General features: G+C 31.5%; 56 protein-coding genes and 1 pseudogene (2 of these 57 cut by a window edge). 52 read left to right on the top strand and 5 right to left on the bottom strand.

Annotated features, from left to right (window positions below; all coding sequences use genetic code 11):
* Positions 1–748, bottom strand: the 5' portion of a protein-coding gene (locus U8307_RS10380; RefSeq protein WP_326907630.1) for a DMT family transporter. The gene continues 170 nt to the left of window position 1, outside the view; only the first 748 of its 918 coding nucleotides appear in the window; the start codon lies at positions 746–748; its stop codon lies beyond the left edge, outside the window.
* Between the two features lie 175 nt (positions 749–923).
* On the opposite strand from U8307_RS10380, the gene rlmD reads away from it, so the two are divergent.
* The 19 genes from rlmD (at position 924) to U8307_RS10475 (ending at position 15504) form a co-directional block, all read left to right on the top strand.
* Positions 924–2297 carry a 23S rRNA (uracil(1939)-C(5))-methyltransferase RlmD gene (rlmD, locus tag U8307_RS10385; protein WP_326907632.1) on the top strand — a complete coding sequence of 458 codons (1374 nt, stop codon included), beginning with the start codon at positions 924–926 and terminating at the stop codon, positions 2295–2297.
* A 420-nt stretch (positions 2298–2717) separates the two neighbouring features.
* On the top strand, positions 2718–3080 hold the full coding sequence (locus U8307_RS10390; RefSeq protein WP_326907634.1) for a BlaI/MecI/CopY family transcriptional regulator: 363 nt from the start codon (positions 2718–2720) through the stop codon (positions 3078–3080).
* Between the two features lie 2 nt (positions 3081–3082).
* Positions 3083–4432 (top strand): M56 family metallopeptidase, encoded by a 1350-nt coding sequence (locus U8307_RS10395; RefSeq protein WP_326907636.1) that lies wholly within the window; start codon positions 3083–3085, stop codon positions 4430–4432.
* A 156-nt stretch (positions 4433–4588) separates the two neighbouring features.
* Positions 4589–5128, top strand: coding sequence for a hypothetical protein (locus tag U8307_RS10400; protein WP_326907638.1), 540 nt, complete (start codon positions 4589–4591; stop codon positions 5126–5128).
* Between the two features lie 625 nt (positions 5129–5753).
* Entirely contained in the window at positions 5754–6167 is a 414-nt protein-coding gene (locus U8307_RS10405) for a hypothetical protein (RefSeq protein ID WP_326907640.1), read from the top strand.
* Between the two features lie 53 nt (positions 6168–6220).
* Complete coding sequence (locus U8307_RS10410; RefSeq protein ID WP_326907642.1) at positions 6221–7108, top strand: zf-HC2 domain-containing protein; 888 nt, start codon at positions 6221–6223, stop codon at positions 7106–7108.
* A 238-nt stretch (positions 7109–7346) separates the two neighbouring features.
* Complete coding sequence (locus U8307_RS10415; RefSeq protein WP_326907644.1) at positions 7347–7523, top strand: hypothetical protein; 177 nt, start codon at positions 7347–7349, stop codon at positions 7521–7523.
* A 456-nt stretch (positions 7524–7979) separates the two neighbouring features.
* Positions 7980–8369: a metal-dependent transcriptional regulator gene (locus U8307_RS10420; RefSeq protein ID WP_326907646.1), complete on the top strand. Its 390-nt coding sequence runs from the start codon at positions 7980–7982 to the stop codon at positions 8367–8369.
* A 14-nt stretch (positions 8370–8383) separates the two neighbouring features.
* Complete coding sequence (locus U8307_RS10425) at positions 8384–8665, top strand: FeoA family protein (protein WP_326907648.1); 282 nt, start codon at positions 8384–8386, stop codon at positions 8663–8665.
* A gap of 142 nt (positions 8666–8807) precedes the next feature.
* On the top strand, positions 8808–10808 hold the full coding sequence (gene feoB, locus U8307_RS10430) for a ferrous iron transporter B (protein WP_326907650.1): 2001 nt from the start codon (positions 8808–8810) through the stop codon (positions 10806–10808).
* An 11-nt stretch (positions 10809–10819) separates the two neighbouring features.
* A complete protein-coding gene (locus tag U8307_RS10435) occupies positions 10820–10987 on the top strand; it encodes a FeoB-associated Cys-rich membrane protein (protein ID WP_326907652.1) in 168 nt (55 codons plus the stop codon).
* A 39-nt stretch (positions 10988–11026) separates the two neighbouring features.
* Positions 11027–11440, top strand: a complete 414-nt coding sequence (locus tag U8307_RS10440; RefSeq protein ID WP_326907654.1) for a Fur family transcriptional regulator — start codon at positions 11027–11029, stop codon at positions 11438–11440.
* Positions 11441–11478: 38 nt separating this feature from the next.
* Complete coding sequence (locus U8307_RS10445; RefSeq protein WP_326907656.1) at positions 11479–11721, top strand: DUF2325 domain-containing protein; 243 nt, start codon at positions 11479–11481, stop codon at positions 11719–11721.
* Between the two features lie 78 nt (positions 11722–11799).
* Complete coding sequence (locus U8307_RS10450; RefSeq protein ID WP_326907658.1) at positions 11800–12291, top strand: GNAT family N-acetyltransferase; 492 nt, start codon at positions 11800–11802, stop codon at positions 12289–12291.
* A gap of 167 nt (positions 12292–12458) precedes the next feature.
* Entirely contained in the window at positions 12459–12623 is a 165-nt protein-coding gene (locus U8307_RS10455) for an NAD(P)-binding domain-containing protein (protein WP_326907660.1), read from the top strand.
* Positions 12624–12761: 138 nt separating this feature from the next.
* Positions 12762–13343, top strand: a complete 582-nt coding sequence (locus tag U8307_RS10460) for a DUF4256 domain-containing protein (protein WP_326907663.1) — start codon at positions 12762–12764, stop codon at positions 13341–13343.
* A gap of 49 nt (positions 13344–13392) precedes the next feature.
* A complete protein-coding gene (locus U8307_RS10465; protein WP_326907665.1) occupies positions 13393–13815 on the top strand; it encodes an N-acetyltransferase in 423 nt (140 codons plus the stop codon).
* Positions 13816–14160: 345 nt separating this feature from the next.
* On the top strand, positions 14161–14535 hold the full coding sequence (locus U8307_RS10470) for a hypothetical protein (RefSeq protein WP_326907666.1): 375 nt from the start codon (positions 14161–14163) through the stop codon (positions 14533–14535).
* A 288-nt stretch (positions 14536–14823) separates the two neighbouring features.
* Positions 14824–15504, top strand: a complete 681-nt coding sequence (locus tag U8307_RS10475; protein WP_326907668.1) for a CPBP family intramembrane glutamic endopeptidase — start codon at positions 14824–14826, stop codon at positions 15502–15504.
* Between the two features lie 13 nt (positions 15505–15517).
* Here the strand turns inward: U8307_RS10475 and U8307_RS10480 are convergent.
* Positions 15518–15712, bottom strand: a pseudogene (locus tag U8307_RS10480) (DUF2461 family protein); the annotation flags it as partial.
* A gap of 127 nt (positions 15713–15839) precedes the next feature.
* Here U8307_RS10480 and uvsE point away from each other — a divergent pair.
* The 5 genes from uvsE to U8307_RS10505 all read left to right on the top strand — a co-directional run bounded on the left by uvsE (position 15840) and on the right by U8307_RS10505 (position 22122).
* Positions 15840–17096, top strand: a complete 1257-nt coding sequence (gene uvsE / locus U8307_RS10485; RefSeq protein WP_326907670.1) for a UV DNA damage repair endonuclease UvsE — start codon at positions 15840–15842, stop codon at positions 17094–17096.
* A 106-nt stretch (positions 17097–17202) separates the two neighbouring features.
* The gene (locus U8307_RS10490; protein ID WP_326907672.1) at positions 17203–18147 is read left to right on the top strand and encodes an EamA family transporter; all 945 of its coding nucleotides are present in this window, start codon (positions 17203–17205) and stop codon (positions 18145–18147) included.
* Positions 18148–18345: 198 nt separating this feature from the next.
* Positions 18346–19755: an MATE family efflux transporter gene (locus U8307_RS10495; protein ID WP_326907674.1), complete on the top strand. Its 1410-nt coding sequence runs from the start codon at positions 18346–18348 to the stop codon at positions 19753–19755.
* A gap of 204 nt (positions 19756–19959) precedes the next feature.
* Entirely contained in the window at positions 19960–20454 is a 495-nt protein-coding gene (locus U8307_RS10500) for a hypothetical protein (protein ID WP_326907676.1), read from the top strand.
* Positions 20455–20505: 51 nt separating this feature from the next.
* Positions 20506–22122: a carbon starvation CstA family protein gene (locus tag U8307_RS10505; protein WP_326907677.1), complete on the top strand. Its 1617-nt coding sequence runs from the start codon at positions 20506–20508 to the stop codon at positions 22120–22122.
* 132 nt (positions 22123–22254) lie between these two features.
* Here U8307_RS10505 and U8307_RS10510 read toward each other — a convergent pair whose 3' ends face one another.
* Positions 22255–22995, bottom strand: a complete 741-nt coding sequence (locus tag U8307_RS10510) for an SDR family NAD(P)-dependent oxidoreductase (protein ID WP_326907680.1) — start codon at positions 22993–22995, stop codon at positions 22255–22257.
* Between the two features lie 277 nt (positions 22996–23272).
* Here U8307_RS10510 and U8307_RS10515 point away from each other — a divergent pair, with 277 nt between their 5' ends.
* The 6 genes from U8307_RS10515 (at position 23273) to U8307_RS10540 (ending at position 28761) form a co-directional block, all read left to right on the top strand.
* Complete coding sequence (locus tag U8307_RS10515) at positions 23273–24298, top strand: LacI family DNA-binding transcriptional regulator (protein WP_326907682.1); 1026 nt, start codon at positions 23273–23275, stop codon at positions 24296–24298.
* 12 nt (positions 24299–24310) lie between these two features.
* Positions 24311–24733 carry a D-ribose pyranase gene (rbsD, locus tag U8307_RS10520; protein WP_326907684.1) on the top strand — a complete coding sequence of 141 codons (423 nt, stop codon included), beginning with the start codon at positions 24311–24313 and terminating at the stop codon, positions 24731–24733.
* A 46-nt stretch (positions 24734–24779) separates the two neighbouring features.
* A complete protein-coding gene (locus U8307_RS10525; RefSeq protein WP_442985547.1) occupies positions 24780–26255 on the top strand; it encodes a sugar ABC transporter ATP-binding protein in 1476 nt (491 codons plus the stop codon).
* A gap of 1 nt (position 26256) precedes the next feature.
* Positions 26257–27204, top strand: a complete 948-nt coding sequence (gene rbsC, locus U8307_RS10530) for a ribose ABC transporter permease (protein WP_326907688.1) — start codon at positions 26257–26259, stop codon at positions 27202–27204.
* Between the two features lie 35 nt (positions 27205–27239).
* Positions 27240–28148, top strand: coding sequence for a ribose ABC transporter substrate-binding protein RbsB (gene rbsB, locus U8307_RS10535; RefSeq protein ID WP_326907690.1), 909 nt, complete (start codon positions 27240–27242; stop codon positions 28146–28148).
* A 298-nt stretch (positions 28149–28446) separates the two neighbouring features.
* A complete protein-coding gene (locus U8307_RS10540) occupies positions 28447–28761 on the top strand; it encodes a DUF5320 domain-containing protein (protein WP_326907692.1) in 315 nt (104 codons plus the stop codon).
* A 193-nt stretch (positions 28762–28954) separates the two neighbouring features.
* Here the strand turns inward: U8307_RS10540 and U8307_RS10545 are convergent, their stop codons facing one another.
* Positions 28955–30385 carry a transposase gene (locus tag U8307_RS10545; RefSeq protein WP_326906634.1) on the bottom strand — a complete coding sequence of 477 codons (1431 nt, stop codon included), beginning with the start codon at positions 30383–30385 and terminating at the stop codon, positions 28955–28957.
* Between the two features lie 155 nt (positions 30386–30540).
* Here U8307_RS10545 and U8307_RS10550 point away from each other — a divergent pair, with 155 nt between their 5' ends.
* The 7 genes from U8307_RS10550 to U8307_RS10580 are packed head-to-tail and all read left to right on the top strand — an operon-like array spanning position 30541 to position 35790.
* The gene (locus U8307_RS10550) at positions 30541–30900 is read left to right on the top strand and encodes a DUF134 domain-containing protein (protein WP_326907694.1); all 360 of its coding nucleotides are present in this window, start codon (positions 30541–30543) and stop codon (positions 30898–30900) included.
* Between the two features lie 20 nt (positions 30901–30920).
* The gene (locus tag U8307_RS10555) at positions 30921–31289 is read left to right on the top strand and encodes a NifB/NifX family molybdenum-iron cluster-binding protein (protein ID WP_326907696.1); all 369 of its coding nucleotides are present in this window, start codon (positions 30921–30923) and stop codon (positions 31287–31289) included.
* 1 nt (position 31290) lies between these two features.
* The gene (locus tag U8307_RS10560) at positions 31291–32151 is read left to right on the top strand and encodes an ATP-binding protein (protein WP_326907698.1); all 861 of its coding nucleotides are present in this window, start codon (positions 31291–31293) and stop codon (positions 32149–32151) included.
* On the top strand, positions 32129–32995 hold the full coding sequence (locus U8307_RS10565) for an ATP-binding protein (RefSeq protein WP_326907699.1): 867 nt from the start codon (positions 32129–32131) through the stop codon (positions 32993–32995). Before U8307_RS10560 ends, U8307_RS10565 begins: the two co-directional genes overlap by 23 nt.
* A gap of 3 nt (positions 32996–32998) precedes the next feature.
* Positions 32999–33829 (top strand): Mrp/NBP35 family ATP-binding protein, encoded by an 831-nt coding sequence (locus U8307_RS10570; RefSeq protein WP_326907700.1) that lies wholly within the window; start codon positions 32999–33001, stop codon positions 33827–33829.
* A 21-nt stretch (positions 33830–33850) separates the two neighbouring features.
* Positions 33851–35401, top strand: a complete 1551-nt coding sequence (locus U8307_RS10575; RefSeq protein WP_326907701.1) for a glutamate synthase-related protein — start codon at positions 33851–33853, stop codon at positions 35399–35401.
* Between the two features lie 32 nt (positions 35402–35433).
* Positions 35434–35790 carry a NifB/NifX family molybdenum-iron cluster-binding protein gene (locus U8307_RS10580; protein WP_326907703.1) on the top strand — a complete coding sequence of 119 codons (357 nt, stop codon included), beginning with the start codon at positions 35434–35436 and terminating at the stop codon, positions 35788–35790.
* Positions 35791–36013: 223 nt separating this feature from the next.
* On the opposite strand, the gene U8307_RS10585 is transcribed toward U8307_RS10580, so the two are convergent.
* A complete protein-coding gene (locus tag U8307_RS10585) occupies positions 36014–37444 on the bottom strand; it encodes a transposase (RefSeq protein WP_326906634.1) in 1431 nt (476 codons plus the stop codon).
* A gap of 156 nt (positions 37445–37600) precedes the next feature.
* On the opposite strand from U8307_RS10585, the gene U8307_RS10590 reads away from it, so the two are divergent.
* The 15 genes from U8307_RS10590 to U8307_RS10660 form a co-directional block, all read left to right on the top strand.
* A complete protein-coding gene (locus U8307_RS10590; RefSeq protein ID WP_326907705.1) occupies positions 37601–38149 on the top strand; it encodes a rubrerythrin family protein in 549 nt (182 codons plus the stop codon).
* Between the two features lie 151 nt (positions 38150–38300).
* Positions 38301–39830, top strand: coding sequence for a cardiolipin synthase (cls, locus tag U8307_RS10595; protein WP_326907707.1), 1530 nt, complete (start codon positions 38301–38303; stop codon positions 39828–39830).
* A 74-nt stretch (positions 39831–39904) separates the two neighbouring features.
* On the top strand, positions 39905–40462 hold the full coding sequence (locus U8307_RS10600) for a chromate transporter (RefSeq protein ID WP_326907709.1): 558 nt from the start codon (positions 39905–39907) through the stop codon (positions 40460–40462).
* 3 nt (positions 40463–40465) lie between these two features.
* Positions 40466–41038, top strand: a complete 573-nt coding sequence (locus U8307_RS10605) for a chromate transporter (protein WP_326907711.1) — start codon at positions 40466–40468, stop codon at positions 41036–41038.
* Between the two features lie 24 nt (positions 41039–41062).
* Positions 41063–44548, top strand: a complete 3486-nt coding sequence (locus U8307_RS10610; protein ID WP_326907712.1) for a DNA polymerase III subunit alpha — start codon at positions 41063–41065, stop codon at positions 44546–44548.
* 4 nt (positions 44549–44552) lie between these two features.
* Entirely contained in the window at positions 44553–45512 is a 960-nt protein-coding gene (gene pfkA / locus U8307_RS10615) for a 6-phosphofructokinase (RefSeq protein WP_326911588.1), read from the top strand.
* Between the two features lie 105 nt (positions 45513–45617).
* Entirely contained in the window at positions 45618–47375 is a 1758-nt protein-coding gene (gene pyk, locus U8307_RS10620; protein ID WP_326907713.1) for a pyruvate kinase, read from the top strand.
* A gap of 150 nt (positions 47376–47525) precedes the next feature.
* The gene (locus U8307_RS10625) at positions 47526–48656 is read left to right on the top strand and encodes an AI-2E family transporter (protein WP_326907714.1); all 1131 of its coding nucleotides are present in this window, start codon (positions 47526–47528) and stop codon (positions 48654–48656) included.
* 444 nt (positions 48657–49100) lie between these two features.
* A complete protein-coding gene (locus tag U8307_RS10630) occupies positions 49101–50123 on the top strand; it encodes a thiamine pyrophosphate-dependent dehydrogenase E1 component subunit alpha (RefSeq protein WP_442985548.1) in 1023 nt (340 codons plus the stop codon).
* Positions 50120–51097: an alpha-ketoacid dehydrogenase subunit beta gene (locus tag U8307_RS10635; protein WP_326907715.1), complete on the top strand. Its 978-nt coding sequence runs from the start codon at positions 50120–50122 to the stop codon at positions 51095–51097. Before U8307_RS10630 ends, U8307_RS10635 begins: the two co-directional genes overlap by 4 nt.
* A gap of 12 nt (positions 51098–51109) precedes the next feature.
* A complete protein-coding gene (locus U8307_RS10640) occupies positions 51110–52336 on the top strand; it encodes a dihydrolipoamide acetyltransferase family protein (RefSeq protein ID WP_326907717.1) in 1227 nt (408 codons plus the stop codon).
* Positions 52337–52423: 87 nt separating this feature from the next.
* On the top strand, positions 52424–53821 hold the full coding sequence (gene lpdA / locus U8307_RS10645; RefSeq protein ID WP_326907719.1) for a dihydrolipoyl dehydrogenase: 1398 nt from the start codon (positions 52424–52426) through the stop codon (positions 53819–53821).
* Positions 53822–54003: 182 nt separating this feature from the next.
* Positions 54004–55932 (top strand): sigma 54-interacting transcriptional regulator, encoded by a 1929-nt coding sequence (locus U8307_RS10650; protein WP_326907721.1) that lies wholly within the window; start codon positions 54004–54006, stop codon positions 55930–55932.
* Positions 55933–56269: 337 nt separating this feature from the next.
* On the top strand, positions 56270–57310 hold the full coding sequence (locus U8307_RS10655) for a DctP family TRAP transporter solute-binding subunit (protein WP_326907723.1): 1041 nt from the start codon (positions 56270–56272) through the stop codon (positions 57308–57310).
* A gap of 65 nt (positions 57311–57375) precedes the next feature.
* On the top strand, positions 57376–57671 hold the 5' portion of the coding sequence (locus U8307_RS10660) for a TRAP transporter small permease (protein ID WP_326907725.1). Its footprint extends 178 nt past the window's final position; the window shows 296 of its 474 coding nt (coding positions 1–296); its start codon is at positions 57376–57378; the stop codon falls past the right edge of the window.

Here is a 57671-nt window from a genome sequence, read left to right on the forward strand (position 1 = left end):
CATGTGAAGGTTTTGCATGTTTTTGTCCAATAGCTTGCAATGTGTAAGCTACACCTGCTGACATAATACCACCATATAGTATTGGAATGGCTGCATTAGTAATTCCACTGAAATTAATATCTTCAAAAATAAATGCAGTTATTATACTTAGAATAGCACACGAAGCAAATTGAACAGACGATAATTTAACAGCATCAATATTTTTGACGTACTTATCAATTAATTGAATATGAGCCGCCCAGAAGAAAGCACCTATGATTTCTAACAAATCTCCAAATTCAATTGTGAAACTCTCATTTACACTTAAAAAGTAGAGACCAATTACTGCAGTAAGTGCCCCAATCCAAGTTGTAAAATGTGTTTTTTGTTTTAGAAATATACCTAAAATAGGAACAAGCACTATGTAAAGACTGGTAATAAATCCTGCTTTACCAGCAGTAGTGTAAATAAGTCCTACTTGTTGAAGAGATGCAGCTATAAATAAAACACTTCCAGCAACAATTCCTGATTTAATAGTAAGTTTAACATTCTCTTTTTCTTTGTTTTTCTCTGGATTGTTTTCTTTGGATTTTTTGTCAAAAAAATAAATAACAGGTAGTAAAGATAAACTTCCTAAGGCAAATCGTATGCCATTAAAAGTAAATGCTCCTACGTGCTGCATGCCAACCCTCTGCGCAACAAATGCAAAACCCCATATTGCTGCAGTTAATAACAACATTAATACAGATTTTAATTCTTGCTTTTTCATTTCGTCACCCCTTAAATAATTTACCTAACAATATACTATCATAATAAATCTTTATAAACAAGAATATGTTATCATATTTAGGACGTTTCTTTTCTTTTAAAATAACTAAATAACTTCGTTGACAAGACTTTTTATCATAGTATAATTGTAGTAATAAATAAAATTAGGAGTTAAAATGTTAGAGGTAGGTCAAATAAAAGAGGTTAATATATTAGATTTAAATTATCTCGGAAAAGGTGTTGCAAAAGTAGATGACTTTGTTGTGTTTGTAGAAGATGCAATAGAAGGTGATTATGTTGAGATAGAAATAACAGAAGTAAAGAAAAATTATGCGATTGGAAGAGTACTAAGTACCATTAATCCATCAAAAAATAGAATAGAACCACCATGTCAATATTATACACAATGTGGTGGATGTCAGCTGATGCATATTAATTATGATGAACAGTCTAAATTTAAAAAAACAAGAGTAATAAACGAGTTGAAAAGAGTTAAAGTTAACTTAGACAATGTTTCGATTCATGACACTATAGAAATGAAAGAACCATTTAGATACAGAAATAAAACAGCCTTTTCAGTTAAGAATATTAGTAATAAAGTAGTTATTGGTCCTTATGAACAAGGTACATATAATACAGTTGATATAAATACTTGTATGCTTCAAAGTAGTGTTGCAGATAAAGTTATTACACTTATAAAAAAAGCAATAAAAAAATATAATATTAAACCATATGATAAAAAAACGAAAACTGGAACAATTCGTAGTATTGTTATCAGAAATAATAAAAAAAATGAGTTGATGCTCATAATAGTAACAGTTTCAGAAAAATTCCAACAAAAAGATATTATCGTTAAAGAACTCGTTAATGAAATTAAAGAATTAAAAACTATTATACAAAATATAAATAGCAAAAATACAAATTTAGTAATGGGAGATAAAAATATTGTTTTGTATGGAGAGGGTACAATAAAAGATAATATAGGTGACTTAATATTTAATATATCTCCAAATACTTTTTTTCAGGTTAATCCTATACAAACAGAAAAGTTATATGATACTGCTTTAAAATATGCAAATTTAAATAAAGAAGATATATGTTTTGATATTTATTGTGGGATAGGTACAATATCACTAATGGCTTCAAAATATGCAAAGAAGGTTTATGGAATTGAAATTGTAGAACAATCAATTATTAATGCAAGAGAAAATGCTAAGCTAAATAATATAAAAAATGCGGAATTTTATGCAGGTAAGGCAGAAAAAATACTGCCAAAGTTGTATAGTAAAAATATAAAAGGAAATGTTGTTATATTAGATCCTCCAAGAAAAGGCTGTGAAAAAGAAGTAATAGATACAATAATAAATATGAATCCAGAAAAAGTGGTATATGTATCATGCAACCCTTCAACTTTAGCAAGAGATATTAAGCTTTTAGAAAGTGGTGGATATAAACTAAAAATAGTTCAGCCTGTAGACCAATTCCCTTGGACAGTGCACGTGGAGTGCGTGATTCTGATGCAGCGTAGTGGTATAGAGGATAAAAAATAGACTTTGACCACTACATGTAGTGGTTTTAAGGTAAAAAACAAGCAAAAAAGAGGGTTAAAAATGCACGATTTTAGCCCCCTTTTTTAGCGAAAAATACTGATGCAGAAGCTAATTTTTTAGATGCAGCCCCTAAAATGACGCAAAATCACTTTACGACAAAAGAAATTATAAAATAAAATAACTAGAAAAATAGACATTATTTGAAACAATATGGTGTAAGTTTTAAATAGGGAATTGAAGTTGAAGTATAAAATGTTACTTGGAGTCAGACCGTCAATCTGGAGATAAACTCTCCTTATTGACGGTTTTTATAATCATAAATCTTGTTACATTTTTTTAAAGAAATTATCATTGACAATTTGGTTTATACAGTATAGACTTAATATAAAGTCGATGTTGCATAGACCAAGGAGGTTTATCATGAAATATTATAAACTCGCAGAAACTGAAGAAAAGTTTGCCGAATTAATCTGGCAGAACGAACCGATTGGCTCCGGCGATCTTGTGAAGCTAAGTGAAAAAGAAATGAATTGGAAAAAATCCACAACATATACAGTACTTAAAAAGTTATGTGATAAGGGTATTTTTCAAAATGAAAATGCAGTGGTTTCATCTCAAATTTCAAAGGATGAATATTACGCCAAGCAAAGTATACGTTTCGTGGAGGATACCTTTGGAGGGTCACTGCCGAAATTTCTAACATCTTTTATCAGTGGCAAAAAAATAAGTAATTATCAAGCTGAAGAGTTGAAAAGATTGATTGATGAGCATAAGGAGGTGTAGCAATGAGTGAACTATTTCTTACTGTTTTAAATATGAGCCTTACGGCAAGTTATGTAATTGTTTTTGTAATACTCATCAGGTTTCTACTCAAAAAAGCTCCAAAAGTCATCTCCTATGCCTTATGGGGTGTGGTTGCTTTTCGCCTTTTAATTCCATTCTCCTTTGAAAGCATGTTTAGTCTTATGCCACGTAATACGAATGCTGTACCAATCCCCCAAGATATTATCTATCAACAAATTCCGCAGATTAACAGCGGGATAAAAGTGGTTGATTCATTTGTAAACAATTCATTTCCTGCACCGACTATAGGGGCAAGTGTGAATCCACTTCAGATATACGTGGAAATGGGGGCATACATCTGGGTATTAGGCATAATAGCTTTGCTTGTTTATAGCCTTATATCTATTTTGACATTAAAAAGACGGCTTAAAAGTGCACAATTAATAGAGAAAAATATCTTCGAAGCAAAGAATTTGAAAACACCATTTGTGCTTGGATTGATAAGCCCCAAGATATATTTACCTTATAGACTTAATGCTATTGAACGAAGCTATATTTTGCTACATGAACAAACCCATATTCACCGGAAAGACCATATTATAAAAATTTTAGGCTTCCTAATATTGTCCGTCCACTGGTTTAACCCCCTCGTGTGGATTGCATTCATGTTAATGAGTGCGGATATGGAACTTTCCTGTGATGAAAGAGTATTGAAAGAGATGAATGAAGATATTAAAAAACCATATGCTAATTCGTTATTGTCACTTGCAACAGGGGAGTATATTTTTAATTGTAATCCACTTGCTTTTGGCGAGGGAAATGTGAAAGGGAGGATTAAAAACGTGTTAAATTATAAAAAACCAAGATTTTGGGTGGTTGTATTAGCAGCCATTGTTGCACTAGCCATTGGGATTGGGCTTTTGGTAAATCCCGGTGTAAATTCATCCATACCAAGATTAATAACAGGATACATGGTAATAGAAGATGACTTATTATATATTGATGAAGTTGAAATAATTTACAGGGAAGATACAGAACGAATAGAAGAACTTGAAGAATTGGGGGAAAGCATCACTACACCCAGTGGTTATCACATTTATAATCCGGACACAGACAAGCAAACTTTTAAAATCACAAAGGAAACAACATATACATTTGTTGATTATAGTTTTCTATTTCTTGAAGATGGGGTTGCGGATAGATTATATACAACAACAAATAAAGAAGAGTTTATGCTACACTTAGATGAATCATATTCTGATTCACCACCGGCGCAAAAGGTTCCATTTTTTATAGAAGTAAAAGATGGTAAGGTAATAAGTATTACAGAGAAAATTGAATTTACCATTTAGGTGAACTTATCTAATAGGTCACAGGATTTATGCGATACAGCACATTAGTAGAAATAAACATACCCATTAATACTATACTATTAATGGGTATTTAACAAAAAGTTGTAGTATAAAAACTATACATTTTGTAGTAGGCCAGGGGGTGAATTCTATTCTATGACAAGAAAATTAGCATATATAATTATATGTTGCGTATTTGCATTATCATTGTCAGGATGCATAGAACAATCTGAACCAACTAGTAAGTCGAAAGAAACAGAATTAAAACCTTATGAAAAGAAAGTTTCAGACAAACGCAATTATGAAGTATCTGACAGTGAAATTGCCGAATATCTTGAATATAAATATCAAGACAGGTCATTGTATATTGCCGGATTAAAAATCTTTGAAGAGTTTGGCACATCTAATGAGGGGAGTGTTTCAATACACCAGGATGAAAATACTCTCACTTTCTCTATTATAAAGGCCACGGGTTCTGTTACGGGTTCTATTGACGGCGCACTTGTATATTTTAAAATGAATCTTGATACAAATGAAATTATCGAGAAGAAATTTAAACCCGCTCCAAACTATGTTGAATTAGGTATGATCCAGTTTATTGAACATAGTGAAGAAGTAATTGAATTAACTGATAAGCGGCTGGTTGAAATCGGAAAGTATTTTAAAGAAATGATACTGAAGATAGAAGCAAATTAGCCATGCAAAGAAGTAATTTATACAGAATTTTAATGGCATTCATCAATAGTTGGATTAGTTATCCACGGTTGGAGGCTTGAAAGACTGAAACGCCTTGAAAAATAAGAAGTCGCTGCCGGATGGCTGCTTTTACCAAACTGTAAAAATTGATTTACTGCATATAACGAACCAATAGGCTGAAAATGTGTTTTTAAATACTACATGTAATGGTCTTAGAGCAAAGAATAAGAAAAAAATAATAATGCAGAAGCTAATTTTTTAGATGCAGCCCCTGAAATGATGCAAAACCACTTTTAGGTAAGTAAGATTATAAAATAAAATAACAATAGAAAAACAGACATTGCCGAAGAGTTAATGTGCGTTATTGCACACTGATTCTTCGGCTTTTTTGTTTTCAGAAAGGATACGATATGCTTGTAAAATACAAACGGAATAGAAAACCTGCCTGTTATGATTCTGAAAGTCTCACAAGCACCGGCAGACCTGATCCACCCACTGCTCTTACCGGTCCCTTTAAAAACTGTGGTGATTGCCCTTATGCATCCCACGGCTTTATCTGTTATAGCCGTGAAGGAGATTGTCTAAAAACCGATGTGCAAAAAATTAATCAAAGGAGGAAAAGATTATGCGAACAATGATTCAATGCATGCATGAAAGCAATTACTACAATCTTGCTTTTCCCAGCAAGGAAAAAGAACTGCAGGTTTTATGCGACAGTCTTGGTATTGCCAATACTGCAAAAACAGAGATTAAAATCAGTGCTGTCCATAACGATGAGCGATTGTCAGCTCTGCTCTTTGAACAAACAGTAAACCTTGATCAGCTGAATTTTCTGATGAAGCGGTTGGATAGCTTTGACCAAAAAGAACTTGCCACTTTTTACGCAGCTGCCTATGCTGAAAAAACTAAAACAACACGTTTTTTGGGGACGGCACGTTTTTTGGGGACGGTTCTTTTTGATTGGCAGTTTATATTTTACATCAATCAAAAAGAACCGTCCCGTAAATTCTTGTCTCAATCAAAAAGAACCGTCCCGTAAATTCTTGTCTCAATCAAAAAGAACCGTCCCGTAAATTCTTGAGGAATCAAACAATGAAAAATCGTGAGTGTAGTATTGTTCGTGATATATTACCTTTGTATGTTGAAAATGTTATCAGAGACGATACAAAGCAATTTGTAGATGAGCATTTAAGTCATTGTGCTGAGTGCAAAAATGAATTGGAACTAACGCAAACAGATATACCTGTTAAAAAAATTTGTTCGGAAAAGGATAGCGGTATTGAAGTTATAAAAAAAATAGGATTGGATATAAAGAAAAAGCGAGTATTTACAGGTATTCTTTCAGCAGTTATTTCAGCCATTGTTGTAATATTATCATTTGCATATTTAACAGCACCTGAATATCTACCTTATGCTGAATCATTTGATATTATTTCTGTAAAGGATAATAATGGCTATGTAACGCTTTCTTTTACAGGTGAATATGAGATTTATCAAAGTGAACAAGGCGTATATGATATTAGTATCTATAATACAATTTGGAACAAACTCTTTGATATCGAGAAAAAGCAAGATATAACGGTAAATCCAAACGGAGAAACAGTTAATACTATTTATTATGTGTCTAATGGTGGGCAAGAAGATAAAGTAATCTATGGAAGAAGTCCCATTAATAATGGAGGAGTTTTGACCTTACCTCGATTGTTTTTGAATTATTATTTTGTCATTACCATTTTATTTGCAATTGTTTTGGCAATGCTTGTTGTAATATTCAGAAAGAAAGAAAAAGTTAAAGCCATAGTAGTAAAAATACTATTTATTCCCATTTCTTATATTGTAAGTCATATTATGATTAAAGGATGGAATGCCACTTCATATTCAGCAACTCGTGATTTTTATTTGATTTTGCTTTTAGTAATACCTATTTATTCTCTATTTTATATTTTGTATAAAAAGAAACATTCGAAATTTAGGCACTAACTATTATGAGCATAACACGTAATTCATAAATTCCAATTTGTAGCCGCAAATAATTACTTAAAAAATTAAAAACGTAACCATAAATGCACTAAGATGTAAAAATCTGGTGCTTTTATTTTATATAAATCACAACTAAATAAAGAAACCCAAAGAGGCGAAGTCTTCGGTCAACTTATGATCGATAGTCTTCGCCTCTTTTTTTATTTAAAAAACTAATAGAAAGAAAGGATTGAGAAAAATGTCAAGATATTTTATGTATGGTACATCACTGGGAGGGATAGAGCAGCTGATGATGCTGGCACCTAATTTTCATCAAAGAGGAAGTGGCGTAGTAACAGAATGTAATATGGGGGAGATAATATTAATGATGAAGCTGAACAAATTAGATGTTTGCTTAAAAAGACAAAGGAAATAGTTATTTTTACAGCTAATTTGTTTGATTTAATTGCGAATGGGTTAATGATAATGAAAACGATGGAATAGCGGAACATCCGATACAGATACCTTTTGTAGGTTATTCCGAAATGGTACATAACTTCATCGACGATGCTTACACCTTTGAAGAAAGTAATAAAGATATGGAACTTACCCGCTATAGAGATATTCTCAAAGATAACGGGCTTGAATGGGTACGGAATATATGAAAATATACTGACATTTCAAATTTAAATGCACAAAAGCCAGTAAGTAAATATGCAGGATTTGAGCCGTAGGCAATGGTTTGAATAGCATCGTTGTCTTCGATTCATTTTATTTAAACATCGTGATAAATTTTTTCCTTGACAAGGTAAGATGTTTTCGTTATACTATAGATGTTAACCAAGGTTAACATCTTGATGAGAATTATTATACATAATTAAGGAGTGGTAACGTGAGTAATAATGAATCTATGGAAATGTATTTGGAAACAGTTTATATATTAGAAAATAATCACGGCCATGCTCATGTGGTAGATATTGCAAATCGGCTAGCTGTATCAAAACCGGGTGTAACAAAAGCTATAAAACATCTTAAAGAGCAGGGATTTGTTAATACACAAAAATATGGAGTAATTCTATTGACAGAAAAGGGGAGAGAAGTGTCTGAGGAAATTTATAAAAAACATCAATTGATAGAGTTATTTTTAGAACATTCTCTTAAATTGTCTGCAGAGCAAGCTAGTATTGATGCATGTAAAATAGAACATGTTCTCAGCGATGAAATGACAGAAGCTATTAAAATCTATTTAAAGAGGAACAATATTGATATAGAGAAGTTGTAAGCTTAGGGGAAGATATGAACATGATTAGTAGTAAAATAATATTACCAGTCAATAAAAGTAAGGAAAGGTGTGCTAGTGAAATGGCAAATTTGGCAAAGGTACAGAATAACAGAGAGTACACGATTAAAGCAATTAAGACCAATGATGAAGAGCTTAAAAATTTTCTATTTACATTAGGATGTTATGAGGGTGAAACAGTGACAGTACTGTCAGTACTTAGTGAAAATTTTGTTATTTCTATAAAGGATGCAAGATATAGTCTTGATAAGAATTTAGCTGAAGCAATCATTGTGTAATTATTTTTTTTAACAATAAAGTTAACTATAGTTAACTTTATTTAAATAACTGCATAAGCTTTAAGAAGTTATTACGTGCAAAGAGTTAATCGAAGTTAACAATTATAAATTTTAAAAAATAAAATAAATATGGAGGAGCGTTATGAAAGTAGCATTAACGGGCAATCCAAACAGTGGAAAAACAACATTGTTCAATGCAATAACAGGAAAGGTTGAACATGTGGGAAACTGGGCGGGCGTAACAGTTGAGAAAAAGGAAGGGAAAATCAAAAAAAGTCTTAATAGAGGAAATTCTGAGATTATTGCAGTAGACCTTCCTGGAGCATATTCCATGTCACCTTTCACATCCGAGGAAAATATCACGAGTGACTTTGTTAAAAATGAAAAACCTGATGTTATTATTAACATCGTTGATGCCACAAACTTAAGCAGAAGCTTGTTTTTTACAACTCAACTTCTGGAGCTAGGGATACCGGTTGTTGTTGCCCTTAACAAGAGTGATTTAAGCAAGAAAAAAGGGATAGTTATCAATGTAGCGGCTTTGTCAGAAAAACTTAAATGTCCCGTTGTTGAAACAATATCTACTGCCGGAAGTAAAAACGGTTTGAAGGACCTTATATCTGCTGCTGAAAATGCTAAGGGCAAGAAGCAGCAAGCGCCCTTTGATGGCTTAGGGGTTAATATGGCAGATAAAAATTCAGTTGAAGCATCTGATAAAAAACGGTTTGAACTTGTGAAAGTTATTATTGCAGAGGTTGAAAACAGAAAAATAAGTAGCAATCGTCAAACGATTCAAGATGCAGTTGATAGGGTTTTAGCACATAAATGGTTTGGAATTCCGATTTTTGCAGTAGTAATGTGGACAGTATTTTCTATTTCTCAAACTCATTTAGGACCGCTTTTAGCTGACACATTTGTTGGTTGGATAGATGGATTCAATGGCTGGGTTGCAGAATTACTTGGAGAAGGAGTATCTCCTGTTCTTAGCGCCATTCTTTTAGATGGTATATTAGGAGGGGTTGGAGCTGTTGTAGGCTTCCTTCCGCTGATCATGGTGTTGTTCTTCCTGCTGGCATTGCTTGAAGATTGCGGATATATGGCACGTGTTGCTGTTGTTATGGATAGATTTTTTAAGAAAGTTGGATTATCAGGTAAATCAATTATTCCAATGATTATTGGTACAGGATGTGCTATTCCGGGAATTATGGCAACGAGAACAATTAAAAATGAAAGACAAAGAAGGACAACTGCAATGCTTACACCTTTTATGCCATGCGGAGCAAAATTACCTGTCATTGCTCTTTTTGCAGGTGTGTTCTTTAATGATGCGGCTTGGGTGGGAACAACAATGTATTTTTTAGGTATTGCGCTCATTATAATAGGAGCTTTAATTGTAGTAAGAATTACTGGAGAGAAAAATGCAAGATCATTCTTCATTATGGAGCTGCCGGAATATAAATTTCCAAGTATTAAGAGAGCTACATTAGAAATGCTTTCTAGAGCAAAAGCATTTATTGTTAAAGCGGGGACTATTATTCTTCTTTGTAATGCTGCAGTGCAAATCATGCAAACATTCGATTGGAAATTTCAAGTAGTTGCTGAAGGCGCAGAGGGTACTAGTATTCTGGCCAGTATTGCATCACCATTTGCTGTTCTATTAATACCTTTAGGATTTGGTGTATGGCAGTTGGCTGCAGCAGCGGTTACTGGTTTTATTGCTAAAGAGAATGTAGTTGGTACATTGGCTGTTGTATACTCAATCACAAACTTCATTGATACGGAAGAACTTGCTTTAGTTAATGGAGCGACTGATGTTGCAGGAGTAATGGGATTAACCTCGGCAGCTGCATTGGCATATTTGATGTTTAACTTATTTACACCACCGTGTTTTGCAGCTATTGGTGCCATGAATGCCGAGATGGAGAGTAAAAAGTGGCTTTGGGGCGGAATTGCATTTCAATTAGGTATAGGGTATACAGTTGCATTTATTACTTATCAGATAGGAACTTTACTAACAACAGGTGCTTTGGGGAGTGGCTTCTTGCCAGGTTTAATTGCTATAATCGCAATGATTGGCTATGTTGTTTATCTTACAAGAAAAGGTGAACAAAAAGCATCTGCAAAAGAAGCATTAAGTGCTTAGGAGAAAAATCTATGGGCAATTTAATTATCACCATCATTATTTTAGCAATCGTAGCGTCTGCAATTGCTAAAATTGTTATTGAAAAGCGAAAAGGAGCCAAGTGTATTGGTTGTCCTTACAGTCAAACAGGCGAAAGTCATTGTGGTTGCAACAATTCCAGTGAAAAATCAAAAGGATGATGCAAATGGTAAAAAAGCTTATTGATTTAAAAGGAGCATTTGAAAAACAATAGCTATAAGCTTACAGGTCAAAGGATAGCCGTATTGGAGGTGCTTGCTGAGAACAGCGGCGAGCACCTTAATGCGGATGTAATTTTACAGATTGTTTTATCAAAAGGACACCGCATAGGCATGGCTACGGTATACAGGACGCTGACACTGCTTAAAAGGTTGAAGTTTATTACAATAATCTACTTGAATGACGGCTGCATAAGGTATAAGCTGTCAGACCCCAATTCAAAGTATGAGCACTATTATCTGATATGTGAATGCTGTGGCAACGTTTTGGATATAGAGGGGGATTTGTTGGACTCCCTGGAAAAGCAGCTGTTTTTAAAAAACAGGTTTCGTGTTAGCAATCATAGAGTGAAGCATTTTGGAATCTGTGAAAAATGCATGGATGAGCAATACTAAAAGAATTTTTTTAAAACTTTAAATATGGAGGGCTTGAATTGAGTATTGTACTGGTAGACGGACATGAGCGAATGAGGGATGATTATAAGGCCATTGGAGACAAGCATGGGCATAAAATAAAAGTCTTTACACAGATGCCGACCAGATTTAATAAGAGTATTGGGCAATCTGATGCTATTGGACTTTTTTTTTGGGGTTTTTTGGGGACGGTTCTTTTTTCCGTTTTTGGGGAAGTTACGTCCCGTAAATTACCATTGTTATTTATGCTAAGGATGTTATAATAAATAGAAAATTAATATTTAAATTTGATGAAGAAGCGATATGCATACGTTAAAGCATACAAATAGGGAGATAAAAGTATGGATTATAAAGTAGACGAGATGAGAGCATCAGATTGGACGAAGGTTGCAGAAATTTACATGGAAGGAATAAAGACGAAAATAGCTACCTTTCAAAGTACGATACCAAGTTGGGAAGATTGGAATAAAGGACATTGCGAAACCTGTCGCCTAGTAGCTAGAGACGGTGATACTATTTTAGGGTGGGCAGCTTTATCTCCTTATTCTAGTCGCTGTGTTTATGCCGGGGTTGCAGAAGTAAGCATCTATATCGGTGAGCAATATCAAGGTCAAAAAGTTGGTACAGCATTACTGGAAAAATTAATTGAAATCTCTGAAGAAAACGGGTTTTGGACATTACAATCAGGGATTATTAAAGAGAACATTTCAAGCTTAAATCTACATAAAAAATGTGGTTTTAGGGAAGTCGGTTATAGAGAAAGACTAGGTAAAATGGATAACGGAAAATGGCATGATGTAGTATTAGTTGAACGAAGAAGTAAAATCGTATGAACAAATAGAGTAAAGTCTAAAACAATATTTAACCCTGAAATTAATTCATAATTACTTTCAGGGTTTTTCATAAATTAATATCTAAAAAACAAGAAGCTATAGCTTAACGCTGTTAAATTGTGGTATAATGATAACGTAAACATATTATTCTTGAACAGAGGTGTAGAATGATTAATAATACCATTAAAATAGCTATATTAGGATTTGGAAATGTTGGTCAGGCATTTGCAAAGTTGTTGATTGAAAAAGAAAGAGAAATATTTGAAAAATTTAATTTGAGTATTAGTGTAGTAGCAATTTCAACTAGAACAGACAGCTTACGGAGTATTTAGCGATTTAATAAGAGTATTAAGCAATATGAATTGTTAGTGGAAATTTAAAAACCTTCTTTTGCATTTTGTATTGTTTAGCAACTACCTGAATGCGGTATATTAATAATATTATTAATATACCGTAAAGGAGAAACTAACATGACAAATGAAGATAAAACTAGAAATAAAAAAGTGTTGTCACCAGAAGAACATGAGAAATTAATTAGTACATTAAAAGCACGTTTTGAGAAAAATATGTACCTCCACAAAAGTCTCGAGTGGGATAAAGTACAAGCTAAACTGGAAGCTAATACTGAAAAACTATGGTCACTCAATGAAATGGAAAGAACTGGTGGCGAACCAGATGTAATTGGTTATGATGAAAATGCTGATGAATACATTTTTTATGATTGTTCAGCGGAAAGTCCTAAATGGCGCAGAAGTGTTTGTTACGACCGTGAAGCACTTGAGTCAAGAAAAGAACATAAGCCGGAAAATAATGCTATTGATATGGCTTCTGACATGGGTATTGAACTTTTAACTGAAGAACAATATCGGAAGCTGCAGAGACTAGGAAAATTTGATACGAAAACTTCTAGCTGGGTGAAGACGCCTGAAAATATTAGAAAACTTGGTGGAGCAATCTTTTGTGATCGTCGTTATGACACGGTCTTTGTATACCATAATGGAGCAGAATCTTATTATGGTGCTAGAGGTTTCAGAGGATTATTAAGAGTATAAATTTTTCAATTATGTATGATTGTATAAGTTTTATTTTTGAGAGGTTAAAATGATTAGAAATTTTATAAATTCCGATTTAGATAGCGTTATGAAATTGTGGCTTAAAACCAACATAGAGGCACATGGCTTTATAGATAAAAATTATTGGCATAGTAACTATGAAACAGTAAAAAAAATGCTGCCAGATGCTACAATATTAGTTTATGAAGATAAAGGTATAATTCTAGGATTTGTGGGATTGATGAATAGTTATATCGCTGGAATATTTATAGATTCAGATAATCAATCCAAAGGAATAGGTAGATTATTGCTTGAATGTGCGAAAGAAAGAAATTCTGAGTTATCATTAAGTGTATATAAAAAGAATGATCGTGCAGTTAATTTTTATTTGAAAGAAGGATTTGTTCCTATTAATGAACAAATAGATGAAAATACAAATGAAACTGAAATAAATATGCAGTGGAAAAAATAATGACACGCATTTAAATTAATTACGAAAAGAGATTAAGCTATGAATTATTCATTTAGGTCAGTTTATTTACACTTATGGCCAAATGGTTGAATTTCCAAAATGTTGTATTATCAATGTAAGAGGTTACGAAAAAAGTCATCTTATAGTTTATTTTGATGGTATATTCTATGACCCTACTTCTGATGTTACTAATGATTATAAGTATGAAAATATTATAAGCTATATCGCTATAAATGCGTGAAATAATATACAATGGTAGGAAGTGTATATGAAAAAGAATAAATAAAATATACCTACTAACAATAAGTATCATGAAGTTTGAGAATAATTTATTAAGAGGAAAAAATGTACATAGTTTTTGATTTAGAATTTAATCAGAATTTCTGTGATGAATCAGTAAAGAAAATAAATAGATATATGTTCCCATTTGAAATAATACAAATAGGAGCTATAAAATTAGATTCGAATTTAAATGTTGTTGATTCATTTAGTCGTTATATAAGACCTGGTATTTATAATCCAAATTACATAAAACCAAGAATTAAGCAGCCAAAGAAAATAATAGATATTGAAGCTTTATTTAAGCAATTTGAAAAGATGTATAATAGAATAATTTCTGAAGAAGAAAAGTCAATGATTATTCTTGCCTATAAAATGGGAAAAACCAGTCAATTTTTAAAGGATAAAAATGACAATCAAACCTTGATTAATATGAATTAAAATTAATCACTTCTAAAAGCAGTTATAAATCCATCAAATATTTGCAACATGACTTTACAGAAATAACAGTAATTCCCTTCTGCACACATGGAGGAGGTGGGTGTTTGCCAAATTAAAAATGTAATAGCTGAAGAGTGCTCAAAATCCGTTATCTACCTGGTATTGCTGTAAATGGAATAGTTGAATCAGAAGATGTTACAAAGTGGCTTGAGACAATTGGATATGAATTATAAATTATTGATTATATTTTTCAAAGATGCTAAAATAAAGTAAAAAAGGTTAGCACTTATGAACAAGGAAAAGAAGAACATAATAATAACAATTATCATTATATTTGCATGTATATCTATGTATGTAATAGAAACATATTTTAAGTTAGAATACATTCTAAAATCAATGTATAAAATAATCTTATTTGCAGTACTTCCTTTAATTTACTGTGCATTTGATAAAGATATTAAATTAAAAGAATATTTTATTGTTAAAGATAAAAGACAAATATTTATTTCAATTGCATTAGGGTTGGGAGTGTATTTGTTTATATTAGTGGGGTATTACGTTCTTAAGGGATTTATTGATTTAGATAATATTGCATTACAGTTGCAGAACAATTTAAATGTAAACAAGGATAATTTTGTTTTTGTTGCTCTTTATATTTCTTTTATAAATTCAATGCTTGAAGAGTTGTTTTTTAGAGGATTTGGATTTTTAACATTAAATAGAAGTTCGTCAAGGATATATTCATATGTAATAAGTGCATTATCATTTTCGATTTATCATGTATCTATATTGGCAAATTGGTTTAATGTAATAATATATGTAGCATTTATAGCTGGATTGTTTGTAACAGGTTTATTTTTTAATTGGCTTAATGAAAAATATAGTAATATATATAATTCATGGATAGTCCATATGTGTGCCAATCTATCTATTAACACCATAGGCTTCATCATGTTTGGTATAATATAATTATATTAAAAATTTATCGTTTTGGCATCTTAAAATCAACTAGCGCATCATTTAAAAAATCATTAAATGGTTTCATCAAAAAGAATTTTGAGCATGCGAAATCTATAAATTCTTGTGGGTTTTCAAGCATAGAATCATTAAAATTAAATTCAATATACCAGCTTTTATATTTTAGATATTTCGCCATCGGATGGTTAGCATCAAATTCTTTAGGTACATTATATACCTTTTAATTCCTTTTTAGTTACATTTTAGTTACATTTGATAGGATTATGAAGCTTTTAATTATAATAGAATTATAGATAGAATTTTTCAACTTAAATGAAAGGAATAATATGAGAATTGGATATGCATGCAAGACATTAGGTGTATTAAATACTGATATGAAAAGTTGCATTTTAAAAAACGCAAGCAAAGAGAGAATTATAGAATTAACAAAACACAATTTAGCTGCTCTTAACAATATGATTGATTATAACATTGAAAACAATATAAAACTATTCAGAATTAGCTCAGATTTGATACCATTTGGCTCTAGTGCAGTTAACAATATAAAATGGTGGGAAATTTTTTCTGAAGAAATGAAATTTATTGGAAATAAGATTAAAAAAAGCAACATGCGCGTATCTGTGCATCCAGGTCAGTACACTGTTTTGAATTCTAACAAAATAAATGTTGTACAGAAAGCTGTTGAAGAATTAGTGTATCATACTAGAATTCTTGATAGTCTTAATATAAATTATGCGCACAAAGTAGTACTTCATATTGGCGGTGCTTATGATAATAAAAGGTTATCGATTGAAAGATTTATTGAAAATTACAAACTACTTCCTGATAATGTTAAAAGGCGTTTAGTAATAGAAAATGATGATAAAATATATAACATCAAAGAAGTTCTTGATATAGGATTAAAACTTAATATTCCGGTTATATTTGATAATCTGCATAACAAGATTAATTCTCCTGAACAAAAAATGAGAGAATTATATTGGATAGAACAGTGCAAAGTAACATGGAAAAAGGAAGATGGAAATCAAAAAATACATTACTCACAGCAGGCTGAACATAAGAAGATAGGTTCTCATTCAGATTTTATAAGTATTAATCAATTCATCAACTTTTATGAAATGCTCAGTAGAAATGATATTGATATAATGCTTGAGGTTAAGGACAAAAATCTTTCCTGCGTCAAATGTATAAATTGCACAACTAAAGAGTTGAAAATAAATGAATTAGAAGAGGAATATAGAAAATACAAGTATACAATACTTGAAAGATCACACTTCACATACGAAAAACTTATTGAATTATTGAAGGATAAAGAGGAACTTTCTGCAATATCTTTTTATAATCTTATAGAAAATGGACTTAAAAATGAAGGTGACTCTAATAGCTTTATAAATGCCGCAACGCATGTATGGGATAATTTAAAAAGTGATGCAACAGAAAAGGAAAAAGTCAATTTTTTTAAATATTTAGAAAGATATAAGAATCAAAATACAGGAATTAGAACAGTTAAAAATTATCTTAAAAAATTGGCTGTAAAATACGACCATAATTATCTATTGAATTCACTTTATTTTTATATATAGTAGGGGACGCATTGTATGCGTCCCAGATATGCATAAAATGCATACATACAATGTAATAAATTTTCAAATAATAACAGGTTGAAATAAACAAAGTTGGAGGGATATTATGAAGAAAAAGGATATATTTCTTGCACTATTCGTTGTAATGGTTTGGGGAGCAAATTTCACTGTAATAAAGTTAGGACTTAATGGTGTTCCTTCAATGTTATTGGCTTCATTAAGATATTTGATAACATTATTTCCAGCTATATTTATTGTTAAAAAGCCAAATATAGAATGGAAGTACATAATATTATATGGATTAACTGTAGGAGTAGGCCAATTTTCGTGTTTGTTTTATGCTATGGAAATTGGCATGCCAGCAAGTATTGCTTCAATAGTTTTGCAAATTCAAGCTTTTATATCACCAATTTTAGCATTTGTTATTATTAAAGAAAAATTAAAGTATAAACAAATATTAGGTTTTATAATCGCAGGTATGGGGTTATTTATTATTGGGTCGTATTCATCTTCTAATGATATAACAACAATACCACTTAATGCATTTTTATTAACATTATGTGCACCTTTTTTTTGGGCACTTTCAAATATTATAGCTAGAATTGCTTCGGATAAAGCTGAAGCAAAAGGAGACAAACTTAATATGTTGAGTTTAGTTGTATGGGCGAGTATTATTCCACCACTTCCATTATTAGGAATTGCATTATCGTTAAATACACCAGAAACTTTGATTAATACAATTGCTAATTTAAAAGCTATTTCAATATTTTCAGCCTTATATTTAGGCTATGTAGCTACATTATTTGGATATGGTATATGGAATGGATTGATTGTAAAATATCCTATTGGAAAAATAGCACCGTTATCACTTTTAGTTCCAATAACAGGATTATTAACTGCTAGAATTGTTCTTTCAGAGCAACTATCAAAAATGCAGTGGATAGGAGTTTCTATTATATTGATTGGATTAATTATAACAAATGTAAATTTTGGAGTATTCAAAAAAATTATTAAAAAGTATAGAATAATAAATAAAGCAGAAAGCGATTGATTGTATTCTATAATTAAAATTATTAATAATATAAATCTTTTACCGGAAAAATATACATATGAATGAGGTATTGACAACCTGAAATTAAAGACATATAATATCTTCTTGAAGCACGTTAATAATTATAAATTTATTATTATATACTCAAAGTTGCTTTTGTTTGCAACTTTATTTTTATGAAATACTATGCTTAGGGGGATGAACATGGAGCAAATTAGAGAAAATAAAATGGGCGTAATGCCCGTTAAAAAGCTTTTAATCAATATGTCTTTGCCAATGATGATTTCAATGATTATTCAAGCTTTATATAATGTAGTAGATAGTATATTTGTAGCAAAAATTAGTGAAAATGCATTAGCAGCAGTTTCACTTTCTTTTCCTGTACAGAATATGATGGTAGCAATTGCAGTTGGAACTGGCGTTGGAATCAATGCATTACTTTCAAAGAGTTTAGGAGAAAGAAATTTCAAGGAATCTAATAGAGCAGCTAATAATGGTATTTTTCTTGGATTACTTAGTTATCTTGTTTTTTTAATATTTGGGTTAACACTTGTAAAAACATACTTTTTATCACAAACAAATGATATTGAAATAGTGGAATATGGAACTTCATATTTGACTATAATTTGCTCAATGTCTATAGGTTTATTTGGACAAATAACTTTTGAACGATTATTGCAATCTACTGGAAAAACAATTTATAATATGATAACTCAAGGCATTGGTGCTGTTATTAATATTATTCTTGATCCAATTTTAATATTTGGATTACTTGGCATGCCGAAAATGGGAGTAGCTGGAGCTGCAGTTGCTACTGTAACTGGACAACTTGTAGCAACAATATTAGGGCTAATTTATAATTTAAAGGCAAATCCAGAAATAACAATAAAAATACGTGGGTATCGCCCAAATATGAATACGATTAAAAAAATATATTCAGTTGGATTTCCATCTATTATTATGCTATCTATTTCATCAATTACTACTTATAGCATTAATAATATTCTATTGAAATTTTCATCAACTGCAACGGCAGTATTTGGAGTTTATTTTAAATTGCAAAGTTTTGTATTTATGCCTGTGTTTGGTCTTAATAACGGTATGGTTCCAATAATATCTTTTAATTATGGAGCTCGGAAAAAAGAACGATTAATTAAAACAATAAAATTAAGCATTGAATTTGCAGTAGGAATAATGCTTATTGGATTTGTTGTTTTTCAAGTTTTTCCTGAAAAATTATTATTATTATTTAATGCTTCAGAAGAAATGTTGAGTATTGGAATCCCGGCACTTCGGATTATAAGTCTCAGTTATATCTTTGCAGGATTTTCTGTAGTGACAGGTTCTGTATTTCAAGCTTTTGGAAATGGTATGTATAGTCTTCTAGTTTCTATTTCAAGACAACTAGTTGTTTTAGTACCTGTAGCATATTTTCTTTCATTATCTGGAAACATAAATTTGGTGTGGTGGTCATATCCAATAGCAGAAATAGCATCTTTGATAGTAAGTATTATATTTTTAAAGAGTATTTATAGCTATAAAATTAAACCAATAGAAGAAATACAAACTATAAATGAAAAGGTAAAAGAGATGTCATATGTTAATTAGTTATCGTGCTTTTACTTGCAAAAGTTAATAAAAATAATTATTTACTTGTTAATATGTAATGAAAAAACTTCCATTATACAACTGTATAATGGAAGTTTTTTTATTTTCCCCTTGAAAAATCTAAAGATTAGCAGTATAATTCCATTAAATAACAAAATAGTATAAAATTTTTAAAGTTGTATAATATTTAATAAAGGGGCTCAAATGATTTTATCAGAATATTTAAAAAACTTAAAACAGAAACTTCAAAGCAATTTTGATTTAACTGAAAACTATGTTATTAACGAAATGAAGTATGACTTATTTGCTGAGTATCATGTACGAAGCGAAAGGTATGTTATGATAAAAAAGGCAGTTGCTTATGCAATTGAAGTCAATGAATTTTGCTTTATAAAATATTATGAAAAACTGGATAAGAATAAAATAGAAAATTTCATTGATTCCTTAATCAAATCTATTAATTTAGTTGTAAAGCCTAATAACGAACATATGTCAAGCATGATTACAGGAGTTATAGTAGTTGATGAAATGCCAAAAAGTGAGATTACGGATATTATTAAGAAATTTAAATATCATAAAGGATTCGCATTTGGATTTAAGGGTTGGGTTGATGTTCGAGTAATATTAGTCTCCCTTAATGAAGGATTTGTAATAACAAATAAAAAAGGAAAGGAGGTATCTGAAGTTTACAGTATATAAGTTAAGTACAATGAAACCGCTTGCGAATTAAAAAATCAAGGAGGTTTTTTCATGAATGCATTATGGTTAGTAATCATTAGTATTATTATTTTTATTGTGGCTTATATTACTTACGGAGCATGGCTAGCTAAACAGTGGGGAGTTGATCCAACGAGAAAGACACCTGCAAATGTGATAAATGACGGTATAGATTATGTTCCAGCAAAACCCGCAGTACTAATGGGACATCACTTTGCTTCTATAGCTGGTGCAGGACCTATTAATGGACCTATTCAAGCTGCAATATTTGGATGGGTACCAGTATTTCTTTGGATTATTGTTGGTGGTATATTTTTCGGAGGAGTTCATGACTTTGGTTCATTATTTGCTTCTGTTCGTCATGACGGTAAATCAATCGGAGAAGTTATTAACGTAAATATGGGAAGAAGAGGTAAACAATTATTTTCAATATTTGCATGGTTAACACTTCTTTTGGTTGTTGCAGCATTTACTAATATTGTTGCTAATACTTTTGCAACTGTTCCAGCAGCAGCATCATCATCATTGCTTTTTATATTATTAGCAGTAACTTTTGGATTTTTCGTTTACAGAAAAGGAATGTCATTAGGTATAGGAACAGTAATTGGCGTAGTATTATTATTTTTATGTGTTTATTTAGGATATTTGTTCCCACTTCAATTAAGTGTTAATACATGGATAATCATATTGATGGTTTATATATTTGTAGCATCTACTGCACCAGTATGGATATTGTTACAACCTAGAGACTATCTTAACTCGTTTTTGCTTTATGCAATGATAGCAGGTGCAGTAATAGGTATACTTATATTTAGACCTTCAATTCAACTTGCTTCAGTAACTTCATTCAATGTAAATGGACAATGGTTGTTTCCTATGCTTTTTGTTACAGTAGCGTGTGGAGCTATATCAGGATTCCACTCATTAGTAGGTTCAGGAACAACATCTAAACAAATAGATAATGAAGCTGACGCATTAAAAATTGGATATGGTGGTATGCTTATCGAATGTGTATTAGCAGTTATAGCATTAGTAACAGCTGCATATATATCTCAAGGAGAATTGACTGAGCTTCTTAAAGGTGGACCTGTAAATGTTTTTTCTGATGGAGTTGGAGTATTCATGTCGAAATTTGGTATTCCTTTTGAAGTAGGTAAAGCTTTTGTTGCATTAGCAGTATCTGCATTTGCATTAACTAGCCTTGATACTGCAACAAGACTTAATAGGTTTATATTCCAAGAATTCTTCGAAGATCCATCAAAAGAAGAAAAATCACCTCTTACTAATATGTATATTTCAACTGCAATAACTGTTTTAATTGGTGGTTTCTTAGCAGCAGGTGGATACGCAAAAATATGGCCTATATTTGGTTCTGCAAATCAATTATTGGCAGCACTAGCATTGTTAGCAATAGCAGTATGGCTTAAGAAAACAGGTAAAAACTATCATATGTTAGTTATACCTATGATTTTCATGTTAGTAGTAACACTATTTGCATTAGGATTCTTGATTAAAGCAAATATAGCTGCTGGCAATATTATACTTGTCATATTCCCAGTGTTATTGTTTGTCTTAGCAATAGTACTTGCAAAAGAAGGATATGGTATAGTATTTAAGAAAGATGATATTGAAAATGTATCAAAATCGTAAATAGCGTAAGAAAAAGGGTAGGACATATGTCCTACCCTTCGACTTTTGACAAATCATCGTCTTTTATATGTATGTATGCATTGCATGCATACCGCGGGACGCATAAAATGCGTCCCCTACAGCGTTATCTGTTTATGCTTCAACTCCACCATCAACTCTAATAATTTGACCGTCGATAAAAGATGAATCATCAGAAGCTAGAAATAAAGCTACAGAAGCAATATCTTCAGGTTGTCCAACCCTTTTTAAAGGACATCCTTCAATCATATGAGTTAATACATCAGGACCACCAATACTATCTACCATAGCTGTGTGTATTGCACCTGGAGCAATTGCATTAACACGAATTTCTGGTCCAAGTTCCCATGCCATTGATTTTGTCAAACCATTCATTGCATGTTTAGAAGAAATATAAGCAGCAAAGCCATGGTGTGCTGCGTATGCAGCAACTGAAGAAGTATTAATAATAACGCCTTTTCCTTTTTCTTTCATAACAGGTGCTACTAATTGAGTAAGATAAAGTGCGGATGTTACATTTACATTAAAAACCTTATCCCATTCTTCTAATGTTACTTCTTGAAGTGGAGACATACTCAATGAACCTGCATTATTAAATAAGATGTCAACAGTTCCGTAAGCCTCTAATGTTTTATCGAGAAGAACCTTAGCATCTTCTACCTTTGAGGTATCAATAAGTACATAAATTGCTTCATTGCCCTCACCTTTTATTTGTTCTACTACAGCTTTTGCTCTTTCTTCATTTCTACCAGTAACAACAACCTTTGCTCCTTCACGTGCAAATAATATTGCAGTTGCTCTACCCATTCCTGAAGTTGATCCAGTAACAATTGCTACTTTGTTTTTTAATTTCATAAAAGACCTCCTTAAAATTTTATTATAAATAATACAAATATATTGTAAAAATAATAACGTTTTCTCGATACTAGCATTTTGTTCATTTTTTGTCAAGAAAAATAAAGTAACTAATTAACCATAATTATACTTAATAATAGTTAATATTTTTTGACTATTATTTATCCAAAGCAATTCTTAAAATGTTAAAAAAATTCAATAAAATATATATATTGACTTTTAAGGAAATTAATGTATACTTTAGTTAAACGTTTAAATAAAAGATGCAGGTATGAAAATGAAAATTACAATAAAAGAAGTGGCAAAAGAAGCAGGGGTTTCTATTGCCACAGTATCAATGATTATAAACAAAAAAGATAAAAATATAACTGATGCTACGAGGATGAAGGTTTTGGAGGTTGTTAAGAAACATAATTACATTCCAAATGCAATGGCAGGAAGCCTTGTAACACAGCGAACTAATATTATTGGTTTAATTCTACCAGACATAACAAATCCGTTTTTCCCTGGTATTGCAAGAGGAGCGGAAGATAAGGCGAATAAATCAGGTTATAGTATTATTTTTTGCAATACAGATGACCAACTGGAAGTAGAAGAAAAATATATAGAAAATCTTACAAAAAAAATGGTAGATGGAATAATTATAGCACATTCATCTAATAGTAAAAAAATGCCTAAAATATTAGAAAGATGTAAGGCGCCGGTTATACTTATTGATAGAGATTTTTATTCAGAAAATATAAGAGGAAAAGTTCTTGTTGATAATTTAAATGGTGCATATAAAGGTGTGAATTATTTAATTAAAAATGGTTACAAAAAAATTGCATTTTTATCTGGGTCTCTAAAAACAAGAACAGCTACAGATAGATTAGAAGGATATAAGATGGCATTAAAAGATAATTCCATTAAATTTAATGAGCTGCTAGTAAAAAGCGGAGAATATAGAATTGAATGGGGAAAAAATGGAGTTAAAAAATTATTATCTACAAATGAGGATTTTGATTCTATTTTTTGTGGAAACGATCTTATTGCTATAGGAGCAATGAAAGAGCTAAAAGAAAATGGATATCATATTCCCGAGGATATAGGAGTAATGGGGTTTGATGATATTTATATGGCTGGTCTTGTAGATCCTCCATTAACAACGATAAGACAGCCAATATATGAAATGGGTTATAAAGCAATGGAATTATTAATAGATAATATTAATAATAAAAATAACAAGATAAGTAATCCACAGAAAATGAAATCCATAATTCTTGAAACAAAGATTATTGAGAGAAATTCTACTAATCCATTATAAGAGGGTGAAAAAATGAAAAAAGGGAAACTTTTAAATTCAGAAATTTCCTATGTTATTAGTAAAATGGGACATACTGATAGTCTAACTATTGGAGACTGCGGACTTCCTATACCTGATGGTGTTCAAAGAATTGATTTAGCTGTAATAAAAGGTATACCAAAGTTTATTCCTGTTTTACAGGCTATTTTAGAAGAACAGTTAGTCGAGAAAGTTATTCTTGCTGAAGAAATTAAAGAAAATAATTCAGAATTGAATAAAGAAATTATTGAAATTCTTAAACAAGAGGAAAGAAAAAGTGATAGATTAATTAATGTCGAATACATTCCTCACGAATATCTAAAGCAAGAAACTGCAAAATCAAAAGCTGTAATAAGAACAGGTGAATATAAACCTTATGCGAATATCATTTTAGTTTCTGGTGTTACATTTAACTAGAAATTCAAAGTTAGGTGGTGGTTAAGTGGAAGATATTGTTGTATCTATGAAACATATAAACAAAGAATTTTCTGGCGTAAAAGTACTAAAAAATGTGGATTTTAATATTTATAAAGGCAAAGTTATGGCATTGGTTGGCGAAAATGGAGCAGGTAAATCTACATTAATGAAAATTCTAACTGGTATTTATTTGAAAACAGAGGGAGAAATTTATCTTAATGGAGAGAACGTTAACTTCAATGACACTTTAGAATCCCAGAATTCTGGAATTGCAATTATTCATCAAGAACTAAACTTAATTCAAGACATTTCTATTGGAGAAAATATATTTTTAGGTAGAGAGCCTATTACGTCTAACAGAAGAATTCTATGGAATGAGCTATATAAAAACACTCAAATATGGCTAAACAAGTTAGGGTTAGAAGAAAATCCTAAAGAGTTAGTAAAAAATATAAGTATAGGGAAACAACAACTAGTAGAAATCGCCAAAGCTCTTTCTGTAGATGCAAAGGTAATTATAATGGATGAACCAACAGGAGCTTTATCCCCTACGGAAACAGAGAAACTCTTTGATGTAATAAGAGATTTAAAGAACGAAGGAAAGAGCATAGTATATATTTCCCACAGGCTTAAGGAAATTTTTGAGATATGTGATGATGTAACAGTTTTAAGAGACGGCGAGTTCATTGGTGAAAAAAGTATTGATAGCATTGATGAAGATACAATTATTGAGATGATGGTTGGGAGAAAACTCAATGAACAGTATCCAAGAATAGAAACTGAAATTGGAGATGAAATATTAAAGGTTGAAAATTTAAGTAATCAATTTGTCAAAGATGTCTCCTTTTCATTATATGAAGGAGAGACTTTAGGTGTTACTGGTCTTGTAGGTGCTGAAAGAACAGAACTTATGAGAACTATATACGGTATTTATTCTTATAGTAAAGGTGATATTTACTTACATGGCACAAAGATAAACATTCAGTCTCCTATGGATGCATTAAATCTTGGCATTGCATATGTTACTGAAGATAGGAAATCAAATGGAATTATAAATGGTATGAATGTAAGAGAAAATATTACATTATCCTCTTTGAAAATGTTTCAAAGTATATTAGGTTATGTTGATAAAAGAAAAGAAGAAATTGAATCGAAAAAATACATAGAAAATATATCAATAAAAACTACAGGTACAAATCAGTTATTAAAATTTCTAAGTGGAGGAAACCAACAAAAGGTTTCCATAGCAAAGAATCTCATGACTGAGCCAAAAGTGCTTATTTTGGATGAACCGACAAGAGGTGTTGATGTAGGTGCAAGAAAAGAAATTTATGATTTAATAAATAAATTCAAAAGTGAGGGAATGAGTATAATCATGGTATCTTCAGATATTCCTGAAGTGCTTGGAATAAGCGACAGAATTATGGTAATGCATGAGGGACGGGTTTCTGGGTTTTTACAAAGACAAGAAGCTACTCAGGAAAGCATTATGACCCTTGCTGTAGGAAAGGATGTGAAATAGAATGCCGGTAAAAGTTAAAAATATTCTTAAAAATAAACCACTAATTGTGCTTCTTGTGGCATCCGTTGTTGTTGCAATACTAAATCCAAGATTTTTGACTTGGGGAAATATATTGACTGTACTTAGACAAACATCAATTAACGCAGTTATTGCTACTGGAATGACATTTGCTATTCTTGTTGGAGGAATAGACTTATCAGTAGGTTCTGTTCTTGGGCTTTGCGGAGCTATAGCAGCAACAATGATTTCATCAGGAATTAATATTGTTCTAGTTGTTTTAATTACTTTGCTTTTAGGATTGGTTATTGGACTTATTAATGGAACTTTTATTACTACAGGAGGACTACAGCCATTCATAGCAACATTAGGAACTGTAACTCTATTAAGAGGTGTAATCTTGGTATTTACACAAGGTAGGCCAATTAGTATAGGAAATACTACAGGATCTGCAATGTTTTCAAAAATAGGAACAGGATTTATTGGACCTATTCCAATACCAGTGTATATTATGGTTTTAATGTTTATAATAGCATATTATATACTTAATCATACACGGATTGGAAGGTACATTTATGCTTCAGGGTCAAATGAAGAAGCTACTATGTATTCAGGAATAAAAACAAATCGTGTAAAACTTTTTGTTTATTCTGTATCTGGGATGATGGCTGGACTTGCAGGAATATTAATTACAGCAAGATTAGGATCAGCTCAGCCAACTGCAGGTGCAGGCTATGAACTAGATGCTATTGCAGCCGTTGTACTTGGAGGAACAAGTATGGCTGGAGGAATAGGAACAATAGGAGGAACAGCTATTGGTGCCTTAATTATAGGAGTATTAAATAATGCTTTAAATCTTATGCAAGTTTCATCATATTATCAAGACGTAGCAAAAGGAATAGTTATTTTAATTGCTGTGTTGTTAGATAGAAAGCAAAAATCATCAAGGTAATAAATTAAAATTATATAATATATGGAGGAAGTATTATGAAAAAAATTAAAAGAGTATTAAGTTTAGTTGTTGTAGCAGTAATGTTGACAATGTTAGTTGCATGCAATACTACTGAAACTGCAGACAATGAAGAAGTAAAAACAATCGGGCTTGCGATATCGACTTTAAATAATCCATTCTTTGTGGATCTTGAAGCCGGAGCAAAAGCAAAAGCCGAAGAACTTGGCGTAACAATTGTTACTCTTGACTCACAAGATGACTCTGCTACAGAGATGTCTAATGTAGAAGATTTGATTAATCAAGGGGTTGATTTAATAATGATTAATCCAACTGATTCAGATGCAGTTAAAAGCGCTGTAGAAGCTGCAAATAATGCTAATATTCCTGTTATAACATTGGACAGAGGTGCTAACGGTGGCGAAGTTGTTTCCCATATAGCTTCTGACAATGTTGCTGGTGGAAAACTCGCTGGAGAATATATAGTAGAATTATTAGGTGGAAATGGTAAAGTTGTTGAACTTGAAGGAATCCCAGGGGCATCTGCAGCTAGAGACAGAGGAGAAGGATTTAACGCTGCAATAGCAGAAAGCAATATTGAAGTAGTAGCAAAACAAACTGCGAATTTTGATAGAGCTGAAGGATTATCTGTAATGGAAAACATTCTTCAGGCACAATCTGAAATAGATGCTGTATTTGCTCATAATGACGAAATGGCACTAGGTGCAATTGAAGCAATTAAAGCATCTGGCAGAGATATACTTGTTGTTGGCTTTGATGCTACTGATGATGCAAAAGCTGCTGTAGAAAATGGTGAAATGGCTGCTACTGTAGAACAATTACCTAAAGAAATAGGTTCGTTAGGAGTTCAAACAGCCTTAAAAATATTAAATAATGAGGAAGTTGAAAGTACAATTCCTGTTGATTTACAGTTAGTTACTAAATAAGAAATAGTTTAAACTGGTAGAATTTAAATCCTACCAGTTTTTTTATTATATAGGAAAGTTCTCCTTTCCTATATAATAAAAAACGAGGGTTGCAAAGGATGGAACGTCCTTGCCGTTAAAGGGGACATAGGTCACCCTAGTGGCGTTGCGAAGCAAATCTTTTTTATAATGACTATAGTTTCGTAAGAAGATAAAAATATTTTCAAAAATTTCGAAAAAAGTTATTGACATATGTCAATAATGGAGTATAATAAAATTATAAATGACATATGTCAACAATAAAAGGAGGTGTATATAAATGCCAGGTAGAAATGGAACTGGTCCAGTTGGATATGGTCCAATGACTGGAAGAGGTATGGGATATTGTACAGGAGCGTATCCAAGTGGCAATGGTGCTTGGACAGGTAATAGATATGGAAGAGGTTTTGGTTATCAATTAGGTTGCGGTTATGGAAGAGGATATGGTTATGGAAGAAGAAATAACATGTATTATCCTGAAAGGTTCTCAAAGGTAGATGAAAGAGAATTAATTAATGACGAAAAAGAATATCTTCAAGATAGACTTAATTATTTAAACGAAGAATTGGAAAGACTATCAGAAGATAATAAGTAACAGGTTTTTAACCTGTTACTTATATTCAATATAGGAAATTGTAAAATGATTTTTTGATAACTGTTGATAGAATCTAATAAAAAATAGCAAAAAAAAAGAAAAACAAGTTAAAGCAAGTGAAATAATTGGATTTAAGGGCAACCTTAATACACCTACGAACATTGAAATATCAATAACTTTAAGCATTAAGAAATTATGCAATTAGTGGTTTAAGACTTCTAAGATACTGTGGACAACTTAATCTGTGTGCGATAATTGCTGTGAATTGACTAGCAATTCCTGCAATAAGCACATCAGCTTTAGTAGTAAGATGGTCACGAGATTTTCTTCCGGCTATGCACATGTTCATTTTAAAATGGTTAATGGCTCTTTCTACAACAGTACGTATTTTATACAACTCATTCCATTCATCAGAATCACGTTGTAAGCCTGGAAACATACGAAAACTCATATTTTCATAAGTGTAAGTAGTTCTACCTTTTTTGGCAGTGCTGCACGGATTGTCACAATTACAAACAAATTGACCTCTTTCCATATGAACTTTAGGGCATATCCATTTTATACGGTCGGCACGACCCTTTTCACGGCAAGGCCCACAATATTTCATAACCAAAGAGGAGTCATTTGGACATAATGGATAACCATATTCATTGTAACCAACTTTTTTAAGAGTACTTTCATTCCTTGTATTGTAAGGGATAATTGCTTTTTTAAAATTAAATTCATCTTTTAAAAAAGTATAGGTTTCAATAGTATCAAAGGCGGAATCTCCAAGAAAAGTCGATGGGTGAAAATCAGGATGAAGTTCAAAGAAGTCTTGTAAAACCGGTTTTAATGCAGAAGAATCACCGATTGATTTATCCTCGTCAGGGGAATCGGATTTCTTGTCAATTTCAATATCTTGATGCTTTTGTTTGAAGTCATCATCCAAGAAAGCAATATTACGCACAAGTCCTAAACCATTGGTGATAATAGCAAATTTGTCGGCATAACAGAAATGACCATTAATGTACATCTGTTTAGCATCAGGAGAAGATGTAGCTTGAGAAGGCATTAGACCATAAGCCATTTTGTATGGATCAACGTTAAGATTATTCTTATAGTAAGTTTTAAGCTGTCTAATGAGAGTATTCAAATACTTAGGATTGTTTTCTTTAACATATAATTCAATTCCGGAAGTATCAAGTGTAATAATTGAAGCAAGGGTAGAATCGATAGCTTGACAGATAGGTTCAGTATAGTCAACCATTTTAGAGAACATAAGCTCTAATTGAGGTATAAAGGTCTGTTTAAAACGTGTAAACATAGGGGCGTCAGGCACTTTTGTAAAACCACAGAAATCACGCAATTCGCGACATAAAGAAAGTAAATTGATAAGTAAAGCATCAGTAGGAATGGTTAATATCTTCTGCAATATTAAAGCAGATAAAAATCCTTTTAAAGGATAATCCCTTTTTCTGCCTATTGATAAGTGGAAAGCACAGTAAAATTCCACTGGTATGAAATCACATAAATTAATATGTTCTTCTAATAGTGAGAAGAATGTAGATGTGTCAGATGTTAGTAAATCTTGACATTCACTGAAATTTTCAGCAAGTGTTAGCTGAGAGTATTTAATAGACATAAGTTTCCTCCTGTTGTAGTTTTTGTTTGTTGGTACTTACATTATACCATAACAGGAGAGAAATTTATATATAAGATTAACACTAAACCCATCTAAATCAATGGGTTTGGGCATTTAACAAATGCCTAATATTCAATAATATAGGAGAATAAGATATGCCGAGACCAATGAAGTGGAGAAGGGTATGTTCCCTGCCAGAAAGTAATCGATTTGGACCCCTTAATACCCCAGCTGATGTAGAACATTTTGTAATGATGACAGTAGATGAATATGAAACTATAAGATTAATAGATTTAGAAGGTTTAAATCAAGAAGAGTGTGCAAATCAAATGAATATAGCACGTACAACTGTTCAAGGTATATACAATGAAGCAAGAAAAAAAATAGCAGAGTCCCTTGTAAATGGAAAAGTGTTAAGGATTGAAGGGGGAAATTACGAGTTATGTGAAGGAAATGGCCAAAATTTTGGTTGCGGAAGATGTCGCAGACATAGATTTGGCAATAAAAGCGAATAGTAAATTTAGAGGAGGATTTTATGAAAATAGCAATACCTATAGATGAAAAATCTATGGAATCAAGCGTATGCCAATCTTTTGGCCGTGCACCATATTTTCTTTTTTATAATACGGTGACAAAGGAAGAAGAATTTTTAGACAATAGTGCAGTAGCGAGTCAGGGTGGAGCTGGAATTAGGGCTGCTCAAGTTGTAGTTGATAATGCTAATAAAGCTCTTATTACACCAAGATGTGGTGAAAATGCTGAAAAGGTTCTAACTAAAGCGGAAGTATTTGTTTATAAATCAATATCAGGTACAGTTAAAGAAAATATAGAAGCCTTTACTTCCAATGAATTAAGTTTATTACATGATTTTCATCCGGGATTTCATGGACATGGAGAAAAATAACATGAGAATAGCAGTTCTCAGTGGTAAAGGCGGAACTGGTAAAACTCTTGTATCTGTAAACTTAGCAGCTGTAGCAAAAAAATCTACGTATATAGATTGTGATGTAGAGGAACCGAATGGATATCTTTTTTTAAAACCAAAAAAAATACAAACAGAAAAAATTTCTGTTAAGATACCATATGTAAATGAAAGTTTATGTTCTGGTTGTAGAAAATGTGTAGAATTTTGTAAATTTAATGCATTAGCTTATATCAGTAATAAAGTAATAGTTTTTGATGAAGTATGCCACTCATGCGGTGGTTGTTCTCTGCTTTGCCCACAAAAGGCTATAACAGAAAATGAAAAAGTTATTGGAAAAGTAGAAAAGGGTATAAATGATAATGTTTCTGTCTTTACTGGTATTTTAAATACAGGAGAGGCTTCTGGTATACCAATAATTAAAAATTTATTAAATGGAGATTCCAATAAAAAGGAACTAACTTTTATAGACTGTCCACCTGGAAGCGCATGTATAGTTATGGAAAGCATAAAAGATGCTGATTATTGTATCTTGGTAGCAGAGCCAACTTTATTTGGTGTTCACAATCTAAGTATGGTATATGAACTTGTAAAATTATTCAACAAACCATTTGGGGTAGTCCTTAATAAGTGCTTAGATAAAGAAAATCCAGCAGAGAAATTTTGCGTAGAAAGGGATATAAAAATTTTAGCTAAAATACCATTTGATAAAGAACTTGGAGATTTAAATTCTAGTGCAAAAATTGCAGTTAAAGAAAACAATAAGTATAACTCTATATTTATGTCCTTGTTACAAGATGTGATTAAGGAGGTTAAAAGTTATGAAACAACTGTTAATCCTTAGCGGTAAAGGTGGTACAGGTAAAACGACTGTAGCTAGCGCATTTATTAAGTTATCAAATGCTAAGGCGTATTCAGATTGTGATGTAGATGCTCCTAATTTACATCTAGTTATGAATCAATCATCACAAGCGTACAATTCAGACTATTATGGGCTTCCTAAAGCACAAATAAATAATGAGTTATGTACTAAGTGTGATTTATGCAGACAAAAATGTAGATTTGATGCAATAGCAGTAAAAGAAGATTATACTATTGATTATTTTGCATGTGAAGGATGTGGAGTTTGTGAAGCTTTATGTCCAGTTGATGCGATAAAGATGAAACCTGCAGTAGCTGGTGAGTTAATGCTCTACAAAAATGGTACAGTATTTTCAACTGCTCAGCTGAAAATGGGAAGTGGTACATCAGGAATGCTTGTAACTAAAGTGAAGAACCAGATGAAGGAAGCTATTGTTTATGCAGATTTAGCAATTATTGATGGATCCCCGGGAATAGGATGTCCAGTAATTGCATCTATAACTGGCGTAGATATGGTATTAATTGTTGCAGAGCCATCTATATCAGGTATTAGTGATATGGAAAGAATAATTAATACTGCAAAAAAATTTAATACAAAAATTGCTTTGTGCATAAATAAATTTGATACTAATTTAGAAAATACCAAAAAAATTGAAATCTATTGTAATAAGTTTAAATTACCTTTTGTAGGCAAGATACCATTTGATAAAGAAGCAGTTAATGCTATTAATAAAGGTCAAAGTATTGTTGAAATTAAATGTGAGGCAGGTAAAGCAACGAAAGAGGTATTTGAAAAAACTATAAAAATTTTAGATGAGGAGATTTAAGGGATGAGCGAAAATTGTAGCCAAAGTTGTAATTCTTGTGGAGAAGATTGTGCAGATAGAAGTGCACAACAAACTGATTTTAGAGAAAAACCTCATAAATTGAGCAAAATTAAAAAAGTAATAGGAGTAGTAAGTGGAAAGGGAGGAGTAGGTAAATCTTTAGTTACGTCTATTCTTGCCGTTGAAATGAACAGAAGAGAGTATAAAACAGCTATTTTTGATGCTGATATAACAGGTCCTTCAATACCAAAAGCATTTGGCATTAAAGAAAAAGCTACTGGTACTGAAGAAGGGGTTCTTCCTGTAAAAAGCAAAACAGGAATAGATATAATGTCGATTAATTTGTTGTTAGACAATGACACAGATCCAGTAGTTTGGAGAGGACCAATTATAGCTAACACAGTTAAACAGTTTTGGACAGATGTAATATGGAACGATGTTGATTACATGTTTATAGATATGCCACCAGGTACAGGAGATGTTCCACTTACCGTTTTTCAATCCATTCCAGTTGACGGGATTATTATTGTAACATCGCCTCAGGAACTAGTGTCAATGATAGTTACTAAAGCAGTTAATATGGCAGAAAGCATGAATATACCTATTATTGGTTTAGTAGAAAATATGTCTTATTTCAAATGTCCTGATTGTGATAAGGAATATAAAATATTCGGAGACAGTCATATTGATGATATAGCAAAAAAACATAATATTGAAGTATTAGCTAAACTACCAATTGATCCAAAAATTGCAAAGTCCTGTGATAGAGGAATGATAGAACTTTATGAAAGTAACTTTTTTAGTAATGTAGTAAGAGTATTAGAAAATAAATAATAATTAAATGGAGGTAATTTTATGTCTTACAGTCCATCTTTAGGAAGTACCTTGACTCATACTAAAATGAGAACACCAGAAAACGTATCAGGATTTTCTGGTATGTGTGCAGTATGCACTGCTAATTGTACAGGAACATGTGAAATAGGCTTGTCTGCAATTCGGGGTTCAGAAGCAATTTATCCCTATAAAACAGACATAAATCAATTTGCATCTGAAAAAAATTATCCATTGGATTTTTCGCATTTCAATATTAATGGAAGAGTTTTTGGTGCACAAGGATGTGCAGAAGATGCCAATGAAGCTACATTTCCAAAGGCTGACATAAACATTGAATTTGGTATTAATAACAAGGTTAAATTAAAAGCACCAATTATATTACCAGCCATGGCTAAGCTTAACTGGAAAGATTATTATGCAGGAGCAGCATTAGCTGGAGTATTAGTTGTAATTGGAGAAGATGTTGTTGCTAAAGATAAAGACTTAATGATAGAAAATGGAAAAGTTACTTCCTCTCCATTAATTGAAGAAATGATAAATTCCTTCAGGAAATATTACAGGGGTTATGGAGATATAATACTACAGGCAAATTATGATGATGATAATTTAGGTGTATTAGAATATGCTATAACTAAACTTAAAGTAAAATCAGTAGAACTAAAATTTGGTCAGGCGGCTAAAGGCATTCAAGGAATGGGTAGAGTTAAAAAAATTGAAGATGCACTTAAGTTTCAAAAAATGGGATACTTATTGTATCCTGACCCATCAGACCCTAAAGTGGCAGATAATTATAAAGAAGGAAAAGGCCAAGTTTTTGAGAAAATTGGCAAACTTCCTATGTGGAATGAAGATATTTTGATTAAAAAAGTTTCTGAATTACGCAAATTAGGAGCTGAACATATTTGTTTTAAAACCGGACCATTTGATCCGAAGGATTTAATAAGAATAATTAAAATTGCTTCTAAAGCAGAAGTTGATTTAATCACTTTTGACGGTGCTGGCGGAGGTACTGGCAACAGTCCAGTTAAAATGATGAACGAATGGGGTATGCCTACTGTTTATTTGGAAAGTATGCTACATGATATTATTAAGAAATTTAAAAAGAAAAAATATAATTTGCCTCAAATTGCGATAACTGGTGGATTTGCTACAGAAGACCATGTTTATAAAGGATTAGCACTAGGGGCTCCATTTATTAATTTAGTTGGTATCGGTAGAGCTGCTATGGCAGCTGCAATTGCAGGTAAAAACATAGGAGAACTTATAGAAAATGGCACAGTTCCTAAAGAATTTCAACGTTTTGGGACGACTAAAGAAGAAATATTCGGGGACATTAGAGAACTTAAATTGTACTATGAAGATGCTGTTAGCATATCTACAGGTGCAGTTGGTGTATTTTCATATTTAAATAGAATATCAGCAGGTATCAAGCAGTTTATGGCACTGAATAGAAAATTCAAATTAGAATATATTGACAGAAGCGATATAATTCCGCTAACAGATTTAGCCGCTCAAGTTACTGGATTAGAAACATATGACGAAATTATAATAAGAGAATTAGATAGTTTATAATATTAACATAAAAATAACAGGAGGATAGTAATATGAAGATAGCAGTAGCAAGTGATAGAGGAATGGTAACTGAACATTTTGGACATTGTGAAAGCTTTGATATTTTTGAATCAAAGAATAATGAAGTAACAAATAGCAAAACAATTCCAAACCCTGGACACAGGCCAGGATTTTTACCCAATTATTTAAATGATTTAGGAGTAAATGTTATTATTTCTGGAGGAATGGGTGGCGGAGCCATCGATATATTTAATGAAAAAGGAATAGAAGTTATAACTGGAGCAAAAGGAGATGCAAGAACTGCTGCAGAACAATATTTGCTTGGAAATCTTAAAACTACCGGTTCAGTTTGTCATGAGCATCAACATCATGACGAATGTGGCGAATAGTCTTGTAGAATGATTTTTCACAATTTACATTTACTCTCATAATATATATAACTATAAATTATAGGAAATTGTAAAATGATTTTTTGATAACTGTTGATAGAATCTAATAAAAAATAGCAAAAAAAAAGAAAAACAAGTTAAAGCAAGTGAAATAATTGGATTTAAGGGCAACCTTAATACACCTACGAACATTGAAATATCAATAACTTTAAGCATTAAGAAATTATGCAATTAGTGGTTTAAGACTTCTAAGATACTGTGGACAACTTAATCTGTGTGCGATAATTGCTGTGAATTGACTAGCAATTCCTGCAATAAGCACATCAGCTTTAGTAGTAAGATGGTCACGAGATTTTCTTCCGGCTATGCACATGTTCATTTTAAAATGGTTAATGGCTCTTTCTACAACAGTACGTATTTTATACAACTCATTCCATTCATCAGAATCACGTTGTAAGCCTGGAAACATACGAAAACTCATATTTTCATAAGTGTAAGTAGTTCTACCTTTTTTGGCAGTGCTGCACGGATTGTCACAATTACAAACAAATTGACCTCTTTCCATATGAACTTTAGGGCATATCCATTTTATACGGTCGGCACGACCCTTTTCACGGCAAGGCCCACAATATTTCATAACCAAAGAGGAGTCATTTGGACATAATGGATAACCATATTCATTGTAACCAACTTTTTTAAGAGTACTTTCATTCCTTGTATTGTAAGGGATAATTGCTTTTTTAAAATTAAATTCATCTTTTAAAAAAGTATAGGTTTCAATAGTATCAAAGGCGGAATCTCCAAGAAAAGTCGATGGGTGAAAATCAGGATGAAGTTCAAAGAAGTCTTGTAAAACCGGTTTTAATGCAGAAGAATCACCGATTGATTTATCCTCGTCAGGGGAATCGGATTTCTTGTCAATTTCAATATCTTGATGCTTTTGTTTGAAGTCATCATCCAAGAAAGCAATATTACGCACAAGTCCTAAACCATTGGTGATAATAGCAAATTTGTCGGCATAACAGAAATGACCATTAATGTACATCTGTTTAGCATCAGGAGAAGATGTAGCTTGAGAAGGCATTAGACCATAAGCCATTTTGTATGGATCAACGTTAAGATTATTCTTATAGTAAGTTTTAAGCTGTCTAATGAGAGTATTCAAATACTTAGGATTGTTTTCTTTAACATATAATTCAATTCCGGAAGTATCAAGTGTAATAATTGAAGCAAGGGTAGAATCGATAGCTTGACAGATAGGTTCAGTATAGTCAACCATTTTAGAGAACATAAGCTCTAATTGAGGTATAAAGGTCTGTTTAAAACGTGTAAACATAGGGGCGTCAGGCACTTTTGTAAAACCACAGAAATCACGCAATTCGCGACATAAAGAAAGTAAATTGATAAGTAAAGCATCAGTAGGAATGGTTAATATCTTCTGCAATATTAAAGCAGATAAAAATCCTTTTAAAGGATAATCCCTTTTTCTGCCTATTGATAAGTGGAAAGCACAGTAAAATTCCACTGGTATGAAATCACATAAATTAATATGTTCTTCTAATAGTGAGAAGAATGTAGATGTGTCAGATGTTAGTAAATCTTGACATTCACTGAAATTTTCAGCAAGTGTTAGCTGAGAGTATTTAATAGACATAAGTTTCCTCCTGTTGTAGTTTTTGTTTGTTGGTACTTACATTATACCATAACAGGAGAGAAATTTATATATAAGATTAACACTAAACCCATCTAAATCAATGGGTTTGGGCATTTAACAAATGCCTAAACTATAAATTATTTAAGGAGAGTACTTATGGCTGTTGTTGATTTTGCAAATAGTGAAACATATAGAAATCTACAAAGTGCCTTTCAAGGTGAATTAATTGCTAGTGCCAAATATCAAATATATGGAACTAGAGCAAGACAAGATGGTTATCAGCAAATAGGCAATATATTTGATGAAACTGCTAGAAATGAAAGAGAGCATGCAAGAATATGGTTAGATCAAATAAATAGTGGTCAAGAAACAACAACATATGAAAACTTAGTAGAAGCTTATAATCTTGAAAACTATGAATGGACCGAAATGTATCGACAATATGCAGAAAAGGCTCGTGAAGAAGGATATGAAGATATTGCGAATTTATTTGAAGCTGTTGGACTTATAGAAAGACATCATGATTTTAGGTTTAGACAGTTAGCCGAAAACATTAGAACTAACCGAGTGTTTTGTAAAAATAATATTTCTGTATGGATTTGCATTATTTGTGGTAATTTAGTGTGGAATGAATGTGCACCTGAAAGATGTCCTGTATGTGGATATCCACAAAGTTACTATGAGCTTAATTGTGAAAATTACTAATGTAAAGAAAAAAATCAAAAAAAATAGGATTACTTTAATAAGTAGTCCTATTTTTTTTATTTTAGAAACTGTCGTTAGATAAACATATATTTACATATTGAATAATATTTGATACAATTTATCTATTATAAATAAAAAAAATGAGGATGAAATGCAAAAAATTAAAAGAATTTTATTTAGTAGAGTAATGGTAGTATCCGTTGCGATTTTGCTTCAGATCCTTACCTTCATAATAATAATATACAGATTTAGTAATTATTTTGTTATTGATACTATTTTTACAGTACTTAGTGTCTTAGTTGTTTTGTATATTTTAAATGGAAAAACTAATCCTGTTTATAAAATAGCATGGATAATACCAATTTTAACATTTCCAGTATTTGGGGGACTTTTTTACCTTATGCTTGGTAGAAACGGATTTAACAAAAAAATGATAGTAAGAATGAAAGAGATTTCTTATAAAATGGATGATTCTCTTAATCAAAATTCACAAACAGAGAACAGCCTTTTTCTAGAGAATAAAATTGCAGCAAATCAAGCAAAATATATCGAGAGATATTCTATTTGCCCCGTTTATAATAATTCAACTACAGAATTCTTGTCTCCAGGGGATAAATTTTATAAACATTTACTCAAAGAACTTCAAAAAGCAGAAAAATACATATTTCTCGAATTTTTCATAATAAATGAAGGTATTATGTGGAATTCAATTTTGGAAATTTTGAAAGAAAAGGCAAAAAAAGGTGTTGATGTTCGCGTTATATATGACGATGTAGGATGTTTGTTTAAATTACCTTTTGGATATGATAAAAGCCTAGAATCTATGGGTATCAAGTGTTGTGTTTTCAATCCACTTAAACCTGTTTTTTCTATTAGGTTCAATAATAGAGATCATAGAAAAATTGCCATTATAGATGGCAAGACTGCTTATACCGGAGGCGTAAACTTAGCTGATGAATATATAAATGAAATAGAAAGATTTGGACATTGGAGGGATTCAGCAATTGCTGTAAAGGGAGAGGCAGTGTGGAGTTTTGCAGTTATGTTTCTCTCAATGTGGAACTTTTTAAGAAATACAGATAATGATTATAGTATTTTTAAACCTACAGATTACGGAGTAAATGCAAAAGAAAATGGTTATGTACAGCCATTTAATGACAGTCCATTAGATGGTGAACCTGTTAGTGAAACAGTATATTTAAATTTAATAAATCAAGCAAGAAGATACATTTTTATAGAAACACCTTATTTAATTGCAGATAATAAAATGATGGTAGCTTTGTCAATTGCAGCTAAAAGAGGAGTAGATGTAAGGATTATGACACCCCATATTCCAGATAAATGGTATGCATTTGCAGTTACACAATCTAATTATGCAGAATTACTGGAGTCAGGAGTATCTATATATGAATATACACCTGGATTTAATCATGGAAAAACATTTGTTGTTGATGATGAGTATGCAGTTGTAGGAACTATTAACTTAGATTATAGGAGTTTGTACCTTCATTTTGAGTGTGGTGTATGGATGTATAAAACTAAAAGTGTACTCGAGGTAAAAGAGGATACATTAAGAGTATTTGATATATGTGAGAAAATTACATTTGATAGTATAAGAAAAATACCATGGTATAAAAAAATTATAGGGCTAATATTTAAAATATTTGCTCCAATAATGTAATATTACTATGACATTCCTTGCGTACCTTTTGGGAACGGACCTTTACTAACAAAATCCAAAAGAGGTAGTCATTAATGAAAAAAGACATTAGATTTTACTGGAAACTATTTTTAACAACCTTTTCACTAAGTGCTTTTACTGTAGGTGGAGGATATGTAATAGTTCCCTTAATGAGAAAAAAATTTGTAGAAGAATATAAATGGATAGATGAAAATGAAATGCTAAATTTAGTAGCAATTTCCCAGTCTTCACCTGGACCAATTGCGGTAAATGCATCAATTATGGTTGGTTATAAGTTAGCAGGTATATTAGGTTCTCTTGTGTCAATTATGGGAACAGTCATACCACCCTTAATTATTATTACTATAATTTCGGAATTTTACGAAGTTTTTAAAAGTAATGTTATAGTTAATGCCCTATTGTTAGGTATGAGAGCTGGAGTAGCAGCTGTTATCATAGATGTTATTATAAAAATGAGTAAAGATATAATTGAAAGTAAGAGTAAAATATCTATTATGATTATGATACTTTCATTTTTAGCTGCTGTTGTATTTAACATAAATGCAGCACTGTTGATTATAGTAAGTGGAGCCTTTGGTAAAATTTATTATACTATTAGGGAAAAGGAGTAAGAGATGATATATTTAGAGATTTTTTGGAGTTTTTTTCAAATAGGACTCTTTAGTATTGGTGGAGGGTATGCTGCTCTTCCTCTAATAGAACATCAAGTTATAGAAATTCATAATTGGCTTTCTCTTCAAGAATTTGCCGATTTGCTTACTATTTCTCAAATGACTCCTGGACCAATTGCCATAAACTCTGCTACTTTTGTTGGTACTAAGGTTGCTGGATTACCTGGGGCTATAATAGCTACAATTGGATGTATTACACCATCTTGTATAATTGTGTTAACATTAGCTTACTTTTATTTTAAATATAAAAATTTATCTTCAATACAAGGAATTTTAAAAGGATTAAGACCAGCTGTAGTATCATTAATAGCATCAGCAGGTTTGTCAATACTTCTTTTAGCTGTTTTTAAAACAGAAGATGTATCAATAATGAATATGGAGGTAGAAGACATTAATTTTATTTCAGTTATTTTAGTAGTAATAGGAGTTTTTGTTTTAAGAAAATACAAGACAGATCCTATAAAAGTAATGATTACTACTGGTGTGATAGGAATATTTGTTTATGGAATTATATAAAACTAGAAAAAGAGGAGAGAAATTATGTCAAACAAATTTACACATTTACACGTACATACTGAATTTAGTCTCCTTGATGGTGCTTGCAGAATAAAGGAGCTTGTAAAAAAAGCTAAAGAACTAAATATGGATTCCATAGCTATTACAGATCATGGAGTAATGTATGGAGTAGTTGAATTTTTTAAAGCAGCAAAAAAAGAAAACATAAAACCTATATTAGGGTTTGAAGCATATATATCTCCGCGAAATATGTCTAATAAGGACCCTCAAAAGGATAAAAATCAGTATCATCTCGTTTTACTTGCAGAAAATTACGAAGGTTATAAAAACCTATTAAAGATTTGTTCAGCAGGTTTTGTTGATGGATATTATTATAAACCAAGAATAGATAAAGAAATATTAAAACGATACAGTAAGGGTATAATAGCATTAAGTGCATGTCTTGCAGGAGAAGTTCAAAGTTCATTACTTAATAATAATTATGAAGAAGCTTTAAAAACAGCTTTAATATATAAAGACATATTTGGAGAAAATAATTATTTCTTAGAATTGCAAAATCATGGTATGGAAGAGCAGGCAGAAGTAAATAAGGCACTAATAAAAATAAGTCAAGAAACAGGTATACCTCTCGTTGCAACTAATGATGTACATTATATTAATAAAGAAGATGCATATTTTCATGATGTATTGCTTTGTATTCAAATGCAAAATACTATAAATGATGAAGATAGAATGAAATTTCCATCTGATGAGTTTTATTTAAAATCTTACGATGAGATGGCTTTGCTTTTTCCAGAAGAAGCATTAGAAAATACTACTAAAATTGCAGAGCGATGTAATGTTGAATTGGATTTTGATACAGTACATTTACCAGAATTTAAAATACCAGATAAGTATACTAAGAGTGAATATTTTAGAGGAATATGTGAAAAGGGTTTAAAAGAAAGATATAAAGATATTACAGAAGAAATTAAATCAAGACTTAATTATGAAATTGGTATAATTGAGCAAATGGGTTATGTTGATTATTTTTTGATTGTATGGGATTTTATTAAATATGCAAAAGATAATAAAATAATGGTTGGTCCAGGAAGAGGGTCCGCCGCTGGAAGTTTAGTTGCATATTCAATGAAAATCACTAATATAGACCCATTAAAGTACAGTTTAATTTTCGAAAGATTCTTAAATCCTGAAAGAGTTAGTATGCCTGATATAGACGTAGATTTTTGCTATGAACGTCGTGAAGAAGTCATTGATTACGTTAGACATAAATATGGAGATGAAAGAGTTGCACAAATAATAACCTTTGGTACCATGGCTGCAAGAGGTTCTATTAGAGACGTTGGCAGAGCATTAGACTTTTCATATGGTGAAGTAGACTTTATTGCAAAGAAAATTCCAATGAATATTGGAATGACAATTTCCACTGCATTAGAAGTAAACAAGGAACTTAAAGATTTATATGATGGTGATAATAAAGTAAAAACTCTTATAGATTTAGCATTAAAAGTGGAAGGGTTACCTAGACATGCATCAACTCACGCAGCAGGTGTTCTTATATCAAAAGAAGACGTAACAGAGTATGTCCCTCTTTCACGAAATAAAGACATTATAACAACTCAATTTAATATGATTGAATTAGAAGAATTAGGACTTCTAAAAATGGACTTTTTAGGTCTTAGAACATTAACAGTTATAAGAGATGCCATAGATTTAGTTGAAACAAATCACAAAATTAAAGTTGACTTTAGTAACTGTCAGTATAATGATTCAAAAATATACAAACTTTTTGCTGATGCAGACACTCTTGGTATATTTCAGTTTGAAAGTACAGGAATGAGAGCATTTCTTAAGGAATTGAAACCTACCGAGTTTGAAAACTTAGCAGCAGCAAATGCGTTATACAGACCAGGTCCTATGGGACAAATTCCTACATATATAAAGAATAGGTTAAATCCAGACGAAGTTTCATACCTTCATCCAAAATTAGAGCCCATATTAAATGTTACCTACAGTTGCATGGTATATCAAGAGCAGGTAATGCAGATTGTTAGGGATATTGGTGGTTTTACAATGGGTCGTTCTGATTTATTAAGACGTGCTATGGGTAAGAAAAAAATGAATGTAATGCTTGAAGAAAGAAAGAATTTCATTTATGGCAAGGATAAAGAAAATGGAGAAATAGAAATTAAAGGTGCTATAAGGAATGGAGTTGATGAGAAAACTGCCAACGAGATATATGATTTAATGATTGAGTTTGCCAAATATGCATTTCCTAAAGCACATTCTGTTGCATATGCAGCTTTAGCTTATGAAACAGCATACCTTAAATACTATTATCCTGTGGAATTTATGGCTGCTCTTATTTCCAGTATCATGGGTAGTTCCAGTACTGTATCCCTATACATTAGAGAATGTCAAAGACTTGGAATAGAAATTTTACCTCCTGACGTAAATGAAAGTAGAGATAAATTTACTGTTGTAAACGGTAAAATTCGATTTGGCCTTGCTGCAGTAAAAAACGTAGGAACAAATGTAATTAATGACATAATAAGAGCTCGAGAAACAAAAGGAAAATTCACAAGTTTTATAGATTTTTGCCAAAAAGTTGATTCTAGTGTTTTAAATAAGAGGCAAATAGAATCCTTAATAAAATGCGGTGCCTTTGACTTCTTAAAAGTTCATAGATCTCAGCTTATGGCTATATTTGAAAAGACAATAGATGGAGTTGTTAATCAAAAGAAAAGAAATGTAGCAGGACAATTTTCATTATTTGATGATATAGCAAGTGGTATGAATATAACATTAGATGAAGAAATGCCAAAATTACCTGAATACAATGAAAAAACTATATTGGCAATGGAAAAGGAAATGTTAGGAGTTTATATAAGCGGACATCCACTTTCCCAGTATGAAAAAAAACTTGAGAAAAAAGTAACTACAAATTCCAGTTTAATTGCTGAACTAAAAGATTCAACAGATGAAAGTAATTTGCAAAAAGATTGGAGTAAAGTAATAATTGGCGGAATAATTATTAGAAAACAAAACAAAATAACTAAAAATAACAATATGATGGCATTTGTGACTTTAGAAGACTTATACGGGACAGTTGAAGTTATAATTTTTCCTAAAATTTACGAAAAATATAAAGAATTAATATATGAAGATAGCATTGTTATAATGGAGGGATCATTAAATATTGCTGAGGAAGATGTACCGAAACTAATTTGTAATAAAATATTTCAACTGAACAATAATACTACGAGTGAGTCGAGCAAAAAGTTATATTTAAAAGTAAAAGATAAATCTCACTTTAGAAATGTAAAAAAGAAGTTATATTATAATTTTCAGCAGTGTAGCGGAAACGATTGTGTTGTAATATATAATGAAAAAGATAAAACAAATATGGTTTTACCAGAAAGTAATTGGGTAAATATAGAAGATAAAGAATTTATTAATAAATTAAAGGTATTATTAGGAGAAGATAATATAGCAATAAAAGGAGAGTGATATGTTGAAAAAGTTAGGAGTATTAACAAGTGGTGGAGACGCACCTGGTATGAATGCAGCAATTAGGTCAGTCGTAAGATATGGAATATATAATAATATTAATGTAATAGGTATAAAAAATGGATATAAAGGATTAATAGATAACGAAAGCATTGAAATGAATTTATCTTCAGTTGCTGATATAATACATAGAGGTGGAACCATATTAGGAAGTGCCAGAAGTAAAGAGTTTCAGGAAGAAGAAGGGCTGAAAAAAGCATTAAATAATATAAAATATTTAGGAATTGATGGTATGGTAGTTATAGGAGGAGATGGTACATTCCGAGGGGCTCAACAGCTATGTGAATCAGGTATACCAACAATAGGCATACCTGGTACAATTGATAATGATTTGCCTTACACTCAATATACACTTGGTTTTTTTACGGCTTTAACAACAGTTTTAGAATCGGTTGAAAAAATTAGAGATACATCATCATCACATGGCAGAACAAATGTAATACAGGTTATGGGTAGAAACTGTGGAGATATAGCACTTTATGCAGGACTTGCTGGTGGTGCAGAGATGGTTATTTTACCAGAGGTACCCTATAACATAGATGAAGTTTGTGATAAAATTATGCAAGGACGTGCAAGAGGTAAAAAACATAGCATAATTATATTGGCAGAAGGAGCAGGTGAAGCGAAGGATATAAGTGAAAAAATTAGAGAAAAAACAGGTGTTGGTACTAGATATTCTGTTTTAGGTTATACACAAAGAGGAGGTACTCCATCTGCATTTGATAGATTATTAGGTAGTCAAATGGGAGCAAGAGCAGTTGAGTTGTTAAAAAACTCAGCAGAAAACAAATTATTGGGAATCAGAGGAAATGAAATATTTGATATGGATATAGAAGAAGCCTTATCAAAGGAAAAAGAATTTGATTTATCAACTTACGAACTTACAAAAATATTATCAATATAACCACAATGCATACAGCATTACAATAAACAACGTAGGGGACGCATTGCATGCGTCCCGCAGTCGGACGACTGTCAATCACCCAAACATTAAAAAGAGGAGGTAATTATGCGAAAAACGAAAATAGTCTGTACCATCGGACCTTCATCCCAAGATGAAGAAATATTTAAAAAACTTGTGATAAATGGGCTAAATGTGGCAAGACTGAATTTTTCTCATGGGAATCATGAAGAACATAAAAAACGGATAGATACAATTAAAAAAGTAAGAAAAGAACTTAATTCTTCAACAGCAATTATGTTAGATACAAAAGGTCCTGAAATAAGAACAAGAGATTTTGAAAATGGCGAAGCTGAGCTTATAGAAGGACAGGAGTTTATATTAACATCTAGAGATATTATAGGTAATTCTAAAATATCAAGTGTAACTTATACAGAATTTGCTTTAGACGTAAAAAATGGTGACAATGTATTAATAGATGATGGGCTCATAAGTTTAGAAGTTATAGAAAAATTGAATGATACTGATTTAAGATGTATTGTTAAAAACGGAGGTACAATTAAAAACAAAAAAGGTGTAAATGTCCCTAATGTAAAAATAAATCTTCCAGCATTAACTGATAGAGATATTAGTGATATTAAATTTGGCATAAAGCAGGATATTGATTTTATTGCAGCTTCATTTATAAGAAAAGCAGATGATGTTATGTCAATCAGAAGGATTTTAGAAGAAAATGACGCTGACGATATAATGATTATTTCTAAAATAGAAAATCGAGAAGGCGTAGAGAATATTGATGAAATCATTGAGGTTTCAGATGGTATTATGGTTGCAAGGGGAGATTTAGGAGTTGAAATACCTGCAGAAGAAGTACCATTAGTACAAAAAAGTTTAATAAGAAAATGTAACAATGCTGGTAAGCCAGTAATAACTGCAACACAAATGCTGGATTCAATGATAAGAAATCCAAGGCCAACGAGAGCAGAAGTATCAGATGTTGCAACAGCTATTTTTGAAGGCTCAGATGCCATAATGCTATCAGGTGAAACTGCATCTGGCAGTTATCCAGAAGATGCTGTTAAAACTATGGATAGAATAGCTAAAATGATAGAAAATTCACTTGATTATGAAGAAATTCTAAAGAATAGACAATTGGGACGTGATAATGCTATTACAGATGCAATTAGTTACTCGACATGCCGTACTTGTCTTGACTTAAAAGCTTCAGCTATTATAACAGCCACTTCATCAGGCTATACAGCTGCATCTGTATCGAAATTCAGACCAATTGCACCGATAATAGCAGCAACAGAAGTAGAACATGTTATGCGCAAAATGTCAATTTACTGGGGCGTATACCCAATGAAAATAAGCAGAATGCAATCAACTGATGAAATAATAGAAAAATCAGTAGATAGAGCATTGAAAATGGGATATATTGAAAATGGAGATTTAATAATACTTACCGCAGGAGTGCCTGTAGGAATTTCAGGTAGTACTAATCTTCTGAAAGTTCATATAGTTAGTGAGCTTTTGTATAAGAAAATAGGAGTAGGTAAGGAAACTGTAATTGGTAGGGCAAGAGTAGCAAAAAATGCAGTAGAATTAAGAGATAAGTTTGATGATGGAGATATAATTGTAATGCCTGCTACTGACCATGATATAGTTGAATATATGGAAACAGCTTCAGCGATAATTGTTGAAGAAGGAGGATTAACCTCCCATGCAATTATAGCAGGATTGAACTTAGGATTGGAAGTAATTGTTGGTGCAGAGCATTGCACAAGTGTAATAAAAGATGGAGAAATTTTAACTGTAAATGGAAAACAAGGTGTAGTTTACAGAGGAGAAGCTAAAATAATATAAAATAGAATTTACATTGGTGATTATTTAAGGACAATGTAAATTCATCATGTAATATGAATGAAGAAAAGAATCTCGTATTGAAATAAAGAGATTCTTTGTCTTTGCTTTCAGTATTTATGAGTATAACAGTATTTAAAAGGGGTGAACAACGTGGAAAAGTGCAAAAGTATACTTAAGGTATCAATACCTATTTTATTGATATTATTTTTAATATTGCTAATTGTTTTTAGTCCTGATACATTCAGGTGGATAACAGTATCATTTAAACCTGTAATATATGCATTAATACTTGCTTATTTATTAGATTCGGCAGTAAAGTTTTTTGTTAATAAATTGAAAATACGCCGAGTACAGGGTATATTTTTAGCTTGTCTTTTATTATTAGGATTGATTGTTTTTTTAATTTATATTATTGTACCAAAAATAGTTGAAAACATTAATGCAATAGCATCTTTCTTTATTAGTGGAAATATTGACATCATCCAAATTGTAACAGACATAAGCGACAAAATAGACAATGGGTATGTTCAGTACGTTGCAGACAGTATTTTACATGCAAGTGAATCTATGCAGGATATAATTAATTCAATTTTGATAAAGCTATCAAATACATTAATGCAATTAGTTACAAATATAGGCTCAAGTACTCTTACAATAGTAACAAGTTTTATAATAAATATATATATGTTAATAGAAAAAGAAGATATACTTGCTAGGGGAAAAAGGCTTATTTTTGCATATTTTGACGATACTAAAGCAAATAAAATTTTACATGTATTTAGTGAAGCTAATTTAATATTTAAAAGCTTTCTAAACGGTAAAATCCTTGATTCATTTATTGTTGGAATTATATGTGCAATAGCATTTAGCATTTTTAAGGTACCCTACGCACCTTTATTGGGAACAGTAATAGGCGCATTTAATATGATTCCGTACTTTGGACCTATTATAGGGTCAGTACCTGTTATAGTAGTAGCGTTTTTCGTGGATCCAACTAAAGCATTAACAGCTTTAATAATAATTATAGTAATACAACAAATAGATGCAAATTTTCTTGATCCGAAAATAGTAGGGAAGAATGTTGGAGTAAGTCCATTTTGGATTATTACGGCAGTAACAGTAGGAGGTAATTTATTTGGTGTACCAGGCATGTTGTTTTCAGTTCCACTAACAGTTTTATTCAAAACTGTTGTCGAAGAATCAATAAACATGCGTTTAGTTGAAAAAGGTATAAGCGAATACGAAAAAGACAAACTAAAAACTCCAAAAACAAAAAAATAGGATACATCACATGTCTTAAATAATCAACGTAGGGGACGTATTGCATACGTCCAGCGGTATGCATAAAATGCATACCCTACATTGGTAATGAAATCTAACAAGATTCGAATGTGAATTAGGACACAAAACGTAGGGGACGCATTGCATACGTCCCGCGGTTTGCATACAATGCAAACCCTACATTAGATTCAATGTAAACGTAGGAGACGGTCCCGCGGTTTAAAACATACAATGAAAACTTAATAAAATTCAAATGCTCAAATATTGAACACTGTGAAATATTTGAGCATTTTTAGTGTTTAAATTATTAACATCACTATATTAGTAATATGTTAGTGAAAATGTTTAAAATACCTAATATTGAGGATAAGCCTATGGACATACAATGCTGATTGAAGTATGTTTTATGAAAATTGGCATAAAAGTTGCTACTAGTTTAGTATGATGAAAAATATCAGAAAGGTGGTATATAAATTGAAAAAGCAAGAATATTCAAAAGAAATGATTCTTGAATTTTATGAAACCATGGTAAAAATCAGGAATTTTGAAGTGAAGTTAACTGAATATTTTACAAAAGGTATGTTGTATGGTAACATTCATACTTCCATAGGACAAGAAGCTGTAGCTGCTGGAGCAAATAAGGCGTTAGAAAAAACTGACTTTATCACTACTACACATAGGGGACATGGTCAGTTAATTGCAAAAGGTGCAGATACTAAAATTATGATGGCTGAATTGTTTGGTAAGAAAACAGGATATTGTGGCGGAAAAGGTGGCTCAATGCATGTTGCTGATGTTTCGTTAGGTATTTTGGGATCTAATGGTATAGTTGGTGCAGGTATTCCTATAGCTGCAGGCTCGGCTTTAGCATCAAAAATAAGAGGTACAAAAGAAGTAACAGTTGCAATTTTTGGTGACGCAGCATCAAATCAAGGTGTATTTCATGAATCAGTAAATATGGCTGCAGCATGGAAACTTCCAGCTGTATTTCTTATTGAAAATAATAATTATGGTGTATCAGTTAATATTCATAATGTAACAAATACTGAAACTTTGGCAGTTCGTGCAAAGGCTTATGATATACCAGGAGAAACTGTAGATGGAAATGATCCAATAGCAGTTTATGAAGCAGTAAAAAAAGCTGTTGAATATGCTCGTGAAGGTAATGGCCCATCAATTGTTGAATGTATGACTTATCGTATGAGAGGACACTATGAAGGAGATCCTGCTGCATATCGTTCAAAAGAAGTAACTGAAGAATGGGCAAAAAAAGACCCAATTGATAATTTCAAAAAATATTTATTAAGTAAAGGCATAGATGAAAAAGAAATTATTTCAATAGACGAAGAAATGGAAAAAGAAATAGAAGAAGCAATAAAATTTGCATTAGATTCTCCATTACCAGATCCAAGTGAAGTTACTACTGATGTTTATTCTAGTGATAATGAGAGGTGTGTTTTAAGATGAAAAAATTATCTATTAGTAAAGCTATAAAAGAAGGTCTTCATGAAGAAATGTTAAGAGACGAAAATGTTATTGTTCTTGGTGAAGATGTTGCAAAAATGGGAAATGTATTTGCTATAACAGAAGGTTTTCTTGAAGAGTTTGGACCAAATAGAGTAATTGATACTCCAATAAGTGAATCAGGATTTTTAGGAATGTCTGTTGGAGCTGCAATGCGAGGAATTCGTCCTGTTGCTGAATTAATGTATGTTGATTTTATAGGTGTATCATATGATCCGATTATGAACCAAGCAGCAAAGATGAGATATATGACTGGAGGTCAGGTGCATGTACCTATGGTTCTTCGTGCTCCATTAGGTTCAGGAAGAAGAAATGCTGGACAGCATTCACAATGTTTAGAAACATTATTTACAAATGTACCAGGATTAAAAGTAGTTTGTCCTTCTACAGCAAGAGATGCAAAGGGTTTAATAAAAGCAGCAATAAGAGATGATGACCCAGTAGTATTTCTTGAACATAGACTTATTTATGCTAAGAAAGAGGAAATTCCAGAAGAAGAATATATAATTCCGTTAGGAAAGGCTGATATTAAACGTGAAGGCAACGATGTTACTATAATTACTTGGTCACGTCAGGTATACTTTGCTTTAGATGCAGCAGAAGAACTTGCAAAAGAAGGTATAGATGTAGAAGTGTTGGACCTTCGCTCACTAGTTCCATTAGATTGGGAAGCTATTAAAGAATCGATATGCAAGACACACAATGTTGTAATAGTACACGAAGGTGTAAAAAGAAGTGGATACGGCGGTGAACTTTCAGCACAAATTACAGAAGAACTATTTGATGAACTTGATTCACAAGTTGAACGTGTAGCAGCTTTGAATGTAGTACCACCATTTGCTCCTACATTAGAAGATGCATTCTTCCCACATGCAGAAGACATTGTTAAAGCAGTTAAGAAAGTATTAAATAAATAGGAGGGGATAAGAATGGCTACAGAAGTGAGGATGCCCCAGTTAGGTTTGACCATGGAAGAGGGCACTATAGGTAAATGGATAAAGCAAGAAGGAGATATAGTTCAAAAAGGTGATGTTCTAGTAGAAATAACAACTGATAAACTTTCAAGTGAGATTGAAAGTGAAACAGATGGAACATTATTAAAGATAGTTGCAAATGAAGGGGAAGATATTCCTGTAAAAGGATTAATTGCGTATATTGGACAAGAAGGAGAGCAAGTAGACGGTTCAGCAGATACATCAGATAAAAAGAAAGAAGAAAATGAAATAGTTGAAGAAACGAAAGTTGCACAAGAATCAGAAAAATCATCTACTGTAACAGTAGGTGGACGTATAAAAGCATCACCATTAGCTAAAAAAACTGCAGCAAATCTTGGCGTAGAATTAAAAGGTATTACAGGTTCAGGAATCAACGGAAGAATTATTCAAAAAGATGTATTTGAAGCATCTGAAAGACAAAAAAATGTTCCCGCAGAAGTTGAAAAAGCAAAAACAGTTACGCAAGTTGCAACTAATGCAGATCAAGTTATACCATTATCTAATATGCGTAAAGTAATTGGGAAGAGAATGTCTCAGAGTAAACAAACTGCACCACATGTTACAATTACAACAGAGGTAAATGTTGATAAAACTGTCGATTTGAGAAATAAATTAAATGCTAAAAATACTGATGTTAGATTTAGTTATACAGATATTTTAGTAAAAATGGTATCAGCTGCTTTAAGAAGTTATCCAATAATCAATTCATCTATAACTGAAGACAGCTTAATAATTCATGACAGAGTAAATATTGGTGTAGCAGTTGCACTTGAAGATGGACTTATAGTACCAGTAGTAAGAGATGCTGACCGTAAAGGATTGAAAGTAATCACAAGAGAAACAAAAGATTTAATATCTAAAGCTAGAGAAAACAACCTTTCACCAGATGAAATGAATGGAGCTACATTCACCATCAGTAATTTAGGAGGATATGATATAGATGGATTTACTCCAGTTATAAACCTACCTGAAAGTTGCATTTTAGGAGTTGGACGAATAGTTAAAAAACCTTTTGTAAATGAAAATGATGAAATTGTACCTGCGTCAATGATGGTATTAAGTTTATCCTTTGATCATAGAGTTGTGGATGGCGCTACTGCAGCAGAATTTTTGAAAAAATTGAAGGGATACTTAGAAGATCCTGACAATATGTATGTTTAAAATAGCATTATAAATTATGACCGCTATCTCAAGCAAAAAAGAAAAAGCAGTGGGGGGAGATAGCGGTTTTTACGATAAGGAGAAAGTATGAGTAAAAAAGTTAAAGTAGTAGTAATAGGTGGAGGACCTGGTGGATATGTTGCAGCTATAAGAGCAGCACAGCTAGGCGGAGATGTAACATTAGTTGAAAAAGAACATTTAGGTGGTACATGTTTAAATGTTGGATGTATACCAACAAAATCATTGCTACATTCAGCAGAATTACTGGAAGAGGTAAAAGAAGGAGCAAAATACGGTATCATAACAAAAGATGTTAATGTTGACTTCCAAAAGGTACAGGAAAGGAAACAATCTGTAACAAAACAATTAGTTAGCGGTGTAAAAGGGTTATTGGCAGCTAACAAAGTGAAAGTAATTAATGGAGAAGCAACTTTTACAAGTAAAGATACAATAGAAGTAAAGACAGAAAAAGGTATAGATAATATAAAAGCAGACAAGTTTATCATTGCTACTGGTTCAATTCCAGCTAAGCCTCCTATTCCAGGAATTGATTCAAAACTATGTATTGATTCTACAGGAGCTCTTGAACTTAAAGAAATTCCAAAAACTATGGTTATAGTTGGTGGCGGTGTTATAGGGGTTGAAATAGCAACGCTTTATAGTTCTTTTGGCTGTAAAGTTATAATTATTGAAATGCTAGATCAAATTTTGCCAATGATGGATGGCGAACTTACAAAGATAATTCGAACTAAGTTAGAAAAAAAAGGTGTAGAAATATATACTAAAACAAAAGTAATTTCATTTAAAGATATTGGAGCAAGTGTTGAAGTTTTAGTTGAAATGAGTGATGGAAAAAGCAAAGTGTTTAGTGGAGAAAAAGCTTTAATTTCAATTGGAAGAAGAACTAACACAGCAACAATTGGATTAGAAAAGGCTGGTATAGTAAATGACAGAGGAAGAATAACTGTAAATGAAAAGATGGAAACAAATGTACCTGGCATTTATGCAATCGGTGATTGTGTAGGAAAAATTATGTTAGCTCATGTTGCATCAGCTCATGGAGAAGTTGCAGCAGAAAATGCACTAGGACATAATAATGTGTTTGATAGTAAAACAAATCCATCATGTGTTTATACTAAGCCTGAATTTGCTTCTGTTGGATTGACTGAAGAAGAAGCAAAAAAACAAGGTATAGATTATATAATAGGGAAATTCCCATTAGCTGCTAATGGAAGAGCTATGATAATGGGTGAAGATGGAATGATTAAAATCATAGCAGGAAATGAGTATAAAGAAATACTTGGAGCTCACATTCTAGGGCCTAGGGCTACTGATTTAATTGGAGAATTGGCGCTTGCAATACAAATGGAAGCAACTATAGATGAAGTTATTGCTACTATACATGCTCATCCAACAGTAGCAGAAGCGATAAAAGAAGCAACATTAGCAGTAGAAAAAAGAGCCATTCACATACCAAACAAATAAAATAATTATTACAGATGCAGCGCTCAGTATAGTTCTTCACTACATAATATGTTTAAAAATTGCACAAATTGTCGTTAAAAAACTATCATTATTGACTACGTTAATTAAATATTGTATAATAAATTAGCAGTTTTTGTAATATATAATGTTAATTACATATAATTTGTAAAGGATGTGGTTTGGTGATAGAGCTATTGTCAAAAAATTATGCTGATTATGTTAGCAGAGGATTGAAAAGGTGTGAGTTGCTTAATACAGAAATAGATAATGATATATGTTGTTTCAATATTAGTGCATTTGATTTAGATTCTATTGTTAGAAAAAATGAGGTACTAATAATTCAATCAGAATCAATTATGGAACACTTAAGTACATATATGAGTAATTTTATTTCTGTACTTTTAGTTAACAAAGATGGATACGTTTTAAGTGAGAAAAAATGCAATGGAATAAAAAGTAAGTCTAGTTCAAATATTAATATCCCAGTTGGTGGAAGGTTTAGTGAAAAGTTTAATGGTAATACTTCTATAAGTACATCTATTATAGAAAACAAACCAATTTGTTTATTAGGTAAAGAACATTATTGTAAATCATATTATGATTATGCTACTTTAAGTGCTCCAATATATGATAATGGTGAGATTATTGGTGTTTTAGCTGTTATTGGATTAAAAGAAAACGTAAACACTCATACATTAGGAATGATTGCATCTTGTGCTGAGGCAATTAGCATTGGAGTTGTAGCAGAAAACAGTAAAAAAGAAATTTTGTTAAAAACTAAATCTGAACGTGCTATTGCTGAATCTATTACTGATGGTGTATTAATAGTGGATAAGGATGGTTTCGTCAATTATTTAAATCAGGTTGGAGCAGACATACTTTGCGTAGACCGTGAAAAATCTTTGGATAAACATATTACTGAAGTTGTTGATTTCAATCCAGTTGTGCTTAACGTTTTGAAAACAGGAAAATGTTATATAGATAAAGAATTTATATTAACAAATAAGGCTGGTAACAAATTACATTTTGTAAAAACTGCAACACCTATAAAAGATGAAGCTGGGAATATAGTTTCTGTTGTAGATACCTTTAGAAAAATTAAAAGAGTACATAAAATGGTTAATGAAATGACTGGAGCATATGCCAACTATAAATTTGATGATATTGTAGGTTCCAGTAGTAAATTGTTAGAATGTGTTCACACGGCAAAGGCTGCAGCTAAAAGTTTATCAAATATTTTGATAACAGGAGAAAGTGGTACAGGAAAAGAATTAATAGTACATTCTATCCATAATTATAGTGATAGAAAAGATCAACCTTTTGTTTCAATTAATTGTGGTGCAATTCCTAGAGAATTGTTGGAATCTGAGCTTTTTGGATATGAACCAGGATCCTTTACGGGTGCTTCAAACAAGGGTAGAATTGGCAAATTTGAATTGGCAGATGGAGGAACTATATTTTTAGATGAAATAGGAGAAATGCCTTTAGACATGCAAGTTAAACTATTGAGAGTGCTTCAAGATAGAAAAATTACTAGAATAGGTGGAAATAATGTATTTGATCTTGATGTGAGAATAGTAGCAGCAACAAATAAAAATTTAGTAGATTTATGTAAAAAGGATTTATTTAGAGAAGACTTATATTACAGAATAAATGTTATGCATGTAAACCTTCCTCCTTTAAGAGAACGTAAGACAGATATACCTGAGTTAATACATCACTTTTTAAATAAACTTAGTTATCAATTAAATAAGGATATTAAAGATATATCACCTAATGCTATGGAAAAAATAATGTCTTATGACTGGCCAGGTAATATAAGAGAATTAGAGAACATTATTGAAAGAGCAGTTAATATTTGTAATGGACAAGTTATAACTGAAGGCGATATCTTAATCGAAAATATAAATTCAATAACTAAAAAAATAAAGGTCTATGATGAAGATAACATCAATGAAGTAGAAATTGTGCCTCTTGAAGTGCTGGAGAGAAGAGCAATTGAAGGGGCACTTAAAAAATCGAATGGAAATATTTCTTTAACAGCAAATTTGCTTAAGGTTACAAGAAATACAATTTATAACAAAATGAAAAAATATAATTTGGAAGTCTGATATTTAAAATTATATATTTAATATATGCTAAAAAAATGAGCATTGTATAAATATTGAACAGAATAAATGTATAAAAATTTAGCATATTTAATAAATTTATATATATATAATATCACATATTTGTAAAAATAAAAAGAAACTACTGTAAATTTGACTAGTTTTGTAGAATCAACTTTAAAGTTGGCATATCTATTGCAATATTTATTATAAATGTAAATAATTGTTGAAGGGAGTGTGTATTTTTTAAAAATTGGTCATTTGTTTTTGATTTTAATAAAATTAAAAATAAGCTAATAACGAGAATTAAAAATTTTTACTAATTATGGAGGATTATTAAATGAAAAAAATATTATCTCTTATACTTGTAGTTGTTTTAGTGTTTAGTGTAGGTTTAACAGGATGTTCATCAGATTCTGATCAAACATCAGGAGAACAAAAAGAAGGAAATGAAGGAGCATCAGAAGAAAAAATAACATTGAAGTTTAGTACTACAACAGCAGATACTTCAACTTGGACACTTGGTGCAAAGAAGTTTGCAGAAATAGTAAGTGAAAAGACTAATGGAAGAATAGAAGTAAAAGTATATCCAAATGAACAGCTTTCAGGTGGAAATCAAAGTAAAGGTATAGAAATGCTTATGTCTGGAGCAACAGACTTAACATTCCATTCAAACATTATTTATTCAGTTATGGACGAAAGATTTGGTGTTGTAAGTTTACCATTCTTAATTCCAGATATTGAAACTGCTGATGCACTACTTGATGGTGCTGGTGGAGACGCATTAAATGAAATATTATTAGAAAAAAATGTTATAGGTCTTGGTTTTGGTGAAAATGGATTTAGACAAATTACTAACAGTGTTAATCCTATCGAAACACCTGAAGACATGGCAGGTATGAAAGTAAGAGTACCAGGAATGAAAATGTATATTTCTTTATTCCAAGCTTTAGGAGCAGATCCTATATCTATGAACTTTAGTGAAGTATTTACAGCATTGCAACAAGGTACTATTGATGGACAAGAAAATCCAACAGACGTTATAGCATCTTCTAAACTTAATGAAGTACAAGATTATATGACTGAATGGGATTATTCATACGATGCAATTATCCTTGGTATAAATAAAGATAAATTCGAAAGTTTTGACGCTGAAACTCAACAAATTATAACAGATGCTGCTAAGGAAGCATGTGATTATCAAAGAAAAATAAATAGAGAAGCTTCGGTAACTCAAACTCAAGAGTTTATTGATGCTGGTATGAAAGTTAACTCATTAACACCTGAACAGAAAGATGTGTTTAGAGAAAAAGTTGAATCAGTATATACAGAATACGAACCTATAATGGGTAAAGATTTAATAGACGCTTTTAGACAATAGTTTGAATTTTAAAAGGTCCTGCTGAGGCAGGACTTTTTAAAAAGTTTAGTAACGGAGGTAATAGTTTGAAAAAGTTTTTGGATAATTTAGAAAATTATATAATGGCAGGTGGTCTTTTTGTAATGACTTTCATTACTGTTATAAATGTTATATCGAGAAAGTTTTTAGGATTGTCTATGTCATTTTTGGAAGAAATAACTACTTCTATGTTTATTCTAATAAGTTTATTAGGAGCTGCAATGGCGGCTAAAAGAGGTAGTAATTTAGGTTTAAGTATATTTACTGATTTAATCCCAGAAAAATATCAAAAATTTGTTTCATTAATTTCTTGGGTAGCAGCTACATTTTTCTCTTATTATTT

It is taken from the genome of Sedimentibacter sp. MB31-C6 (genome assembly GCF_035934735.1).
GTDB lineage: Bacteria > Bacillota > Clostridia > Tissierellales > Sedimentibacteraceae > Sedimentibacter.

What these genes read in the sequence shown, in the direction of transcription:
- rlmD (WP_326907632.1), top strand. Translation starts at nt 924, where the DNA reads ATGTTAGAGGTAGGTCAAATAAAAGAGGTTAATATATTAGATTTAAAT.
- U8307_RS10390 (WP_326907634.1), top strand. Translation starts at nt 2,718, where the DNA reads ATGAAATATTATAAACTCGCAGAAACTGAAGAAAAGTTTGCCGAATTA.
- U8307_RS10395 (WP_326907636.1), top strand. Translation starts at nt 3,083, where the DNA reads ATGAGTGAACTATTTCTTACTGTTTTAAATATGAGCCTTACGGCAAGT.
- U8307_RS10400 (WP_326907638.1), top strand. Translation starts at nt 4,589, where the DNA reads ATGACAAGAAAATTAGCATATATAATTATATGTTGCGTATTTGCATTA.
- U8307_RS10405 (WP_326907640.1), top strand. Translation starts at nt 5,754, where the DNA reads ATGCGAACAATGATTCAATGCATGCATGAAAGCAATTACTACAATCTT.
- U8307_RS10410 (WP_326907642.1), top strand. Translation starts at nt 6,221, where the DNA reads ATGAAAAATCGTGAGTGTAGTATTGTTCGTGATATATTACCTTTGTAT.
- U8307_RS10415 (WP_326907644.1), top strand. Translation starts at nt 7,347, where the DNA reads ATGTCAAGATATTTTATGTATGGTACATCACTGGGAGGGATAGAGCAG.
- U8307_RS10425 (WP_326907648.1), top strand. Translation starts at nt 8,384, where the DNA reads ATGAACATGATTAGTAGTAAAATAATATTACCAGTCAATAAAAGTAAG.
- feoB (WP_326907650.1), top strand. Translation starts at nt 8,808, where the DNA reads ATGAAAGTAGCATTAACGGGCAATCCAAACAGTGGAAAAACAACATTG.
- U8307_RS10435 (WP_326907652.1), top strand. Translation starts at nt 10,820, where the DNA reads ATGGGCAATTTAATTATCACCATCATTATTTTAGCAATCGTAGCGTCT.
- U8307_RS10450 (WP_326907658.1), top strand. Translation starts at nt 11,800, where the DNA reads ATGGATTATAAAGTAGACGAGATGAGAGCATCAGATTGGACGAAGGTT.
- U8307_RS10455 (WP_326907660.1), top strand. Translation starts at nt 12,459, where the DNA reads ATGATTAATAATACCATTAAAATAGCTATATTAGGATTTGGAAATGTT.
- U8307_RS10460 (WP_326907663.1), top strand. Translation starts at nt 12,762, where the DNA reads ATGACAAATGAAGATAAAACTAGAAATAAAAAAGTGTTGTCACCAGAA.
- U8307_RS10465 (WP_326907665.1), top strand. Translation starts at nt 13,393, where the DNA reads ATGATTAGAAATTTTATAAATTCCGATTTAGATAGCGTTATGAAATTG.
- U8307_RS10470 (WP_326907666.1), top strand. Translation starts at nt 14,161, where the DNA reads ATGTACATAGTTTTTGATTTAGAATTTAATCAGAATTTCTGTGATGAA.
- U8307_RS10475 (WP_326907668.1), top strand. Translation starts at nt 14,824, where the DNA reads ATGAACAAGGAAAAGAAGAACATAATAATAACAATTATCATTATATTT.
- uvsE (WP_326907670.1), top strand. Translation starts at nt 15,840, where the DNA reads ATGAGAATTGGATATGCATGCAAGACATTAGGTGTATTAAATACTGAT.
- U8307_RS10490 (WP_326907672.1), top strand. Translation starts at nt 17,203, where the DNA reads ATGAAGAAAAAGGATATATTTCTTGCACTATTCGTTGTAATGGTTTGG.
- U8307_RS10495 (WP_326907674.1), top strand. Translation starts at nt 18,346, where the DNA reads ATGAACATGGAGCAAATTAGAGAAAATAAAATGGGCGTAATGCCCGTT.
- U8307_RS10500 (WP_326907676.1), top strand. Translation starts at nt 19,960, where the DNA reads ATGATTTTATCAGAATATTTAAAAAACTTAAAACAGAAACTTCAAAGC.
- U8307_RS10505 (WP_326907677.1), top strand. Translation starts at nt 20,506, where the DNA reads ATGAATGCATTATGGTTAGTAATCATTAGTATTATTATTTTTATTGTG.
- U8307_RS10510 (WP_326907680.1), bottom strand. Translation starts at nt 22,995, where the DNA reads ATGAAATTAAAAAACAAAGTAGCAATTGTTACTGGATCAACTTCAGGA.
- U8307_RS10515 (WP_326907682.1), top strand. Translation starts at nt 23,273, where the DNA reads ATGAAAATTACAATAAAAGAAGTGGCAAAAGAAGCAGGGGTTTCTATT.
- rbsD (WP_326907684.1), top strand. Translation starts at nt 24,311, where the DNA reads ATGAAAAAAGGGAAACTTTTAAATTCAGAAATTTCCTATGTTATTAGT.
- U8307_RS10525 (WP_442985547.1), top strand. Translation starts at nt 24,780, where the DNA reads ATGAAACATATAAACAAAGAATTTTCTGGCGTAAAAGTACTAAAAAAT.
- rbsC (WP_326907688.1), top strand. Translation starts at nt 26,257, where the DNA reads ATGCCGGTAAAAGTTAAAAATATTCTTAAAAATAAACCACTAATTGTG.
- rbsB (WP_326907690.1), top strand. Translation starts at nt 27,240, where the DNA reads ATGAAAAAAATTAAAAGAGTATTAAGTTTAGTTGTTGTAGCAGTAATG.
- U8307_RS10540 (WP_326907692.1), top strand. Translation starts at nt 28,447, where the DNA reads ATGCCAGGTAGAAATGGAACTGGTCCAGTTGGATATGGTCCAATGACT.
- U8307_RS10545 (WP_326906634.1), bottom strand. Translation starts at nt 30,385, where the DNA reads ATGTCTATTAAATACTCTCAGCTAACACTTGCTGAAAATTTCAGTGAA.
- U8307_RS10550 (WP_326907694.1), top strand. Translation starts at nt 30,541, where the DNA reads ATGCCGAGACCAATGAAGTGGAGAAGGGTATGTTCCCTGCCAGAAAGT.
- U8307_RS10555 (WP_326907696.1), top strand. Translation starts at nt 30,921, where the DNA reads ATGAAAATAGCAATACCTATAGATGAAAAATCTATGGAATCAAGCGTA.
- U8307_RS10560 (WP_326907698.1), top strand. Translation starts at nt 31,291, where the DNA reads ATGAGAATAGCAGTTCTCAGTGGTAAAGGCGGAACTGGTAAAACTCTT.
- U8307_RS10565 (WP_326907699.1), top strand. Translation starts at nt 32,129, where the DNA reads ATGAAACAACTGTTAATCCTTAGCGGTAAAGGTGGTACAGGTAAAACG.
- U8307_RS10570 (WP_326907700.1), top strand. Translation starts at nt 32,999, where the DNA reads ATGAGCGAAAATTGTAGCCAAAGTTGTAATTCTTGTGGAGAAGATTGT.
- U8307_RS10575 (WP_326907701.1), top strand. Translation starts at nt 33,851, where the DNA reads ATGTCTTACAGTCCATCTTTAGGAAGTACCTTGACTCATACTAAAATG.
- U8307_RS10580 (WP_326907703.1), top strand. Translation starts at nt 35,434, where the DNA reads ATGAAGATAGCAGTAGCAAGTGATAGAGGAATGGTAACTGAACATTTT.
- U8307_RS10585 (WP_326906634.1), bottom strand. Translation starts at nt 37,444, where the DNA reads ATGTCTATTAAATACTCTCAGCTAACACTTGCTGAAAATTTCAGTGAA.
- U8307_RS10590 (WP_326907705.1), top strand. Translation starts at nt 37,601, where the DNA reads ATGGCTGTTGTTGATTTTGCAAATAGTGAAACATATAGAAATCTACAA.
- cls (WP_326907707.1), top strand. Translation starts at nt 38,301, where the DNA reads ATGCAAAAAATTAAAAGAATTTTATTTAGTAGAGTAATGGTAGTATCC.
- U8307_RS10600 (WP_326907709.1), top strand. Translation starts at nt 39,905, where the DNA reads ATGAAAAAAGACATTAGATTTTACTGGAAACTATTTTTAACAACCTTT.
- U8307_RS10605 (WP_326907711.1), top strand. Translation starts at nt 40,466, where the DNA reads ATGATATATTTAGAGATTTTTTGGAGTTTTTTTCAAATAGGACTCTTT.
- U8307_RS10610 (WP_326907712.1), top strand. Translation starts at nt 41,063, where the DNA reads ATGTCAAACAAATTTACACATTTACACGTACATACTGAATTTAGTCTC.
- pyk (WP_326907713.1), top strand. Translation starts at nt 45,618, where the DNA reads ATGCGAAAAACGAAAATAGTCTGTACCATCGGACCTTCATCCCAAGAT.
- U8307_RS10630 (WP_442985548.1), top strand. Translation starts at nt 49,101, where the DNA reads ATGAAAAATATCAGAAAGGTGGTATATAAATTGAAAAAGCAAGAATAT.
- U8307_RS10635 (WP_326907715.1), top strand. Translation starts at nt 50,120, where the DNA reads ATGAAAAAATTATCTATTAGTAAAGCTATAAAAGAAGGTCTTCATGAA.
- U8307_RS10640 (WP_326907717.1), top strand. Translation starts at nt 51,110, where the DNA reads ATGGCTACAGAAGTGAGGATGCCCCAGTTAGGTTTGACCATGGAAGAG.
- lpdA (WP_326907719.1), top strand. Translation starts at nt 52,424, where the DNA reads ATGAGTAAAAAAGTTAAAGTAGTAGTAATAGGTGGAGGACCTGGTGGA.
- U8307_RS10655 (WP_326907723.1), top strand. Translation starts at nt 56,270, where the DNA reads ATGAAAAAAATATTATCTCTTATACTTGTAGTTGTTTTAGTGTTTAGT.